The following is a 57,671-nucleotide window of genomic DNA, read 5'->3' as shown; positions in this document are numbered from 1 at the left end:
CGCGGTCGTGGTCGGACGGTTGTTCCAGTTGACGGCGCCCTCCGTCCAGGCGCCTGTCACCAGGCGGAACTGAGGAGAGTCCGTCGTCGCGGCGGTGCTGTCGTTCGATGTGCGGACCGACAGCACGGCGCTCGTCAGCACCGTGCCTGCCGGCGCGGCCGGCAGCTGCAGTCGGATGAACGACTCGATCGTTCCGTTGGTGCCCCGCGCCGACAGCTGGTTCGACGAGCCGTACAGGGTCGTCGGGGCCGCCTGCGCGACCATCGCGTCCTCGGTGGGCGTGAGGGTCACCTCGACCGCCTGCGAAGGCGGCTGGATGGTCACCGACGCGGACGATGGAGCGCTGACGTTGCCTGCGGCATCCTGTGCGGTCACTTTGTAGTGCCACGTGCCGGCGGCACGCCCCGTATCCACGTGACCCGGCGTCGTGACCTCCGCGATCCGGCTGCCGGCGCTCGGCGTGAAGTCCGCGACGAGGCTCCGGTACAGCACGTAGGAGGTGACGCCGCGGTCATCGGTCGAGGCGTTCCACGAGAGCGTCACGGTGGTTCCGCTGGACAGCGTCGCCGTGAAGCCGCCGGGTGAGCTCGGGGCGGTCACATCCGGCGGGACGATCGTCAGCGTCGCGGTGTCCGAGGGCTGACTGACGTTGCCGGCCGCATCTCGCGCGACGACGCGATAGTAGTGTGCGCCCGCGGAGAGTCCGCTCTCGCTGAACGAGGTGCTGCCGACCGTGCCGACCAGCGTTCCGTCGGCGATGGCGAAGCCCGCGGCATCCCCCCTGTAGACCAGGTAGTCGATCACATCGACGTTGTCCGCGGACGGCGCCCACGTGACGGTCGCGCCATTCGCCCCCGCCTGCGTGGCAGCCGGGCTGGCGGGTGCCGTCGGGGCGTCGATGTCGGTGACGAGGAGCTGCCTGGGCGCCGACGGGAGGCTCTCGTTCTCGGCGCCGTCGACCGCGGTCACGCGGTAGTAGTAGGTACCCAGCGCGGGAGCGTCCTCGAGGTACGAGGTCGTCGCCGTGGTCGCGACGAACGAGTCGGCGTCGGGGGTGAAGTCGGCCGACGTACCCCGGTAGACGCGGTACTCCAGCACGCCGGTGTTGTCGGCGGATGCCGTCCACGACACGGCCACGCCGCCGGAGCCGTGGGTGGCGGTGAGCCCGGACGGCGTGCTCGGGGACGCGACGTCCTGTACACCGAGCGCGTAATGGCGGGCGATCTCGTTGGCACTCAGGCCGCCGTTGTACACGGCGAACTCGTCCAGCGCCCCGCGGAAGTAGAAGTTCGAGGTCGCGCCGGGCCAGCTGCTGAGGTTGCCGCCGCCGATCCGCCAGTACCCGCTCGCCGTATCCGCGCCGGTGACGCTGCTCTGGGCGACGAGCACGCCGTCGACGTAGAGCTTCCGGCCGGAGGGGTCCAGGACCCCCACCGCGCTGTGCCACGTGCCGTCGGCGTAGCCGAGCGGACTGCTCACGACTGCCGCGGAACCGGCCCATGAGCCGAAGACGAGATTGCCGCCCGCGGTCATGTACAGGTGCTTGTCGTAGTTCGTGCCGTTGCCGGTCTGTGCGTTCTCGAATCCGAACAGCTTGCCGCCGGCGGTCGTCGTGTTGAACCAGATCTCAGCCGTGAAGGCCGCCGGGGGCGTGATCGTGGCCTGCGTGGCGACCGTGCCCTGCTGCGTGCCGGGGGTCGTCACCGCCGTGTCGCCGGGGATGATGCCCGGCTGACCCTTGGTGACGCCGGTCCGGTACGTCCCGGGGTAGGTGCCGAAGCGGCCGGCGTCGGCAGCAGTGGTGCCCGATGCTTCGCCGAGGCGCCAGTAGAGCGTCGGGTCTGTGACGAAGACGCGTGTGCCGTAGGCATCCGCGGGAGCGTGGTTGAGATCGAGTTCTCGGCCCGCCGCCTCGTAGTGGTCGGCCACGTCGCCCGCGCCGAGTGCCGACGAGTAGACGGCGGTCTCGTCGATCGTGCCCGCGAAGAAGTTGCTCGTCGGACGGTTCGGCCAGCCGGAGAGGTTGTCTCCGCCGACGTGCCACACCCCGTAGTAGGACTGGGCGGCCGCGTTCGAGTTCTGCGCCACGCGGACTCCGTCGACATACAGCGCCATACCCCCCGCGCCCTGCGTGCCCACGACGTGGTGCCACGACCCGTCGTTCAGCGCGCCGAGCGAGGTCAGGGTCACAGTCGAGCCGGTGTAGGCGCCGAAGACCACCCGGCCCGTATTGGTCATGTAGAGGTGCCGGTCGTAACTGCCGCTGAGCACCGTCGCCCCGCTGTCGGTGCGCGGGCGACCGCTTCCGAATCCGACGATCTTGCCGCCTCGAGTGGTCGTCGTCCTGATCCACGTCTCGACGCTGTACGTCGTCGGCGCCGGGGCCAGTCCCTGGTGCCAGACGTAGTCATCGCCTCCGTCGAAGCCGAGTGATCCGCTCGGGTCGCCGGTGACGGGTGTGTCGGCCGAGTTCGCCGCGCCGTTCTCGAGCAGGCCCCCTTGGCGGCTGGTGTTCGTCGTCGCCGCGGAGCCGTCCTGCAACCACGAGCCCGAGGTGTTCCCCTGCCAGTAGATCGCCGGCGCGTCGGAACGGACGGATGCCGCGTAATCGGCCTCCGGTGCGACCGCGGTGGCGGTCGCCACCTGCGAGAGCACCGAGCTGTTCGTGCCGTCTGTCGCTCGCACACGGTAGGTGTAGGTCTCCCCCGCGACCACATCGGTGTCGACGAACGTCACCTGCGGGCGATTCCACCACACCGAAGACGCGGCACCGCTCCAGATCGGGCTCGACGAGTTGTTGCGGAAGACCTGGTACGTGAGGTTCGAGTCGTCGTCGTCCACCGAGGTGCGGATCCGGACGTCGATCGACCCGCTGCTCTGAGCGACCGCCGACACCGTCGGCGCCGGCGGATTGCCGGTGTCGGTGGTCCCGAAGCGCGTCAGGTGGTCCTGCGGCGCACCGTTGATCGTCGTGAAGTCACCGCCGCTCCACATGAACTGCTGCCCGGTCGACCTGCCGGTCGCGATGACGAGCGCGCGCGGGCCGATGTTCTCGCCGATGCCGTCGTTCGATTTGGGGTCCCACGCGAAATGCGAGCCGTCGGCCGCGCTCTGCGCGAGGAAGTAGTGACGCGTGCCGTCCTGCTGCGCATTCACCGACCCGCAGTCGTGGCCGTGGCTCACGGAGTAGAGGGTCGTCTGATACTGCACTGTCATCTGAGTGGCGCCGAGGCACGTGTCGCGCCACAGCTGGTCGCCCGTCGCCCACGAGAACGCCGCGCGTCCGTCGAAGACTCCGCCGCCGGTGCCCTCGTTCGAGATGTAGAACCTGCCGTCGTCGGCGCTGAAGATGTGCTTGGTCACCGAGTTGTTCGCGATGAACCCGGCCGGATAGGTGCGGATGTTCGCACCTGTCACCGCGTCGACGATCGCGATCGAGTGCGAGGACGCGCCGTTGACCGAGAAGAAGTCTCCGCCGATCGCGACCTTGGCGCCGTCGGGCGAGACGCCGATCCCTCGGCCGATGTCGTCGACGTTGGCCGTCCACGGAAGCAGAGCGCCGGTCGTGACGTCCACCGCGGCGAACCGCTGGCGCGCCTCACCGCCCACGGTGAGGAACATGCCGCCGAAGTACATCGTCGTCCCCTTCACGGCGATCGTGTGCACGATCGAGGAGATGCTGGGGAGGCGGAGGCCGGTGACGGTGCACGTGCGAACGTCGATCTGCGCGATGCGACCCGTGGACACCCCTCCGACGTTCGAGAAGTTGCCGCCGATGAACACCGTGTTGCCGTCGGGCGCTGCGGTGGCCGCATAGACCGCCGGCGTTCCGCCGGCCAGTGAGAGACTCAGCTGGCAGCCGTCGGGGTCGCCTGTCTCGGCGTCGAGGATCGCGAGGGCGTTCACGGCGACCGGCGAACCCGAACCTCCGTCAGGAGGACGCAGCTCGCTGAACGTGCCCCCCGCCACGACCTTGCCGGCCGACTGCGCGAGCGCATACACCGTTCCGTCGGTCTGCCACGTCGGCAGGTCGTCGGCGCTGAACTGAACGCCGGGCGACAGAGCCGCGGCCGGTTCAGGCGGCGTGACCGCGACGAGGCCGACGACCAGCGCCGAGGCTACGACGACACCTGCCCAGACACGTGAGACCATTGGTCACACCCCCACTGCCCACAGGCGTAGCCGTGGGCCCTCCCAGATGCACCGCCGGGTTCCCAGTCGTCGAGTTCGGACGCTTCCCAGGCGCGTCTCTCGGCATTCGGGACGATGCTAGGCACACTGTACGCCTCCGTTCGGGCTTTGTCTCCAGGGAATCTGCGGTGCAGCATCCGGCGCGTGATGAGGCCTGCGCCTCCGCCGAAACGCAGAGCGGGTGCGCTCGTTCGAACGGTCTATTCCGCACGACGCGCTTGCGTTGTATGGTGTGCGCGAGAACGTCCCTCGCCGGTAGGTGAGGGACGCTGGCGGCCGTCGAACCCGAAACCGACGGCCGAACACACCGCGTTCCTCGCCGCCAGGTGAGGGACGCTGACGGCCGTCGAACCCGAAACCGACGGCCGAATGGACCGCGCTGGGGAGCGCTCTCCGGGATGCGTCGTGACGATGTCGTCGCGCGTCCGCTGGGAGGAAAGATGGCTGGGGAATGGCGTCTCGGCGCCCGATCACGTGTATCGACGTCGCCGGAGACTGCGACACCGGTGCGAACCGCGGCGACGGATGCGACCATCTCGGCGGGGGGTGCGACGAGGCGTCGAACCGCGCGGCGGGTGCTCTTCGTCGGCATCAACTACGCACCCGAACCGACGGGCATCGCGCCGTATACGGAGGGCATGGCGTGCGCCCTGGCGGCGCGCGGATGGGGAGTCGGGGTCATCACCACGCATCCGCACTATCCATGGTGGAAGGTCCAGGACGGCTACGGCGGCTGGACTCGCACCGAGACGCGGGATCTGGTCGACGTCACGCGACTGCGCCACTACGTGCCTCGACGCCACACCATGGTCGATCGGGCGCTCTCGGAGTTGACCTTCGGGCTCAGAGCCACCCTCGCCCGGTGGCACCGCCCGGATGCCGTGGTCCTCGTCAGCCCCGCGATGATCTCGTCCCGGCTGGCCGGCGTCCGCGCCGCACTGACGGGCATACCGACGATCGTGTGGGTACAGGACATCTATACGCTCGGCGCGCGGGAGACGGGTGCCGTGTCGCATGGCGCGGCGGGGATCGCCGCGCTCGAGCGCGGGCTGGTGAACTCCGCCGACCGGGTCGTGGCGATCCATGACCGATTCCGCAGGGTGCTCCAGGAGGACCTGTCGGTGGCCACGCCCGTGGACGTCGTGCGGAACTGGTCGCACGTGAGGACGGACGGCACCGGACGAGACAGCGTGCTTCGCCGTGAGCTCGGCTGGGCGGACGATGACGTCATCGTCCTGCATGCGGGCAACATCGGAGCGAAGCAGGGGCTCGAGAACGTCGTCCATGCCTCCCTCGAAGCCGCTCGCCGCGGATCCCATGTGAAGTTCGTCCTGCTGGGCGACGGGAACCAGCGCCCCGCCCTCGAGGCGATGGACGCCTGCTCTCGACTGCAGTTCCTCGATCCGCTGCCCGACGGCGCCTTCGAGCGTGCGCTCGCCTCGGCCGACATCCTCCTCGTCAACGAGCGGCCGGGTCTCACCGAGATGGCCGTCCCGAGCAAGCTGACGACGTACTTCGCCACAGGGCTTCCGGTGATCGCGGCGGTCGACCCATCCAGCATCACGCACGACGAGGTCTGCGCCGCCGGAGCCGGCCCGTGCGTCCCTGCGGGCGACCCGGGCGCACTGGTCGACGCCGCCGAGCGGCTCGCGGCTGATCCCGCGGCCGCGCGGGCGTTCGGCCTCGCGGCAGAGAGCTATCGGGATGTGCATCTCGGCGTCGACACCGCGGTCGCCTCCTTCGAGGCGACGATCGAGGCTGCGATGGTGTCGGGCCGCCGCGCGTCGGCCGGCGCGCTCACCGGTTCGCGGAGCCGCAGACACCGCCCGGTCTTCCACCACTGACTGCGGATGGACCCGGACGCGGCATCCTTCACCGGCCGCCGCCCGTGAGAGCGGACGGCGGCCGGGCCGGCGGCGGAGGGCGCGCTCCGCCGTCGGCCTCTCCCCCGCTCAGGGTGTCGTGTACGTGAGCGTGAGGGTGGGCCGATAATCCGGTGACGTCGCCTCACGCGACCACAGCCGCACGTTGTCGCTGCCGGCCGCACTGGACAGTCGCAGCGTGATCGATGTGCCGGCGAGCGGTCCGAGGTCGGCAGCGGAGAGGTTGGCGATGTACGGGCTGTTCAGCGCCGTCGCTCCCGTGAGCTGCCCGAGGACCGCCGTCCCGACGGTGGTCGGACGGTTGTTCCAGGTGATCGTGCCCTCCTGCCACGTGCCGCTGACAAGCCGGAACTCGTGGATGTCGGTCGATCCGGCTGTCGAATCGTTGGACGTCCGCAGCGAGATCGTCGCCGAGGTGAGCACCTGCCCGGCCGGCGCCGCCGGCAGGTCGAACCGCAGGAAGGACTCGATCGTCGTGTTGAAGCGCGACGATATCTGGTTGGTGACCCCATAGGCGAACGTCGGGTTGATGGCCGCGGCCATCGAGTCGGCGGTCGTCACGATCGTCTGCGTCGTGGGTGGAGCGGGTGGAGTGGTCACCGTGGCGCTCGCGGCGGCCGAGGCCGCGCTCACGTTGGACGATCCATCCCTCGCGGCCACCTCGTAGAACCACGTGCCCTGCGGTCGAGCGCTGTCGGTGAAGGTCGTCTCCACCACGTCGCCGATCCGAGAAGCGTCGTTCGCAGTGAAGCCCGCCGTCGTGCCTCGGTAGACGAGGTACCCGGTGACGCCGACGTTGTCCGTCGAGGCACTCCAGTTCAGGGTGACGTTGTTGGCGCCTTCGACGGCGGCCGTCAGTCCCCCGGGCACGCTCGGCGGCGTGCTGTCGGGAGCCACGATGACAACGGATGCCGCGCTCGACGCACCGGAGACGTTCCCGGCGGCGTCGCGAGCGGTGACCTTGTAGTACCACGTGCCCTCGGAGAGCGGCGCGTCGTGATACGAGGTGCCGACGATGTTCGGCTGGATGAGCGTCTCCATGCTCGGCACGAACCCGGCATCCGACCCTCGGTAGAGGGCGTACCCTGTCACCCCGGCGTTGTCGGTCGAGGCCGTCCACGAGACGTCGGCCGCCTGTCCCGCCGCCACGGCGTTCACTCCCGTCGGGACGCTCGGCGCCACACCGTCGACGACGGTGACGGGAGCGGAGGCCGCGGAGGCCGCGCTCGCGTTGTTGGCGCCGTCGAAGGCGACGACCTTGTAATAGAAGGTGCCAGGAGGCGGTGCGATGTCTTCGAACGTCGTGCCGGCGACCGTCCCACGGAGAGTGTCGGCCGCGGGGGTGAACCCGGCGGCCGTCCCGCGATAGACCCGGTAACCCGCGACGCCGACGTTGTCGGTCGAGGCGGTCCATGTCACGTCGACGTTTGCTCCGTCGAACGACGCGGCAACACCTTGAGGCGTGCTCGGAACCAGCGTGTCGACGAAGCCCGTGCCGACGTTGAAGTGGTTCTGCACCTGCTGTGGCGACAGCGCCTGGTAGTACACCGCCGTCTCGTCCAGCTGACCGTCGAAGTAGCGGTTGACCAAGGTGTTGCCCGCACTCGGGTAGCCGTTGAGGCTGTCGCCGCCCACGTGCCACGTGCCGTTGTACGTGCCGCTGCCCGTCGTGGCGTTCTGCGCCTGGAGGACACCGTCGACGTACAGTTGCATGCCGCCCGGACCCTGGGTGCCGATCACGTGGTGCCACTGGCCGTCGTTGACCGCCGCGAGGCTCCGCAGCGTGGTCGTGCCGAAGCCGGCGCGCACGCCGAACCGGAGGAACCCGGTCCCGTTCTCCATGTACACGACGCGATCGACCGTGCCGCTGACGCGATCCGTGCCGTCGTCCGTACGAGGACGACCCGTCGAAGACCCGTAGTTGGCAAGCGCCCCACCCGTGGTCGACGTCGTGCGGAACCACGTCTCCACCGAGTACACGGTCGGTCCGGGCGCGATGACATCGTTCCAGATGTACTGAGGAAGCCCGCTCGGCTGTGTGTCGGTGAACGTCGCACTACGGCTGACGTCGTTGGGGATCGCACCGGCGGCGGTGCGGTTCACACCGTTCTGCGCGAGGCCGTTGAGCCCGACGAGCGTCGGGCCGGCGCTGTCCACGACCCACTGGGCGTTCGCCGTGTCGTCGTAGCGGTAGAAGAGCCGCGGCTGATCCGCGATGACCGTGGAGGCGTAGACGGAGCCTGTCGCCGATGCCGTCACCGTCGCCGTCCCCGACAGTGCGCTTTGGTTGTTCGCCCGGTCGATCGCCCGCACACGATAGGTGTAGCTCGTTCCGGGTGTGACGTTCGTGTCGACGAACGTCGACTGGAAGCGATACCAGTGCTTCGACTGCGCCACTCCGGTCCAGACGGGGGTCGTCGTGTTGTTCCCGCGGTAGACGGCGTACGTGATGTCCGAGTCATCCGGATCATAGACGCCGCGGATATTGACCTGGACGGCGTTCGGCGTGATGGCGCGTGCGGCGAGCGCCGGGACCGGCGGGGCGCCGGTATCCGTCGGACTGAACCGCGTCACCCCCTGCTGGTTGGCGCCGTTGACGCGGGTGAACTCGCCGCCGACCCACAAGTACGGCGTGCCGTTCGTGCCCGCACCGATCGCGATCGAGCGCGGGCCGATGCCCTCGCCGGTGCCGTCGTTCAGCTCCGGAAGCCAGCCGATCTGCAGCTGCGTCGGGTCAGTGGCGCGGCTCACCGAGAGGAACGTGCGTCGGCCGTCGGGGAACATCCCCATCGCCCCGCAGTCATGGCGATGGTGCGCCTCGAACAGCAGGCCCTGGTAGGGCACGATGGCCTGCGTGGCGCCGGCGCAATTGTCGCGCCATGCCTGGCTGTAATCGGACCAGTTGTAGGCGAGAGCGCCGTCGAACCCGGCGAATCCCTCCTGCGCCACGAAGAAGCGCGTGCCGTCGGAGCTGATCATCTTCGTCCGCGAGGTGTTGCCGACCGTGCTGGCCGGCCACGTCCGCACCACCGCTCCCGTCGTCGAATCCACGACGGCGAAGCTGTGAGACGCCGATCCGTTGATGTCGAACCAGTCCCCCCCGATCGCGAGCCTGGTGCCGTCCGGGGAGAGCTGGAGCGCATCCCCGCGTGCATTCTTGTTGGGCACGACGATGTTGCTGTACAGCTCCTCCGTCACGCCGGAGGCGTTGGCGACGAACTGCGTCTGCAGGACACCGGCTCGATTGACCTTCGCGAAGCTGCGCCTTGACTGCCCGCCGACCGTCTGGAAGACGCCGCCGAAGTAGACGAACTCGTTGGAGGGCTCGATCTCGAGCACGTAGCTCGAGATGCCGTTCACGCGGAACGGTGTGACGGCGCAGGTGGCGACATTGATCTCCGCGAGCCGGCTCACCGCGACGCCGCCGACGCTCGTGAACTGGCCGCCGATGAAGACCGTATTGCCGTCGGGTGCCGCCTTCACCGCGTACACCGCGGCCGTACCGCCGCTGAAGGCGACCGGCAGCTGACATGCGTCCGGCTCCCCTGTCGCGGCGTTCAGAATGGCCAGGCTCTGCAGACTTCTCGCAGCGCCCGCCTGTCCTGCGCCCGGGCGGATCTGGCTGAAGGTTCCCCCGACCACCGCCCTGCCGCGGGATATCGCCACCTGCCAGACGACGCCGTTCGTCTGCCACGTCGGCAGCGCATCGGCGCTGAACGGTAGATCAGGCGAGAGGGCCTTCGCCTCTTCGGCAGGTGGTACAGCGATCAATCCGATCACGAGCGCCGCAACAGCGGCGAGGCTCGCGAAAATGCGAGTACGCACGTCAACCCCGATTCCCAGAATTCGAGACCGGTGCCGCACCTCCCCAGTGGATCACCGGTTGCCCACAGGCTCCCGTCCGCGGGCACACGTGCTGTCGCTGCGATTTCGGCATCATCGTCGGGTGCAACTTGCCAGTACGCTTGACCGTGGAGTTTACACGACGACGCGTCAGGCGGCAGGGTGGATTCCGATACTCGTGCCAGACGGTGCGGGGACAGTGGGGGAAATGTCCGGCCTGAGCTTTCGCGAAGCCATGGATTCCTTGTCGAGCTCGCAGAAGAGCCGAGTGGGAGTCTCGCTGTATTCGCGGTACATCAACCGTCCCGTCGGACGGCTCCTTGCGGCGACAGCCGCTTCCACCGGGGTCTCCCCCAACGGCGTGACCGCCGTCTCGGCGCTCTTCACCGCCGTGGGCCTGATCGTGCTGGTGCTGAGCCCCGCCGGCTGGATCACCGGTCTGGCTGTCGCGGTCCTCCTGGTGCTCGGATTCGCCCTGGACTCCGCGGACGGGCAGGTCGCGCGATTGACCGGGCGCGGCAGCCTCGCAGGCGAATGGCTCGACCACGTCGTCGATTCCGGCAAGATGGTCGCCGTCCACGCCGCGGTGCTCGTCGCGGCAGCGACGCAAGGGCTCCTGACGGGGCCGTGGCTGCTGATCCCGCTGGCCTACATGCTCGTCGCGGTCGTGCTCTTCTCGGGAATGACGATCTTCGAGCTGCTCCGCCGCACTCGGCCACACTCCGCCGAGCCGCCGAGGTCACCCTCGGCGATCCGCGCGGTCGGCTTGCTCCCCGCCGACTACGGGGTCCTCGCCCTCGCCTTCCTCCTGTGGGGGGCATCGCAGATCTTCTTCGTCGTCTATGCCGCCCTCGGAGGCTTGACCGCTCTCATCACGGTGGCTCTGCTCTTCAAGTGGTTCAGGGTGCTGAAGCGCACGAGCTGACCGACGGAGAGGCTACGGCGCCTCCCGTGTGTCCCGTCGGTAGTAGAACAGCGCGACGGGGAGGAACAGGAGCGGTGCCGAGATCGCGTTCGCGGCGAAACCGAGCACGAGACTCCACTCGTCGCCGCCGAGCCCGTAGCCGATCAGGAACCCCGCTGTCGTGGCCGCGGCGATGCCGATGCGGACCAGAGTCACCGCGGATTGGTGATCGAGCACGCGCAGCACGATGCCGTGGATGCCCGCCCACCCCGTGAGGATCGTCGACGCGCCGATCAGGACGAGGCCGAGCAGGAGGTCCGCGCGTTCGACACCCGCGGGAGCCCAGCCGGTGAACCAGACGACGCCGACGAGGAACGCGACACCGGCGGTCGCGAGGAGCCCGAGCCGGATGCTGGCGCGCCAGCCGCGTGCGATGATCGCCGACGCCTGCCGGTAGTCGACATGCGTGGCACCGTCGGCGACGATGTTCGTCGTCGTCGCCGCGAACGCCAGATTCAGCGGTCCGAGCAGGGTCTGCGCGAGCCGGACTCCGCCGATGAGGTCGTTCGCGCCGGCGCCGGCGAGCACGAAGAGGGGCACCGAGACGATGAACTGCCCGACGACGAAGTCGAGCGTCTGCCAGGCAGCGGAGGACCGGTAGCTGCGGTAGGGGTAGACCCCCACGCGCAGCGGGACCTGCGGGAGCACCACGGCAGCCGCGATCGCGCACGACACACCGATCGCGAGCATGAACGACAGCGGCGTGGCGGCGAGGACCGGCAGCGCCGTCGCCGAGACGAGGGTCACGCGCACGGCGTCGCCGGCTGCGACGGCCCATCGGCGGCTCGAGCCGATGGCGCGATATCGGACCCAGTCGTAGAACACCGGAACGGCGCCGGCCACACCGATGATCACGGCCTCGCCGGCAGCGGCCCCGCCCGAGCTGATCGCGATCGCCCCCACCGCGAGAGCCGACAGCGATGAGGCGACGAGCATGTACCGCGCGGGCACGAGCGCATGCGCGTCGACTCGCTGGAAGATGAGCGCCGGCTGGAAGAGTGCCGCCCGGGATCCCGCGACGGCGAGCGCACCGGCCAGCGTGATGATCGAGAACGAGGTGAACGCTGCTGGATCCATGCGGACCGCAGCGATCAGCATGGGCAGCGCCCCTGCGGCGCTCGAGAGGATCTGCGCGACGGTCAGCGGACGGGGGAGCCGCGCACGGGGGCTCATCTCGCCGCCGCTCGAACCGCGGCTTCGAGGTTGGCGCCGACGGCCTCGACACTGAATCGTTCCGGCGGCGCTGCCGCGATCGCCAGCTGCTCCGCGAGGTGCGCGTCGTCCCGAAGGAAGGTCGCAAGCGCCTCGGCGAGCGCTCGCGGGTCCACGGGATCGACCGCGACGGCGGCAGCTCCCGACGCGATGATCTCCTCGGCGGCGCCGTCCCGCGTCGACAGCACCACGGGACGCCGCGCGTTGACGGCCTCGAAGCCCGCGAGCGAGCGGTAGTCCCCCTGCGTCGGACAGATGACGACGTGCGCGCGAGCGTAGTCCGCAGCCACCTCGTCGTGCGCCCTTCGCCCGTGGAAGTGGACCCTCTCGACCAGCCCCAGGTCGACGACCTGCCGTTCGAGCGCCGCGCGCTCAGGTCCGTCCCCGACGACATCCAGCGTCCACTCGCGTCCGAGCTCGGGGAGGACGGCGAGGGCGGCCAGGAGGAGGTGGAGCCCCTTCCTGCGCTGAAGGCTGTTCAGGAACAGGAAGCGCACGGGGCCGCCGTCGTCGAAAGCCGGCGGCGGATCCTCCGCCGGCTGGGACGTGAGATACGGCCCGACGCGCAACCGCCCGGCGCGGATGCCCAGGCGCTCCCGCGCGTACCGCGCGGTCCGCTCGTTGCTCACCAGCACGATGTGCGACCGACGCGCGAAGATCCGCTTCACCATCGTGGCGAGTCGGCCCTCCGCGCCGCCGCGGAACGACGGCTCGGATTCGATCAGCTGCACCACCCGACGTCGCCGGAGGTGCGCCGTGGCGGCCGAGACGAGTGCCGTGGGAGTGAACTCGACGACGATGACGACATCGGTCGGACGCCGCAGCATCCGCCAGACTGCCCGGGGCGTCGGCACGCGGATGTTGCCCGTGTACGTGAACCCCCCCACCCGGCGGTCGCGTCCGCGCACCCAGAAGCGCAGGTCCGGGGCGAGCGGAAGCTCCGGGTATCGCTCGAGAGGATAGCCCTCTCTCACGAGGACGGCGGCATCCGGGAATCTTCGGGCGAACTGCCCGAGGACCTCGCGGAAGTAGGCCAGATCGTCGCCGAACCCGAACGCGCCGCTCACCCACACCGCTCGCAGTCGATCGGACCCTGTCACCCGACCCTCCCTCGACGGTGTGATCGACCGCGACAGCAGTGAGCGGTCCGCGAGGTGCGTGCGAGTGATCATAGCGGCTGGCCTGCGGAAATCACGCGTGGCTAGGATGTCGCCCATGGGGGGACGACGCAGTCTTGCCGGTTTCACGGGCGCCGGCTACGACAAGGGGCGCGGCATCGCCTGGCAGGCGGCATGGCAGCTCGCCTCCAGCCTCCTCGTGATGCCCTGGTTCGTGCCGGCCACGGTTCGCGTCAGGGTACTGAGAGCTTTCGGCGCCCGCATCGGCGAGGGCGTGAACCTCCGTTCCGGCGTTCGCGTCCACTGGCCGTGGAAGCTCACGATCGGCGACGACTCGTGGATCGGCGAACGCGTGTGGATCCTCAATCTCGAGCCTGTGACGATCGGCGATGACGTCTGCATCTCACAGGGCGTCTTCCTCTGCACAGGCAGCCACGACCGACGCTCCCCGACGTTCGAGTTCGACAACGCCCCGATCACGATCGAGGACGGGGCGTGGATCGCGGCGCGGGCGACGGTCCTGCGCGGCGTGAGGGTGGGTCGGGATGCCGTCGTCGGCGCTACGGCGCTGGTCACATCGGACGTGCCGCCGGAATCCGTCGTCCTCGCCCCGCGCGCATCCGTCCGCGACCCGGTGGAGCCGACCGCGTGAAGATCCTCGGTGTGGTCACGCTGCTGAGCCCGTCGGGCGAGTACGGCGGGCCGACCCGGGTCGCGGTCAATCAGCTCCGCGCACTCCAGGACCGCGGGCATCAGGTGGTGCTCGCCGGGACGCACCGCGGGTTCGAGGGGAACGTCCCGACCGAGATCGAGGGCGTGCCGGTCAAGCTCTTTCCCGCCCGCACCCTCCTGCCCCGGACCGGGTTCGCGGGGCTCGGCTCCCCGGAGCTGTGGAGAGCCGTCCACCGCCATGCCCGGGAGTTCGACGTCGTGCACGTGCACGCTGCGCGCGACCTCGTGACGCTTCCTTCGGCGCTCATCGCGCTCCGGCGCGCGGTGCCGATCGTCGTGCAGACGCACGGCATGATCGATGAGACGAGCCATCTGCTGGCCGTTCCCCTCGATCTGGCGCTGACCCGGCCCGTGCTGCGACGGGCCCGGATCGTTACCTACCTGACCTCGCGGGAGCGCGCGTCGTTGGAGGTCGTCTCGCACGGGGAGGCTCGCCTGGAAGAGCTGCCCAACGGGGTTCCGCTCGAGGCAGCGGCAGCAGCGGCAGGCCCGGCGAGGGTGCTCTACCTTGCCCGCCTCGCATCCCGCAAGCACCCGGTCGTGTTCGTCGAGGCCGCGGCGCGCGTGGCATCCGAGTTCCCCGACGCCGACTTCGCGCTCGTCGGACCGGATGAGGGCGAGGGTGCGTCGGTACTGAGCGCGATCGCCTCTTCCGGAGCGGCCGATCGCATCGCGTGGGAGGGTCCCGTCGGCATGAGTGGCGCGGCGGAGCGGATGCGGCAGGCCACGCTGTACGTTCTGCCGAGTGTCGACGAGCCTTACCCGATGTCGGTGCTGGAGGCGATGTCGGTCGGACTGCCGGTCGTCGTCACCGACACCTGCGGACTGGCTCCGTTCGTCCGTGAGCACGACGCGGGCATCGTGACGGACCACACCGTCGAGAGCCTCGCCGCTGCGCTGCGGACCCTGGTCGCGGATCCGGAGCGCGCCGCTGCCATGGGCGCACGGGGTCGGGATGCCGTGCGCTCAGAGCGCAGCATGGCTGTCATCGCCGAGCGTCTCGAGCGTCTCTACCGGTAGGAGCAGCGGGCCCTCACGGAGGCTCCGGCGCACTGCGGATCGACGCCGGGGGTGATCCCGTGACGGCCGCATCCGGCGTGGGCTGTGGTGGTGGGCCGGGGTCGGGACCTGCCTCGGCGGGTCCCCGGCTACCGACGACCACCAAGATGCAGAGGACGGTGAGGAACAGTGCACCGGTCGCCTGCAGCAGCGATCCGCGCAAGAGGATCGTCATGAATACGGGGAGGATGGCGCCGACGATCGCCCAGACCCCACCGACTCGGAGGGCCGGCACGATCCGGCTGTCCATCACCCGAAGCACCAGTCCGAGGAGAAGGAAGCCGACCACGACGGCGATGATGCCGCCGTTCACCAGCGCCTCGGCCCATGTCGGCGCCGACAGATTGTCGAAGGTGTATCCCCGGTACTCGGCCAGGAGGATGCCCGTATCGGTGGGCTTGTTCGGCCAGAGGGCACGAGGGACCCAGAAAAGGGCGCTGCCGGCGAACTGGTTCATCGGTGCGACGAGACCGTCCACCCAGTAGGACAGCGCATTGGCGACCTGCCAGAACGCGTCGTAATCCGGATTGGACAGGTACTCGTCGAAGAACCCGGACCGGGTGCCTGTCGCGGCACCCACGCGGCGGAATGCATCGGCGATCGGGAAGACGAGCAGGAATCCGGCGATCGCCGCGAGCATCGTGATCCGCGCCCGTCGGCGCGTCCGGACGGCACCGGCGTAGACCGCCAGGGCGAACACGACGGTCCCGAAGGAGTACCTCGCACTCGTGATCGGATTGACGATGAGGAGGAGGATCGCCGCTCCCGTGAGAGCTCCGACCAGCGCCAGCCGACGACTCTGGGCGCTGCTCGCGGTGCGACGCAGCTGGGCCATCGCGCCGACCGCGACCAGCATCGGGTAGATCCCGCTCGCGAAGACGAGGCTTCGGACTGCGGGGTCCGGCCAGGCGGCGGCACGCGCCGCGGCCGCCGCATCCCGGCTTCCGAGCAGGGCGATCGCACCGAGCCTCCACAGGACATAGCCGCTCAGGGCGAGGGAGATGACGAAGAGCGCGACGGTGCGCCAGCTGCTGACCGAACGCACGACGAGTGGCCGCCCCGCCGTCCGACGACGCCCCTCCCGCAGCATGAACAGCAGGCGTCCCACCTCGTAGCAGAAGACGCCGAGCACGACGACCCCCGTCGTCGGCATGTCGAGCCCGGTGTCGACTCCGGGCGTCGTCGTCGACGTGAGTCCGGACAGGATCTGGGCGGTCGGAGCGATGCCCATGAAGATGTAGACGAACAGCCAGAAGAAGAAGTCGAACAGCCTCGGCGTTCCGCGCACCCAGAGCAGCGAGAGGCGGATGCCGGCCCAGACCAGGAGTACGAGGGTGACGACCCAGGCGTCACTGCGCGGCAGGTCCGAGACATCAGCGATCAGGAATGCCGGGATTCCGACCGACAGGACCGCCAGGGATGTGACGAGGAGGAGGATGCGCAACCCTCGTCGGAGCTCCTCGTCCCCTGCCGCATCGGGAGCGCGGTAGGCGACTCGCGTGCCGTAGGATCCCTCGCGGCGCGGGCGGGAATGCGACAGCTGATCGGTTCGCGTCATCGGCGCCGTCCACGAGGATTTCGGAAGGGCTGAGCGCTCAGTCCGAGAGATATAGCATTATAAGGGGATTGGGGAGAATTTCGGTTCGTTCTGCCCCTCGGCGTGATCGGACGAGGGTATGGATACCAGAAGTCTGCTGCGGCTCATCCGCCATCACTGGGCGGTCGTCGTATCGTGCATACTGCTCGGCGTGCTCGCGGGGTGGCTGCTGGTCGTGTCCACTCCCCGCGAGTACACCGCGAGCGCGGACGTGTTCGTCACCGTCACCGGCGGAGCGAGCACCGGGGAGCTCGCGCAATCGTCGAACTTCTCGCAGCTGCAGGCTCGCAATTTCAGCGCGGTCGCAACCCGCGAGGTGGTGCTCGCCCCCGTCATCGATTCCCTCGATCTCGACGTCACGATCTCGCAACTGCGCCGGCAGGTCTCCACGTCGGTGCCCTTGAACACGAGTGTCATCACCATCTCGGCGACGGACGAGTCGCCCGCTCGGGCGGCCGCCATCGCCAACTCGGTGTCGAAGTTCCTCGCGGAGGTCGTTCCGTCACTCACGCCGCGTGTGGACGGCCAGTCCCCCGTCCGGCTGCAGGTGATCGAGTCGGCGAAACCTCCGACGGCGCCGTCGTCACCCAATGTCCCCCTGCTGATGCTCACGGGTCTGCTCGCCGGCCTCGTCGCCGCGACGGTCTTCGTCGTGCTCCGAGGCGTCGTCGATGCCCGCGTCCGCGACAAGGAGCAGGTCGCGGAGCTCACCGGGCTGCCGGTGCTGGGGGTCATCTCGTTCGACCGCCGCGCGCAGCGGGATCCCATCGCCGTCATCAAGACCGGGTCCCGCCGCGGCGAGGAGTACCGGCAGCTGCGCGCCAATCTGCGATTCCTCCAGCCCGGCGAAGTCCACAAGGTCTTCTCGATCACGTCGGCGCGCCCGGGCGAGGGCAAGAGCGCAACGGCGGCCAACATCGCCGCGGCGCTCGCCGCGTCGGGTCTCGCGGTCTGCCTCGTGGAGGCCGACCTGCGCCGACCGACTCTGGGCGGCCTGCTCGATCTTCCGGAGTACTCCGGGTTCACCGACGTGCTCACCGGCGACGTCGCGCTGGAGGACGCGATCGTGAGCTGGGGCCCCGACGACCTCAAAGTCCTCCTCGCCGGTTCCCGGCCGCCCAACCCGAGCGAACTGCTGGAGTCGACCACGGCGAGCGCGGCACTGCAGCGGATCCGCGAACGCTTCGATGTGACCATCATCGACTGCCCGCCCATCAATCCCGTGCCGGACGGTGCCGTGGTGGCGCGATTGCTCGGCGGCGTCATCCTGGTCATCGGCGCCCGCGTGCTCCGCGTGCGTGAACTGCGTCGCGCGCTGGACCGGTTGACCTCCCTGGGAACATCGGTCGAGGGGGCCGTGTTCAACATGTCCCGGACACGAGAAGACCGCCGCTACGACTACGCGCCCGCCAAGGCGCCGGTGCGCCCGACCGAGGAAGACGTCGCGAACGCACCGTCGGAGGCGCCACCGAGTACCGTCGCCTCAGACGGTAGCCCCGTCATCGGCACGACAGCCCCACCGCGGAGGTCGGCTGATCTGCATCCCGGCGAGCACGAGCCGGCCGTCCCGGCCGTCCCGGCCGTCCCAGGCGACCGGCCGGCGGCCGAAGGGTCCGATCAGCGGGCGGGAAGGCGCCGCTCGGCGTCGTCTGCCCACTTCCCCCCGCTCAGCGCGGTCGAATCGCAACGCGAGACCTGACGCGATGAGCGACGGGCGGGGGTCGATCCTCTTCGTCTGCACGGGAAACGTGTGCCGGTCTCCGTACCTCGAGTGGGGGCTGCGGGCAGCCCTCGCGTCCGCGGATGGTCCGGTCATCCGGCTGACGTCAGCGGGTGTCGCGCCGCTCATCGGCCACCCCATGAGCAGCTATCTGCTCGAGCGCCTCCAGAACAGGGGAATCGACGCGTCGGAATTCCGGGCGCGGGCGCTGACGGAGGGGATGGTGGCACGGGCCGACGTCGTGCTCACCGCGTCACGGGAGCATCGGGGACTCATCGTCCGGCACATGCCGTCCACGGCGACGCGGACGTTCACCGTCCTGCAGTTCGCGCGTCTCCTGCGCGACCGCCCTTCATCGGGGAACGGGGGTGCAGACCTGCCTGCTCTGGTGACCTTCGCCCAGCAGTCGCGTGGCCTGGCGGGTGCCTCGACGGAGCATGACGACATCGAGGATCCGTGGAAGCACTCGCGCCGGGTCTATGCAAGGAGCGCGGGAAAGATGGACGAGGTGCTCGAGGAGATCCTCGAGCACCTCGTCCCGCGATGAACCGCCGGTCTTACCAGCTGCTGACCGCGTAGTACTGCAGGTCCTGCACGTACGGCGTCGAAACGACCTGGTGCGGGGAGGTGACGGACTCCGCCGTCACACCCGACCGGACGATCTTCGCCGACACGGTGCCCAGCTTCAGCGGCACGGTGTAGGCGGAGACTCCCGCCGGCGCCGAGAAGCTCGTGGTCGTACCGCCGACGGTGATCTGCACCGTCGCCGCGGAAGGCAGCCACACGAGGGCCTCGACCGTGTCGCGCGCCGGCGTCGAGGTGCCGTCGAGCGCAGGGGCGCCCATCAGCGACTGGGAGTACGACGGCCTCGCATCCACGAACTGCGTGCGGTGGGTGAGCACGATGGCATCCGATGTGATCGCCGGCTGCGAGCCCGTGTGGAACCACGAGGTGTAGTACCGCGTCAGATCCAGGAACGCCGAGCCGTGGTCCTGGGACGGCGCGATCTGAGTCGACTCGCTGTAGTCGTTCCAGGTCACGAGCTGCACGTAGTCGGCCTTCTGAGAGATCGCCCTGTTCCACTGCGCTCGCACGGAGGCGGTGTTGTTCGCCTCAGCCCACGACAGCGACCTGTAGCGGACGTCCTGGACCGCGACCGGCGCCATCCACGTCTTGCCGAGGGCGTGGGCACGTGCCACGTTGTCCGCGCTGTTCAGCGTCGTGCGCTCCGTACGCGTGCCCCAGTTGCCGAAGCCGTCGGCGATGGGCGCGTAGGCCTTGAGGTTGGCGTCGCTCGCGTTGTTGAACACGGCCTGGAACGAGATGGGGAGCCCGTACTTGGTCTCCAGCAGGTTGATGACCTGTGTCCACCACGAGACCGAAGCGCCTTCCGCCTTGAAGCTGGACAGCACGTACTCGCCGTCCTCCTTGTAGGCGGAGCCGACCTGGTAGAGCTGGCTGAGCAGCGAGGCTGCCGTCTCGGGAGTGTTCGAGGAGAAGCTCGAGGAACCGTCGACCATCGGCACGACAGCGAACCCGCCGACCTGCGCGGCTGCCTTCATGACGTTGACGGAGGCATCCCAGTTCTGGCCGCTCGAGCTCATCAGGTTGAGCGTGAAGCCGTCGATGCCGGCGGACTTGGCCTGCCGGACCTCCGTGGCGAAGTTGTCCACTCGCCAGTTCGTCGAGGTCGACACTCCGGGCGAGATCGGTCGGTCGCGCAGCAGACCACCCACGGATGCGAACTTGCCGCTCTCGCCATCCGGGCTGAGGTAGTTGCGGGTGTAGTAGTCGGTCGACTCGGTCTTGTTGTCGATCGACAGCGGATACGGCACGAAGTAGTGCGCGAAGACGAGCGGGCCGTCGGCGGGGGTCTCAGCAGGCGTCGTCGGGGAAGGCGTGGGCGTGGGCGTCGTGGACACCGGCGCGGTGCTCACCTCGATGCGCGGTACGTCGCTGTTGAAGCGCTCCATCCGAAGCTGAATGTACCGCTGGCTGTAGTTCAGTGCCAGCGCGAAGTCACCGGTGGTGGCGACGGAGCGGACGTCGAGCGGGATGCGGAGCGTCTGCCCGTTCGCCGCGGCCGCACTGGGCTGCGAGACCGCGGATCCCGTAGTGCCCGGCTGGTTGTCGTGGGTCAGCGAGGTGGACTTCCACGAGGCGGAGGTGGGGTAGGCGACGAGTCCGGGCGCGGTGGCCGTGGTGCTGTTCACCTTCACCACGAGCGTCGCGGACGTGACCTGGCGTCCCGCGAGCGCGTCGCCGTCGAACTTGAGGTAGGTGCGGTCGGAGGTCGCGGTCGCGCTCAGCAGACCGGACTGGGGCACGGTCGGCTGGCGTGTCGTCGTCCAGGCCGTGTCAGTGGCGGTGAGGACGACCTGATCCGCAGCGGTGGCGGTGTCCGCGCCCGTGGTGAGCGGGATGATCGCGCCCGCCACCATCGCGGCGATGACGAAGCCGCCCAGTGCCTTCACGCGGCGCGCGAGGCCGCGAGGCTGGGCCGTTGCGGGCTGGTCTCTGAGGCGGTGACGTGGGGATGTTCGGAGTTTCGGGGCATGGCGAAATGTCACGGGTGACTCTTGTCCTTCGTGGTTGATCGGGGCGGGCTGCGCTACGACCCCCATCGCGGCGCGATCCCCCAGACGAATACGTCACGTTAGCCGCGGGACGGGTGCCGCTCCTAATCGAGAGCGCGTATATTAGGCGATTCTCAGAAACCAGCGCCACGGCGACACGGCAGATGTCGCGAGATCGTTACCGATTTTCGGTAGGATCTCCTCGTCGGCCGGTACCCGAACCAGGCCGGGTCTGTCTCCGGGGGACAGCCATGCGAATGCTCGGTAGAGATGTCGGCGGAATGCCGCTGTGGGCGCTCACGCTCGTGGTCGTCGCCGTCATCGTCATCGCCGCGTTCCTGGGCGGTGGAGGCGCCGCGCGCGGCAAGATTCCGCAGTACACGCCTCCTGGTGATGCCGCGACCCCGACGATCCCCGCGCCCATGCCGCAGGCCGTCTTCATCGGCGACTCCTACACGCAGGGAGCGGGTGGCGGCGGTGTTCGATGGCCGACCCTGGTCGGGGACACGCACGGATGGGACGTCGACAACCTTGGCCTGGGGGGAACGGGCTACGTCAAGACCTCTGACGAGAACGGCTGCGGGCGCCCGTACTGCGGGACGTACGGCCAGACGATCGACGAGATCATCGGCTCGCCGACGTACATCGTCGTCGCCGGAGGGCGCAACGACGTCGGGCTCCCGACAGCCGATGTCGCCGCTGCCGCCGACGCGCTGTTCGGCCAGCTCCGCGACCGTTACCCGGACGCCAAGATCTTCGTGATGGCTCCCTGGTTCGACGACGATCCACCGCCGCGGCTGGCGGGCGAGCTCGCCCAGGCGCTCCAAGCGGCGGCGCTCGAGAATCATGTCGTCTATCTCGACTCCGGCCAACCGCTGTTCGGCAGGGCCGACCTCGTCTCCGCAGACGGGGTGCACCCCAACGCGGCGGGCTATCAGGCTCTCGCGGCAGCGGTCACGGCGGTCCTCGATCCTCAACTGGCGCCCTAGCCATTCACACCTAGGCGGTGATCGCCCCATCCACGCGGCGCGCACCGCGGAGGCTCGGCTCTGTCGGTGCGGTCAGGTCTGCTGTAGGGTTCGGCGTACAGACCCGGTGTGTGGGACATCGCGGGATTCACATGGGGGAATCATGGCTGTACGCATCGGCTATGCCGCTGGGGCATTCGACCTCTTTCACGTCGGACACCTCAACATCCTTCGGCATGCCAAGGAGAACTGCGACTTCCTCATCGCGGGTGTCGTCAGCGACGAGATGCTCCGGCTCGTGAAGCAGGTCGATCCGATCATCCCGACCGCCGAACGCGTCGAGATCGTCCGGAGCATCACGTACGTCGACAGCGTCCATATCGAGAACGTTCCAGACAAGCTCGAGACGTGGCGACAGCTGCACTTCACCCACTTCTTCAAGGGCGACGACTGGCGCGGCACCGAAAAGGGCGCCCAGTTGGAGCGGGAGTTCGCCGAGGTGGGCGTCGAGGTCGTCTATTTCCCCTACACGGTGCACACATCCAGCACCGCGCTGCGTCACGCCCTCGAGCTCATGGCAACGTTGCATGCCCATGACGAGGTGCTCCCCGGTGGGCTCGCCGTCTCGCATGGCTGAGCAGCGGGCACGACCGGCGGACCGGAGCCGCGGCATTCGCTGTTCTACAGCTCGCCGGGCTGCATGACCTCCTGGTCGATCTCCTCGACGAGACGGCGCGCACGTGACGGCTCGACACCGGGCTTGCGGGGCGCGTAGACGACGAGGGAGTGGAACAGGAAGCGCACGAAGAACGCCAGCACGAGGGTGATCGCCGTCGCCACCACGGCGGAGATGTGGCCGGTCGACACCATCACCGCCACGATCGGGATGCGCACCAGCGCCTCGGCATTGTTGAACGCGAACGACTTGCCGAAGCGCTGCCAGACACCCGACGCGCTCTCGCGCATGTCGTCGAAGACGAAGCGCTCCTGCAGGAGGAAGTTGCCGATGATCGTCACCTCGGCGGCGATGATGGCGGCGATGATGTAGTCCACCCCGAGCTGGGTGAGCGCCCACACGATCGCGACGTTCGCGACCGCGCCGAGACCGCCGATCACCGCGAACAGCGACATCTTGCCGAAGCGCAGCGCGGTGAGCTGGGTGAGGAAGTGCAGGCCCTGCCGTACCGACGCCTTCGACTCGCCGGCGTGGCGGTCGGCGAAGTCGAACGGCACCTCGGCGACGCGCATCGGCCGGCGCGCGAGGATCTCGAGCAGGATCTTGAAGCCGCGCGGCCGCAGGAGCGCCTGGTCGACGCTGCGGCGGTCGATGAGGAAGAACCCTGTCATCGGGTCGGTCACATCGCGCAGCCGGATCGGGAACATCGCGCGGGTCACGGCCGTCGACGCCTTCGACACAATCACGCGCGTGCGATCGGCGAGGCCGTGCGCCGTGCCGCCGCCGGCGTAGCGCGAGGCGATGACGACGTCGACATCGCCTCGCGAGAAGACGCGCCACAGCTCGGGGATCTTCTCGGGCGGATGCTGCAGATCGCCGTCGATGACGAGGCACGCGTCCGACTCCGCCGCCGCGAAGCCCTCGAGCACGGCCCCGCCGAGCCCGCCGACGGCCTTCTCGCGGTGCAGCAGGCGCACCGGGAGCGGGGCTGACGCCGCCACCTCGCGGATCACGTCGGGCGTGGCATCCGTGCTGTCGTCCACGAAGACGATCTCGGCGTCGATGCCGCCCGGCACCGCCTCGAGCGCCGCGACGACACGGCGAACGAGCTCCGCCACGTTCGGAGCCTCGTTGTACGTCGGGACGATGATCGACAGCTGCATCGCCGCCATCCTGCCATGCACCGCTGAACGGCTTCCGAACTTCTGGCGACGGATGCCGCCGCCCGCCGCCCAAGATCCGTGCGACGCATCCTCGACACGCGAGGGAAACACGAGGAAGCTAGCGTGACAACGCCCGCTGTCGCACCCTGGGGAGGATGCCGTGCCCACTCGTCTGCTCCACCGCACACCGTCGTCGAAGACAGCGAGGTCGGTCGTCGCCGGCGCTCTCGCCGCCGGAGTTCTCGTCGCCTCGCTGGCGGGCTCGACCGCTGCGACGGCTGCCGCTCCCCGCCCGGCGGAGCGGTACGCTCCCGGTGCCGACGGCATCGGGGACCCGTACTTCCCGGTCTCCGGCAACGGCGGCATCGATGTCACGCACTACGCCCTCGACCTCGACTACACGCCGCCCGCGGCGGATCCCGCGCCGCTCGAGGGCGAGCTGGCGGCGGTGGCGACACTCGACATCGTGACCACGGCCGACCTCGACCGCTTCAACCTCGACCTCCGCAACCTCACCGTGTCGTCGGTGGTCGTGAACGGCAAGCCCACCGCGTTCGCGCAGCAGAGCGGCGAGCTCGTCGTCACGCCGCGCCCGAAGCTCAAGACCGGCCAGCCCGCGAGCGTGGTCATCACGTACGGCGGGACGACCACGCGCCCCAGAGACATCGAGGACGCGCTCTACGGCTGGGTCACGACCCGCGACGGGGCCATGGTGGTGAGCGAGCCCGACGGCTCGTCGACGTGGTTCCCGGTGAACGACCACCCCACGGACAAGGCGACCTACTCGTTCGAGATCACCGTCCCGGAGGGGCTGACCGCGGTGGCCAACGGGCTGCTCGAGGGCTCGGAGACCGCCGACGGGAAGACGACCTGGACGTGGGACGCGCCCGACCCGATGGCGTCGTACCTCGCCACCTCGACGATCGGGAACTTCCGGCTCGAGCAGTACACGGCGCCCAACGGCACGCCGATCATCGACGCGATCGACGTCTCGCGTACCCCGGCCCAGTACGCCAACCTCGCGCGCACGGGTGACATGCTCACCTTCTTCGAAGGCCTCTACGGCGACTACCCGTTCGTCTCGTACGGCGCCATCGTCGACAACGACTCGGTGTCGTACGCCCTCGAGACCCAGACCCGGTCGTTCTTCTCGGGCTCTGCCGGTCTGAGCACCGTCGCCCACGAGCTCGCGCACCAGTGGATGGGCAACCAGGTCAGCCCCGGTCGCTGGGCCGACATCTGGCTCAACGAGGGCTGGGCGACCTACTCCGAGTGGATGTGGACCGAGCACAACGGCGGCACGACGGCGGCCACGCGGTTCTCGAACCTGATGAACTCGCCGTCGCAGTCGGCCTGGAACACGGTGCTGGCCGATCCGGGCCCGCTCGGGCTCTTCGGCACGCCGGTGTACAACCGCGGTGCAGCTCTTCTCCACGCGCTGCGGGTGGAGGTCGGCGACGAGGTGTTCTTCGGCATCGCCCAGGAGTGGGTCGCACGCTTCGGCGGCGCAACCGCGACGACGGCCGACTTCATCGCGCTGTCCGAGGAGATCTCGGGTCAGGACCTCACGACGTTCTTCGACGTGTGGGCCTACCAGCCGCCGAAGCCGACGGTCTGGTAGCACGTCCGCCCGGCGCCCCACGCCCGGCGCCCGTCCAGGATTCGCGGGTGAGAATAGAAGGATGACCTCCCCCTCGACCATCACCATGTTCGGCGCGGACTGGTGCCGCGACTGCATCCGCACCAAGAAGCAGCTCGACGACCTCGGCATCTCGTACACCTACGTGGACCTCGTCGTCGACCCCGCCGCCGCGGACGTCGCCCGCGAGATCTCCGGACGCACCAACATCCCCGTCGTCGTATACCCGGATGCCTCGCACCACGTCGAGCCGTCGAACGCCGACGTCGAGATCAAGCTGCGCGAGCTCTCCCTCATCTGAGTCCGCCCGTCGGCCCGAGGCGTTCGGTCTCTGCGTTTCGACTCGCAAGCTCGCTCAACGACCACGTTCGTCGCTCGCTCAACGACCGGGAGCGCCGGATCCGGTCGTTGAGCGAGCGAAGCGAGACGAAACACGCAGATCCCGGCGCAGGCCCTGACGGCGCACCATGCGTCGTCATTAGGCTGAAGCCGTGAGCGTCGAACGCAATACCCGGGCGATCGAGGGAACAGTCGTCACCGACTTCGAGGACCGCATGAGCTACGGCGGGTACCTCGATCTGCCCACCCTGCTGTCGGCTCAGCGGCCGCTCAGCGGCAGCGAGGGGAAGCAGGAGCACCACGACGAGCTGCTGTTCATCGTGCAGCATCAGACCACCGAGCTGTGGCTGAAGCTCGTGCTGCACGAGCTGGGCGCGGCCTGTCGTCTGCTGCGCGAAGACCAGCTCGCGCCCGCGCTCAAGTGCATCGCACGGGTCAAGCACATCCAGAAGACGCTCACCGAGCAGTGGTCCGTCCTGGCGACCCTGACGCCCGCCGAGTACGGCCAGTTCCGCGGTGTGCTGGGCAACGCGAGCGGCTTCCAGTCGGCGCAGTACCGCGCGGTCGAGTTCACCCTGGGCAACAAGAACGCCGCCATGCTGCGCGTGTTCGCCGCCGACCCGGCAGCTCACACCCTCATCCGGGCCGCGCTCGAGGCACCGAGCCTGTACGACGAGTTCCTCGGGCTGCTCGCGCGGTCGGGCTACCCGATCCCCGCGGCGGTGCTCGAGCGCGATGTGACGACGGCGTGGACCTACACTCCTGAGCTCGTGCCGGTGTTCGTCGAGATCTACCGGGACCCGCAGACCCACTGGGCCGCGTACGAGACGTGCGAGGAGCTCGTCGACCTGGAAGACAACTTCCAGCTCTGGCGCTTCCGCCACCTCAAGACGGTGGAGCGCATCATCGGCTTCAAGACCGGCACGGGCGGCTCGAGCGGCGTGCCGTTCCTTCAGCGCGCGCTCGAGCTGACGTTCTTCCCCGAGCTGTACGCCGTGCGGACCGAGTTGTGATGTCGCACGACCCGGAGGCGCTGCGCGAGCTGCTCGGCCCCGATGCGGCGCTCTGCCACCGGGCTCTCACGGGCGAGCAGGGTGTGTCGCTCCCGCCCTTCACCGACCACCACGTGCACCTGCACCTCACCGACGAGCGGGCTCTCGCCGCGGGCGGCATCGCCGGGGTCCTCGACCTGGGCGGCGACCCCGTCGCCCTCGCCCGCCGCGGTGACGGCATCCCGCGCGTCGCGTACGCGGGCGCCTTCCTCACGGCGGTGGGCGGCTACCCGGTCGGGCGCTCGTGGGCGCCGCCCGAGATCACCCGCGAGATCGCGGATGCCTCGACCCACCCCGGCGTCCCCGGCGGCGCGGCGACGGCGGTCGACGAGCAGGCGTCGTTCGGGGCATCCGTCATCAAGGCCTCGCTCCACAGCACCGCGGGGCCGGTACTCGACAGCGACGCCCTGGCGGCGATCGTCGAGGTCGCCCGCGAGCGCGGTCTGGCTGTCGTCGCGCATGCGGAAGGCGAAGGGATGCCGCAGCTCGCGCTCGACGCCGGTGTCGACGGGTTCGCCCACACGCCCTTCAGCGCGTTCGTCGGGCGCGCCTTCACGGCTCACGCGGTGGCGGCGGGGCAGGTGTGGATCTCGACGCTCGCCATCCATCGCGACGACCCCGAGGCGGCGGAGTTCGCCCGCGTGAACCTCGCGGGCTTCGCCGCCGCCGGCGGGCGCGTGCTGTACGGCACCGACCTCGGCAACGGCGATCAGCCGGTCGGCGTCAACCCCGACGAGGCCGCGGCTCTGGACCGGGCGGGAGTCCGCGGCGCCGCGCTCATCGCCTCACTCGCCGACCCGTGGCCCTTCGCCGACCCGCCCCCGGGCGTGTGCACCTTCGTGCCCGGCCCGCCCCCCGCGGAGTTCGGAGAGATCGCCGAGTGGCTGCGCGGCGCAACCGTCGTCCCCACCGAGGAGCTCATCCATGACGACCACTGACCCCGCCGGGTCGTCCGGTCCGGCCTCTGCCGGATTCGGGGCGCACGACGTGCATTCGGGGCGTGAGCCGCACGCCCCAGACGTCCGCGATGCGCCCCGAACCCGTGGGCAGGCCGGGATCACCCCGTCCGACCTCGAGACCGAGGCCGCGGTCCTCGACGCGGCGGACGCGCTCCGCAGCCGCCGCGACGCCTTCGTCGGGGCCGACACGTCGCTGGTCTACTTCGACGGCAACTCCCTCGGTCGGCCGCTGCGCGCGAGCATCGAGCGGCTCGAGGCGTTCGCGCGCGACGAATGGGGCGGGCGCCTCATCCGCGGCTGGGACGAGTCCTGGATGCAGCTGCCCTTCGACATCGGCGACGCCGTCGGCCGCGCAGCGATCGGAGCGGCGCCGGACCAGACCGTGATCGGCGACTCGACGACCGTGCTGCTGTACAAGATGGTGCGGGCCGCGTTCGATGCCGCCGTCGCCGCCGACCCGGCGCGCGTGGAGATCGTGGTCGATCGCGACAACTTCCCCACCGACCGCTACCTCGTCGACGGCATCGCCGCGGAGCGCGGTGGCCGTGTGCGATGGATCGACGTCGACACGGTCAGCGGGGTCTCGGGCGAGGCGCTGCGTGCGGCCGTCGGGCGCGAGACGGCGGTCGTGCTGCTCTCGCACGTCGCCTACCGATCCGGCTATCTCACGGATGCCGAGGCCCTCACCCGCATCGCCCACGAGGCAGGGGCGCTCATCGTGTGGGACCTCTGCCACTCGGCCGGCTCCGTGCCGGTCGAGGCCGATGCGTGGGGGTTCGACATCGCCGTCGGCTGCACGTACAAGTACCTGAACGGCGGGCCGGGCTCCCCCGCCTTCGCCTACGTCGCCACGAGACTTCAGGACCGCCTCGCGCAGCCCATCCAGGGCTGGATGGGCACCGCCGACGTGTTCGCGATGGGCCCGGAGTACCAGCCGGCGGAGGGCATGCGGCGGTTCCTGTCGGGGACGCCCCCGATCGTCGGGATGCTCGCCATGCAGGACACGCTCGCCCTCATAGAGGAGGTCGGGATCGGCGCCATCCGCGCCAAGTCGGTTGCGCTGACCGAGTTCGCCGTGCGCGTGGCGGACGAACTCCTGGCCCCGCTCGGCGTCTCGGTGGCGTCGCCCCGCGACCCTGCCGCCCGCGGCGGCCACGTCACCCTCTCGCACCCCGCGATGCGCGCAGTCACGGCGCGGTTGTGGGTCCAGGACGTCATCCCCGACTACCGCGACCCCGGCGGCCTGCGCATCGGCCTGTCCCCGCTCTCGACTTCGTTCGCCGAGACGCTCGCCGGCCTGCGCGCGGTCGAGGCCGCGGTGCGCGCCGAGCGCAGTCGTTGAACGAGCGAGACGAAACGCCCGCACCCAGCGCAGTCGTGAAGCTCGAGGCGTTTCGTCTCGGTCGCTGGCGCTCCCTCGCTCAACGACCGGGACCCCTTCCCTCGGTCGTTGAGCGAGCGAGGAACGAGCGAGACGAAACGCCCGCACCCGGCGCCGAACGCCGGCTCGAGGCGTTTCGTCTCGGTCGCTGGCGCTCCCTCGCTCAACGACCGGGAACAGAGCCGGCACGGCGCTGACCTACACTGGCGCGATGAGCAATGAGGCTCCGGCGGCACCCGAAGCCACCGGCATCCATCCGGCGCGCCTGAAGCGTTCCACCATCGCCCGCTACGCTGCCGGATCACTCGGCACGGGCGGGTTCGCGACGCTGCCTGGGCTCGTGCTCACCTACTACCTGACCGACTCGCTCGGGGTCGCGGCGCTCGCGGCCGGCGCGGTCATCACGGTGGCGAAGGTGTGGGACGTCGTCATCGACCCGGTCATCGGCGCGTTGACCGACCGCGACCTCGCCCGGCACGGCAGCCGGCGGCGGCTGATGCTCATCGGCGCCCTCGCACTGCCGGTGCTGTTCGCGCTGACGTTCGCGGTGCCGCCCTCGCTCGGACCCGTCGTCGCGGGCATCTGGGTGCTGCTCGCCTTCACGCTCACGGCGACCGCCTTCAGCCTGTTCCAGGTGCCCTACATCGCGCTGCCCGCCGAGCTCACACCGAGCTACGACGAGCGCACGCGCCTGCTCACCTGGCGCGTCGTGGTGCTCACCTTCGCGATCCTGCTGTTCGGGGCGGGCGGCCCTGCGCTCCGCCGGGTCTCGGACGACCCCTTCGTCCAGTACCTGGTGATGGGAGTCGTCTGCGGTGCCGTGATCGGGATCGGGATGCTGGTGGCCACGGCCGTCGCGCGACGCACCGCGCCGGGGCGCACGCATCCGGATGCTGCGACCGACGCGCCGGCGGTGAGTGGAGAGGGCGCGGGGAGCGTCCCGTCGCCTGCTTCGTCCGCTTCCGGTGGGACGGCGGCGAGCGCGTCGACCGCCGGGTTCCGCGAGCACTACGCGTCCGGCATCCGCGCCCTCCGCCGCAGCCGGCCGTTCCGAATGCTGCTGTCGACCTTCGTGCTGCAGGCGCTCGCGACCGGTCTCATGCTGGCCGGCGCGCAGTACGTCGCGACGTGGGTGCTGCACTCCCAGGCGGCGGTCGAACTGCTGTTCATCGCGCTCATCGCGCCGGCGCTGCTGGCCGCGCCCGCGTGGGGCGTGGTCGCGCGGCGTCTCGGCAAGGAGCGAACCTTCGCGATCGCGAGCGTCGTCTTCGCAGTCGCGGCGCTGTCGATCCTCGGCATGCTGTGGGCGCCGGGCGACTGGATCTACGTGCCTGTCGCGATCGCGGGCATCGCGTACGCCGGCATGCAGTCGCTGCCCATGGCGATGCTGCCCGACGTCATCTCGCACGACGAGCGCACCGAGCCGGATGTGGCTGGGGGGACGGGCCGCGCCGGGTCGTTCAGCGGCGTCTGGACGGCCGGCGAGACCGTCGGCTTCGCGCTCGGCGCGACGACGCTGACGCTCATCCTCGCGGCGACCGGCTACGTCTCGTCGGTGGGTGGACAGATCGTGGGCGGACAGCTGGTGGAGCAGCCGGATGCCGCCATCACCGGCATCGTCGTGAGCTTCAGCCTCGTCCCCGCCGTGCTGATCGGGCTCAGCCTCCTCACGCTCGCGCGGTATCCACTGCGCAGAGCCGACATCGAATCGCGCTGACCCGCTCGACCCGCCCGGCGGACATGAGCACGGCAGTGCCGGCACAGGATCGGAGAACCCCGTCGACGCGCCGCCAGGCGGAGTTGCAGCCCGGCGGGTCGCGCAGAACCTCCGAGTCTGCGCGCACACGTGGCATCGAGTCGCACCGAGCGTGACACCGCGTGCCGCGTGCCGGGGGCTGTGACGTAAGATGCCCGGGACGGACTCACCCGACCCGGGTTCCCGGCGCGAGTTCGAAGGAGAACCCATGTCACCCACGTCGTCGACCACGCCGGCCACACCCCGGAAGACGCCTGCGAAGAGCCCGAAGGCTCCCGCCGGCCGTGTATCCGAGGCCGGGCTGCCGGCTGAAGAGCGTGCCGCGCTCGACGAGGCGATCACCCGACTCGAGGAGGGCACACGCGTGTGGGTCGCGCTCACCCTCGACCAGCGGGCGCGGCTGCTCGGCCGCGTGCGGGACGCCGTGGGCGCGGTCGCCCAGGAGTGGGCCGACGCCGCCACGATCTCGAAGGGGCTGGAGCCGGGGCATCCGCTCTCGGCAGAGGAGTGGCTCGGCGGACCCTACGCCGTCATCGGACTGCTCGACGCGCTCCGCGAGACCCTCGAAGCCCTCGCGAAGGGCCGGAGCCCGCTCGACGGCGTGACCATCGACCAGGCGCCGGGCGGGCGCCTGCGTGCGCACACGTTCCCGCTGAACGGCACGGAGAAGTTCCTCCTGTCGGGGTTCACCGGCGAGGTCTGGTTCGAGCCGGGCGTGACCGCGGATCAGGCGCGCCACCAGGCCGGGCTGGCGCAGCTCGCCCCGACCGAGTCCGGCGGCGTCGGGCTGGTGCTCGGCGCGGGCAACGTCACCTCGATCCCCGTCGCCGACGTGCTGTACGAACTGTTCGCGCACAACCGCGTCGCCCTGCTGAAGGTCAACCCGACGCAGGACGCCCTCGTACCCGTGTTCGAGCGTGCGCTGGCTCCGCTCATCGAGCCGGGGCTGGTGCGCATCGTGCGCGGCGGCGCCGCGACCGGCGCGTACCTCACCTCGCACCCGCGCATCGCGCACGTGCACATCACCGGCTCGGCCGCGACGTTCGACGCGATCGTGTGGGGTGCTTCGACAGGCTCAGCAGCCGGTGGCAGCTCAGGGGCGGAAGGCGCGGACGCCGACGCCGCGCGCGCGGCCGGCGAGCCGCAGCTGAAGGTGCCGATCACGGCGGAGCTGGGCGGAGTCTCACCGATCATCGTGGTGCCCGGCGCCTGGTCGGCCGCCGACATCGAATACCAGGCCCAGCACGTCGCCACGATGCGGCTCGTGAACGCCGGGCACAACTGCATCGCCGGCCAGGTCGTCATCCTGAGCTCGGACTGGCCTCAGCGGGCCGAGTTCCTGCAGGCGCTGCACACCGCTTATGCCGCTGCCCTCGAGCGCCCGGTGTGGTACCCCCGGAGCGATGAGCGGCTCGAGGCCGCGGCATCCGCCTATCCCGACGCCGTCTGGTCCGCCGACCGCACCCGCGCGATCGTCGAGGTGGGCGGCGGCGAGGGCCCCGACCCGGTCGAGTCGATCGAGTACTTCGCCCCGATCCTCGGCGTGGTCGAGGTCGGCGGCACCGGGCAGGAGTTCCTCGACGCGGCGGTCGCCCACGCCAACGCCCGGCTGACGGGCACGCTCGGCGCCAACGTGCTCATCGACCCCGTCACTGAGCAGGCACTCGGCGACGGCTTCGCGCGCGCGATCGCCGACCTGCGCTACGGCGACATCGCGATCAACACGTGGACCGCCTTCAACTTCCTCACCGCCCGCCTGACGTGGGGCGGATACCCCGGGGCGACGCCGGCCGACGTGTCGAGCGGCATCGGCGTCGTGCACAACGCGCTGCTGCTGGATCGGGTCGAGCGGTCGGTGGCTCGCGGGCCGTTCCGGCCGTTCCCTCGCTCTGTGGGCGATACGCTTCGGCGCCGGCGTCTGGCTCAGGGCACGATCCTGCCGACGCCGCCGTGGTTCGTGAACTCGCGCACCGGCGCCGAGGTGAGCGCCGGACTCACGCGCTACCTCGTCGACGGCAAGGTGCCCGGGCTGGTCAGGACGCTCGCCAAAGCGATGCAGGCGTGAGGCGCCGCGTCGCGCGCGGGCGTCGGAGCGCCGGTGATTCCGCGGCCGGCTTCGGCGCTGACGGCTTCGAGGCCGACTACGTCGTCGTCGGCGCCGGATCCTCTGGTGCCGCCGTCGCGGCGCGACTGAGCGAGGACCCGGCCGTCTCGGTGCTGCTGCTCGAGGCGGGAGGACCCGACCGGGCGATCGAACTGCACGTGCCCGCGGCGTTCTCCAAGCTCTTCCGCGGACGGTACGACTGGAACTACGACACCGTCCCCCAGCCGGCCCTCGAGGGCCGCACGGTGTACTGGCCGCGCGGCAAGACGCTGGGCGGGTCGTCGTCGCTCAACGCCATGATGTGGGTGCGGGGCTTCGCCGCCGACTACGACGAGTGGGCGGATGCCGCCGGCCCGATCTGGTCGTGGGACGCCCTGGTCCCCTACTTCCGGCGTGTGGAGCGCACGGCCGATCCGGCCCACGGCTCGCAGGGCACCCACGGACCCCAGCCCGTCGAGCACCAGCGGGATCCCCGGGCCCAGACGGCCGCGTTCCTCACGGCGGCGCAGCAGGCGGGGCATCCTGTCACCCCCGCGAATCTGCCGACGGGGCAGGGCTTCTCGCAGACGATGGTGAGCGAGAGCCGCGGTGCGCGCGCCTCCACGGCCGACGTGTACCTGCGCCCCGCGAAGGGGCGCGCGAACCTCCGGATCACCACGGGTGCGCACGTCCGGCGGGTGACCCTGGATTCCGGTTCGCCCCTGCCGCGTGCGACGGGCGTGTACGTCGACTTCGACGGGATCACCCGCCATGTGCGCGCGCGGCGCGAGGTCGTGCTGTCGGGCGGGGCGATCAACACGCCGCAGCTGCTCATGCTGAGCGGCATCGGCCCGGCCGAGCACCTCACCGAGCACGGGATCGGCATCGTGGTGGACGCCCCCGGCGTCGGCGCCAATCTGCAGGACCACCTCGTCGCGGGGCTCGCGCCGACCGCGGACAGCGGCACCCTGCACGACGCCGAGAGGCCGGCCGAAGTCGTGCGGTATCTGACGAAGCGGAGGGGGATGCTGACCTCCAACGTCGCCGAGGCCTACGGGTTCGTCCGCACAGAGGTCGCCGATCGCGCGGGAGCGCCCGAAGGGCTCCCCGACATCGAGATCATCTTCGCCCCGGTGCCGTACGTGGGCGAGGGACTCATCCCGTCGCCCGCGCACGGCCTCACGATCGGGGCGATCCTGCTGCGCCCGCGCAGCCGCGGCACGATCCGGCTCGCGTCGGCCGACCCTGCCGCGCCGCCGCTCATCGACCCCGCGTATCTGTCGGATCCCGACGGGGTCGACGCCGCGACGATGCTCGCCGGACTCGCCGAATGCGAGCGTCTCATCGACACCGAGGCGCTGCGCGCCGTCACGACCGGCGGCTGGGTACAGCCTCCCGGCGGCGATCGCATGACGCCGACCGAGCGCGCCGAGGTGTCGCTGCGCCGCTACTCGCACACGCTCTACCACCCGGTCGGCACGGCGCGGATGGGGACGGATGCCGCCTCCGTCGTCGACCCGGAACTCCGCGTCCGTGGCGTCACGGGCCTGCGGGTGGCCGACGCCTCGGTGATGCCCACCGTGATCCGCGGCCATACGAACGCTCCGGCCATCGTGATCGGCGAGGTCGCCGCCGACCTCATCCTCGGCCGCCGCGTCTGACCCGGCTTCGGTAGGCGCCCGCCCCGGACCCGGGCAGAACGTCGGCTCGGCGCGTTTCGTCTCGGTCGCTGGCGCTCCCTCGCTCAACGACCAGGATCCTTCTCTCGGTCGTTGAGCGAGCGAGGAACAAGCGAGACGAAACGCCCCGGACCCGGGCAGAACGTCGGCTCGGCGCGTTTCGTCTCGGTCGCTGGCGCTCCCTCGCTCAACGACCGGAGCCTGTGTTCCGGCGTTGAGCGAGCGACGAAGGAGCGAGCCGAAACGCTCCGGTCAACGCACAGGCACGGCGATCTCGGGCAGCGACAGGTCGGCGCCGCCGGCGGCGAACATGCGACGCACCAGCGGGCGGAACAGCCGTGACGTCATCACGCCGGTGAGCGCCCGCAGCGTGGCCCCTTCGATTCTGCTCGCCGGAACCATGCGCTCGATGCCGCCGCCGGGGATCTGCTTGCCCCGCTCGGTGAACGGGGCGATGTCGTCGGCGTAGCGGCGCAGCGCGCCGACGGCGTCATCCGGTGTCGCGGCGAGGTGGGCCGCGAGGAGATGCGCACCGATGAGCGCGGTCGCCGTCCCCTGCCCCGTCATCGGCGAGCCGCACGACGCCGCATCGCCGAGCAGCACCACCCGGCCGTTCGCGACGTCCGGCACGTCGATGCGCACGAGCTCATCGAAGTACAGATCGGATGCCTCGCCCAGCGCCGCCAGCACGGCCGGGGCGTGCCAGCCGGCGCCGGCGATGCGCGCACGGATCAGCGCCTCCTGCGCGACCCGGTCCCCTCGCAGCGCCGGGTCGCGGTCCATCCGGAACGTGAGGATCGCCTTGGACGTCGTCGGGTCGAGGTCGGGGCGGATCCCGACTGTCGCCCCGGGCACGAACCTCAGCGCGAACCAGCCCGGCTCGAGGTCGGAGGGCGTGGGCAGGGTGAAGAACGCCATGTACCCGCCCAGGTACGTGGCGAACTGCTCCTCGGGCCCGAACGCCAGCCGGCGCGTCGCGGAGTGCACGCCGTCGGCGCCGACCACGATGTCGAACCGTGCCGCTTCGGCGTGCTCGAATTCGACGTCGGCACCGGCGTCATCCTGCGCGATCGCCGTGATGCGGTCGCCGAACCGCAGGTCGAGCAGACGAGGACGGGCATCGGCGGCCGTGCGCAGCGCATCGAGGAGCACTCGGGCCAGGTCGCCGCGCGCGATCTCGATCTCGGCGACGGCGCCTTCGCCGTCGAAGTCGGCCATCGACATCCGGCCGAAGACACGGCCGCCACTGCCGACGTACGCGATGCCCTCCTCGTGTACGCGAAACTGCTCGATGCCGACCATGATCCCCATGAGTTCTGCGACCTCGCGGCTCGCGCCGCGGAGGTCCACAGCCTGCCCGCCCGGGCGACGAGCGTCGGCGCGTTCGACGACGGTGACACGGATGCCTTTGCGCACAAGCTGCAGGGCGAGCGCGAGGCCCGCGATGCCCGCGCCGGAGATCAGGACGTGCGGTGTGCGGTCGAAGTCGTTCATGAGGCATCCCGTCAGTCGGACGTTTGTGTGAGACATATGTCTAACACAGGTGTTGGACGTTTGTCTAGCACGCTCGTCCAACTCCCGCCTAGGATGAACGCATGGGCAATCGCGAAGATCTGCTGGCGGGGGCACGTCAGGTCATCCTGGAGCGGGGCGTCGCCAAGGCGACGGCCCGCGACATCGCCACCGCGGCGGGAGTGAGCCTGGCCGCGATCGGCTACCACTTCGGCTCGAAGGACGAGCTCGTCACCGCCGCGCTCATGGAGTCCCTCGGCAGCGGCATCGGCGACGAGATGGAGTCCGTGGTGCACGAGACCGCGTCACTCCCGTTGCTCCAGGGTTTCGCCGCGCTGTGGAACCGCATGCCCGACGTGTTCTCCGCCAACCGGGAGGCGCTGCTGGCGAGCCTTGAGAACTCCGTGCGCGTGCTGCGCGACCCGCAGGCAGGTCGTGCATTGGCGGATGCCGCGGCTGAGGGCCATGACGGAATCGCCGAGCAGCTGCGCGCCGCGCGTCCCGAGATGACCGACGCCGACGTCGCCGCGGTCGCCCAGCTCAACTTCGTGCTCGTGCAGAGCCTCGGCATCCTGTGGCTCATGAACCCCGCAGCACTGCCGACCGGCGACGAGCTCGCGCGTGCCGTCGCCGTCATCGCCTCCGACACGCCCGCATGACCCCGCCCGCCGCCCCTGTGCCACTGCGCTCCGCAGTCACATTTCGGCGTCTTCGCCCGGCCGGCATCCTCGCAAACTGACTGCGGACGCCTGGGCCTCGCGCTCCGCAGTCAGGTTATGCGCCCGCCGTCGGGTGCGCGGCGCAGAACGCGGCTGCGGAGGGAACAGGCCGAGGCGCCGAGCAGGGGAGGAGGGGAGGAGACGCGGAACGCCCCGGCGCACGGGGTGCGTCGGGGCGTTTCGGGCTGAGATACGGGGAGGTCAGCGGCCGCTGCGGCGGTTGGTGCCGTTCGGGCGGACGACCGAGCCAACCATGAGCTTGCCGGTGCCGTTCGACGTCGCGCGGCGGCCCTGCGTGCGGGGGTTGCCGGCGGGCTGCGCCGAACGGGCGTGGCCGGCGCTCTGGTCGCTGCGCTGGTGAGTGGCGCGGTCCTGCGTCGTGGCGGCATCGCGGCCCCGACCGGCGCCCTGACCCCGACCTGCGCCCTGCGCACCGGATCCGCCCTGGCCGGAGCCACGGCGGCCACCGCCGGCACCGGAGCCGGAGCGCGACGAGCCGTCGGCACCCTGGCGACCGTCGCGGGCGGCGCGCTTGCGCTGCGCGTTGGCGCCCTGGCTGGTGCCGCGGGGCGTCTCGACGACCGGAACCGGCTTGACGTACGCGGCGACCTGGCCGACGAGCGCGGTGACCGCGGGCGAGGCAGCCGTCACGACCACGGGCTCGACCGAGATCGCGGCCTTGCGCAGCAGCTGCGAGACGTCGCGCTTCTGCTCGGGCAGCACCAGCGTGACCACGGCGCCCTCGGCGCCCGCGCGAGCCGTGCGGCCCGAACGGTGCAGGTACGCCTTGTGCTCGGTGGGCGGATCCACGTGGATGACGAGCTCGACGTCGTCGACGTGCACACCGCGGGCTGCGACATCCGTCGCCACGAGCACCTTGACGCTGCCCGCCGAGAACGCCGCGAGGTTGCGGTCGCGCGCCGCCTGCGACAGGTTGCCGTGCAGGTCGACGGCCGGGATGCCCTCGCCGGTGAGCTGCTTGGCGAGCTTCTTCGCCTGGTGCTTGGTGCGCATGAACAGGATGCGGCGGCCGGTGCCCGACGCGAGCGCCTTGACGACGTCCTTCTTGGCGTCGGCGTCGGCGAGCGTGAAGACGTGGTGCGTCATCGCGGCGACAGGCGAGTGCGCCTCGTCGACGGAGTGCAGCACCTCGTTCTGCAGGAAGCGGTTGACGAGCTTGTCGACCCCGTTGTCGAGGGTCGCGCTGAACAGGAGGCGCTGGCCGCCGGCCGGCGTCGCGTTCAGGATGCGCGTGACACCCGGCAGGAAGCCGAGGTCGGCCATGTGGTCGGCCTCGTCGATGACGGTGACCTCGACCGCGTCGAGGTGCACGAAGCCCTGCTTCATGAGGTCCTCGAGGCGGCCCGGGCACGCCACGATGATGTCGACGCCGGCGTTCAGCGCCTGCACCTGACGGTTCTGGTTCACGCCGCCGAAGATCGTGGTCGTGGTGAGGCCGTAGGCCTTGGCGAGCGGCGCGAGAACAGCGTCGATCTGCGTCGCGAGCTCCCGCGTGGGGGCGAGGACGAGGCCGAGCGGGCGGCCCTTGCGACGGTTGCCGCCGGCGAGCTTGCCGCCGAGGCGCGCGGCCATCGGGATCGAGAAGGCGAGCGTCTTGCCTGAGCCGGTCTTGCCGCGGCCCAGCACGTCGCGGCCGGCGAGCGTGTCGGGGAGCGTGTCGATCTGGATCGGGAACGCGGTGGTCTTGCCGTCCGCGGCGAGCGCGTCGACGAGGGGCTGCGGCACGCCGAGCGCGCCGAAAGTGGTTTCAGTCATGAGGGGATTTCTCCGGGCACACAGATGCCCTGTCGGTGGCCGGGGCGGATTTCGCCCACGGGTCGCCGTACGAAAGTCATCACCGGCATCGCGCGGCTGAGCCGGGCGGCGGCGGGAGGGGAAGCGTTCTACGACGCAAGAAGCGCATGAAGCGCTGCAAGATGATCCACCCTAGCAGGGTGCGGCTGGGCGTTCTCCGCAGGCGGTCAGCGAGCGAGTGGGAGAACGCCGCACGCCCTTGCCCGGTCGTTGAGCGAGCGAGGAACGTGGTCGTTGAGCGAGCTTGCGAGTCGAAACGCGGAGACGCAACGCCCCGCAGCCGGCGCAGACGAGCGGCTCAAGGCGTTTCGTCTCGGTCGCTGGCGCTCCCTCGCTCAACGACCGGATACCCCGGTTCCTCCGTACGCAGGGCGCTGCGGCGTGCGGGGCGAGACGTCTCCGCGCTCAGGGACGGCGAGCCCGGCGCGGCGAGCGGTACGCGGTACGCGTACCGCTGACATCGGAGCCCGCCCCCTCGGACTCGGGCGGCGAGACTTCCGCCCCGCCGGAGTCAGATTGCGAGGTTCCGGCCCCGTCGGACTCAGACTCTGCACCCCCGGCCGCGGCGTCGTCGGCTGTTGGCGTCTCCGCGCCATCCTCACCGCCTGGAGCTTCGCCTTCACCCGTCTGCTCGGGCGGCGCGGATGCCTCGTCCGATTCGCCCTCGGGCGCTACGGCGTCCTGGGCGCCCTCGCTGGCGCCGGACTCTTCGGGCCCGACGGCGTCCTGGGCGCCCTCGCTGGGGCCGGACTCCTCGGGCGCGACGGCGTCCTCGCCCTCCTGACTCGCGCCGGACTCCTCGTCCGCGACGGCGTCCTCGCCTCCCTCGCTGGCGCCGGACTCCTCGGGCCCGACGGCGTCCTCGCCCACCTCACTCGGGCCGGACTCGTCGGCGTCCTCGGCCAGCTCGCCGGACCCGGCGAACCGGTCGGTCGCGGCGCGGAGCGCGGCGGCGATGCCCGGTTCGGACGCCGCGTGCGCGGCATCCGGAATCATCGTGAAATCCGCCTCGGGCCATGCGCGGTGCAGGTCCCACGCGGTCATCGCGGGCGTGCAGACGTCGTACCGGCCCTGCACGATGACGGCGGGGATGTGGCGGATGCGGTCGGCCCCGGCGATCAGCTGATCCGGCGTGAACCAGCCGCCGTGCAGGAAGTAGTGGTTCTCGATACGCGCGAACGCCACGGCGGCGCGCGGCTCGGACATCGCCTCGACGAGCTCGGGATCGGGCAGGAGCGTCAGGTTCGCCGCCTCCCAGCGCGACCACGCGACAGCCGCCGGAACGTGCACGGCGGGGTCGGGGTCGGCCAGGCGTCGGTGATACGCCTGCATGAGCTTCGACCGCTCGAGGATCGGGATGGGTGCGATGAAGTCTTCCCAGAGATCCGGGACGACGGATGCCGCACCACCCTCGTAGAACCACTCCAGCTCGTGGCGGCGCAGCGTGAAGATGCCGCGCAGCACGATCTCGGTCACCGCCTGCGGGTGGGCCTGCGCGTAGGCGAGGGCCAGTGCGCTCCCCCACGAACCGCCGAACACCTGCCACTTCTCGATGCCGAGGTTCTTGCGCAGCAGCTCGAGGTCGGCGACGAGGTGCCACGTGGTGTTGTGGCGGAGGTCGGCGTGCGGCTCGCTCGCGTGCGGGGTCGAGCGACCGGATCCGCGCTGGTCGAGCAGGACGATGCGGTATCGCTCGGGGTCGAAGAAGCGGCGGTGCCACGGAGACGTGCCGGCACCCGGACCGCCGTGCAGGAACACCACCGGCTTGCCCTCGGGGTTGCCGCTCTGCTCGTACGCGATGCGATGCCCCTCGCCGGCGATGAGCATGCCGATGTCATAGGGCTCGAGGGGCGGATAGAGGATGTCGTCGAGGTGCTCATTCATAGGCTTCTCCCCGAGACGCCGAAGGTGTCGCAGGCGGAGACACCGCCCCGGTACCCCGCCTCGAACCAGCGCTGCCGCTGCTCGCTGGAGCCGTGCGTCCAGGACTCGGGGTTCACCACGCCCCCGGTCTCCTGCTGGATGTGGTCGTCGCCGACGACGCCCGCCGCGTTGATCGCGTCGGCGATCTGCTGCGGCGTGGGCTCCTGCAGATACGGCACGCCGTTCTCGTCGACCTGCTCGGTCATGTCGCCCACCCACGCGCCGGCGAAGCAGTCGGCCTGCAGCTCGGTGCGCACGCCATTGCTGTCAGGCCCGGTGCCGTTGTTGGGATGCTGCTCCATGATGCCGGCGATGTGCTGCACGTGGTGCCCGTACTCGTGGGCGAGCACGTAGAGCTGGGCGAGGTCGCCCGCCGACGCGTCGAACTGCTGACGCAGCAGGCCGAAGAACGTCGGGTCGATGTAGACCGTCTCTTCGGGCGGGCAGTAGAACGGACCGGTCTGGTTGGATGCCGTGCCGCACGTCGTCGCCGTCTGGCCGTCCACGATCACGAGCTGGGGTGCGCGATACCCCTGCATCTGGTCGGTCCAGTACTCGTCGAGCACCAGGCTCCCGGCGGCGAGCCGGCAGTCGTCGTTCGTGTTCGCATCCGCGCCCGTCTCGCACTGCGCGATCTCGGACTCCTCGCCGGTCCCGACCTGCGGCGTCGTGGGGATGATGCCCGACAGGTCCTGTCCGGTGAAGAGCTGGAACAGAATCACGGCGATCGCGCCGATGCCGGCGATGCCACCGCCCGCCACCGCCGCGCCCGCTCCTCGACGCCGCGCCGTGTTCCCCCCGACGTTGGCGTTCTCATTGAACGTCATAGCTGTCACGGTACCCCGAACGCCTGATCGCACACGAGAACGCCACAGAATCTCGCGGATTGCGTACAATGCCGCGGGCATAGGCTCGTGGCATGGCGAGCGAACCCACGACCGTGACCATCACCGGCGGCGGCGGGCAGATCGGCTACGCGCTGATGTTCCGCATCGCGGCGGGCGAAATGCTCGGGCCGGACCGTCCGGTTCGGCTGCGGCTGCTCGAGATCCCGCAGGGCATGCGGGCGGCCGAGGGCGCGGCGCTCGAGCTGCAGGACTGCGCGTTCCCGCTGCTGATCGACGTCGACGTGACCGACGACGCGCTGACCGCCTTCAACGGCGCCCGCATCGCGATGCTCGTCGGTGCGCGGCCACGCACGGCCGGCATGGAGCGCGGCGACCTGCTCGCGGCGAACGCCGGCATCTTCGGCCCCCAGGGGAAGGCGATCGGCGCCGTCGCCGACGAGGACGTGCGCGTGGTCGTGGTGGGCAATCCCGCGAACACGAACGCGCTCATCGCCGCGGCATCCGCTGCTCCCGAGGTGCCCGTCCACCGCTTCAGCGCACTCACGCGCCTCGACCACAACCGCGCCGTCGGCCAGCTCGCCGAGACGCTGCAGGTCGGTGCGGGCGACATCGACGGCGTGACGATCTGGGGCAACCATTCGGCCACGCAGTTCCCGGACGTCTCGCATGCGACCCTTCGACAGACTCAGGGATCTTGGGGCGGGATGCCGGTGCTCGAGGCGCTGGCCGACCGTCTGGGCGGCCGCGAGGCGGCGACGGCCTGGCTCGACGACGTCTTCATCCCCCGGGTCGCGAAGCGCGGCGCCGAGATCATCGAGGTGCGCGGCTCGTCGTCGGTGGCATCGGCGGCGAACGCCGCGATCGACCACGTGCGCGACGAGCAGCTCGGTACCCCGGGCCGCAGCTGGACGTCGGCCGCCGTCGTCTCGCGCGGCGAGTACGGGGTGCCCGAGGGAATCGTGTGCTCGTTCCCGGTGCGCTCCGGCGGCATCGGTCTGCTCGGCGACGGCTACGAGGTCGTCGAGGGGCTCGACCTCGACGCTCGCGCGCAGGGCCGGCTCGCGGCATCCGTCGAAGAACTCGTCGCCGAGCGCGACGCGGTACGCGAACTCGGCGTGCTGTAGGCGCCCGCCGCCGGCTACCACCGGTCGTTCAGCGAGGGAGCGAAACGACCGAGACGCAACGCCCCGAACCTGCGACGAGAGCCAGGCGCGTTTCGTCTCTGCGCTTCGACTCGCAAGCTCGCTCAACGGCCGCGTACTCGCTCGCTCAACGACCCGGAAGGCGACGCGTGAGGCGAGCGCCGGTCCCTCACGGACGCTGGGATGCCGCGCAATAGGCTCTGAGGCGTGGAAGTGCTGATCGTCGTCATCGTCGCGATCCTCGTCATCGCGCTCGCAACGGCGGTGGCGCCGAAGCTCGGGATCGCGGGGCCGCTGATCCTGCTGCTCGTCGGGGCCGCGGTGAGCATCCTGCCGTTCGTGGAGATCCCCGAGATCGACCCCGAGTGGATCCTGGTGGGCGTTCTTCCGCCGCTGCTCTACTCGGCTGCGGTCTCCCTGCCGGCGATCGAGTTCCGCCGCGACTTCGGGCCGATCGCGGGGCTGTCGTTCCTGCTCGTCATCGTCAGCTCGATCGTGCTGGGGCTCTTCTTCATCGCCGTGATCCCCGGCATCCAGCCCGCCATCGCCGTCGCTCTCGGGGCGATACTCAGTCCGACGGATGCCGTCGCCACCTCCATCGTCAAGCGCCTGGGTGTCTCCCGGCGCGTCGTGACGATGCTCGAGGGCGAGAGCCTGCTCAACGACGCGACGGCGCTGGTGCTGCTGCGCACGATGATCGCCTCGGTCGCCGTGGCCACCACCGTCGCCGGCGACGCCGGTGTGGGCGTGGGGTTCATCCCCGCCTTCGCCTGGGGCGTCCTCGTCGCGGCCGTGGTGGGTGCGATCGTCGGGCTGCTCAACCTGCGCCTGCGGGCACTGATCAAGAACTCGGCCGCGAATACGGCGGTGGGATTCGTGGTGCCCTTCATCGCGTACATCCCGACCGAGGAGCTCGGCGGGTCAGGACTCGTCGCCGCGGTCGTCGCCGGCATCGTGACCGGCCAGGGGGCGGCTCGATGGTTCTCACCCGAGCAGCGCCGCTCGGACGAGCACAACTGGCGGACGATCGAACTCGTACTCGAGGGCGCGGTCTTCCTGGTCATGGGGCTCGAGCTGAACGACATCGTGACGCAGAACATCGAGGACCACAACGGACTCGGCACCGGGCTCGCCGTCGCCGCCGCAGCGCTCGCGATCCTGCTCGTGGTGCGCGCGGCCTACGTGTCGCTCCTCGTCTGGCTGCAGAGCCGGCGCGCCCGCGGCCGTCAGCGCAGCCGCCTCGAGGCGATGTCGGCGCGCATCGATGAGATCGCGTCGGGCGACGTCCTGCCTGCGGGCTCCGCCGCCCAGGCGACGGGACAGGCGGTCGCCACGCCCCCTTCCGGCGACGGCGCCCGGCCACCGGCATCCCGTCGCCGCCGTCGCAACCGGCGCGACGAAGTGAGCTTCGACAGTCCACGGGCGCAGCGGCGTGTCGCGTCGATGCGCGCGCGGGTCGCACGCGCGCTGAACGACCTCGACTACTACCAGGCGTCGCCTCTCGGCTGGAAGCACGGGGCGATCATCGTCTGGGCCGGCATGCGCGGCGTCGTGACGCTCGCCGCCGCGCAGACGCTGCCCCGCGACGGCACCAGCGACCGGGCGCTGCTCGTCTTCATCGCCTTCGCCGTCGCGGCCGGCAGCCTGATGCTGCAGGGCTTCACCCTCCCGTGGGTCGTCCGGCTGCTGCGGCTCGACCGGCCCGGCGACGACAGCCTCGACAAGGCCGAGCAGTCCGCCCTCGACGACGAGCTGCGCGACGCGGCCGCGACTGCGCTGTCGGATCCGGCGCTGCGTCGCCGCGACGGCACCCCGTTCCCCGACGAGCTCGTCGCCGTCGTCGGCAGCCGCATGGTCGACCCGCCCGACGACCGCGACGACCTGCCGACGCGGGACCTGCTCGAGCTGCGCGTGGCGATGATCGAGGCGATGCGCGCACGGCTGAACGAGGTGTCGTCGGGTGGGGGCTACAGCACGCCGGCCCTGCGCCACGCGCTCGCCGAGCTCGACGCCGACCAGCTCAGCGTCGAGCTGCGCCTCGACGACGAGGACTGACGACGACCGGAGACGACGACCGACCACGCGGCCGGCTCCATCCGAGCCACCGCACCGGCGGCACCGCGCCGGCTGGATGAGAGAATGATGAGTGAGCGAAGGGGCCTCACATGAGCGAGACGACGAAGACGCCGCCGGCCGGGCACACCCACGCCGTGGCGACTCCGGGGTCGATCGGCGCCGACACGGCGCCCCTGCACCTGCCGCACCCGGCCGCGGAGTGCCCCAAGTGCTTCACCGAGCTGCAGCAGAACCGCAACTGGTGGCAGGCCCAGCCCGCCGGGTCACGGCTGGTCGGGTTGGTCATCTCTCGCGACGACATGCCCTCGGTGGTCGAGCAGCGCAACGACCTCACGCGGTTCGGCGTGCCGATCGAGGGCTTCCGCCATCCCGCTCCCGAGACGCTCGAGTCGTGGGAGGAACGTCTCGTGCGCCTGTTCGGAACGCTGGGGCGCGGCGATGTGCTGGTCGTCGCGAACGTGCACGCGCTCGGGCGCGACATCGACGAGGAGACCCGCACGGTCGCGGAGCTGCACCGCCGGGGCGTGGTCGTCAAGGTCGTCAGCCACGGCGGACGCCACCTCTACGACGCCGGGCGCTGACCTCGCCGTACGGCGGTCGGCGCTGCTGGCGCGCTCACCCGGCGCTCAGCCGTCTTCGTCGAGGCGGGCGTCGCGTTCGCCGCTGAGCGAGTTCGCGCGCTCCTCGTCGAGGAGCGGCAGATCGTCGCGCGTGACCAGGCGCGCCGCAAGCGCGTGCTCGACGAGCCGCACCCGGCGATTGGTGGCGTACGACCGGACGCCGCCGCGCATGCCGGGAACCCCGATGCGGTCGAGCTTGTCGCACACGTTGTCGAGCTTGCGGTTGAAGCGGGTGAGTGTCCACCCCAGCCGCTCGGCGGCCTGCGCCGACGTCGGCAGCTCGCTCATGCCGGTCCCCTCCCGCCGCAGCACCGGCTCGGCGAGCGCGAGGATCATGACGCGCTGGCTTTGGGTGAGCGGCACGTCGCCGATCGTGCTCAGCCCGTCGTCGTCGGGCGGCGGCTGCGTGTCACGGAACGTCGGCTCGGCGGCGTGGATGGTGAGCTCGTATGTCGTCGGCCCCGCGCTGAAGATCACGGATGTCGCCGCGAAGACCAGCGGCAGGCGTGCGCCCGGTGCGAGCCACGCCTGCACGCGCCCACCGGTGTCCGTGACGGTCGCCGAGAGGCGGGAGCCCACGTTGGACAGCAGCCAGAGTCCCTCGACGTTCTGGATCGTGAGGAAGTTGCGGTGCAGGAACAGGTTGTCATCGATGGCGAGGTCGCCCTCACGTCCGACCGTGAACACCGCGTCGGGCGGGACGGAGAACTCCTCTCCGGCGAACTCGACCCTCAGCGTGTCGGCAACGGCAGCGGTCACGGCGCGCACCCCCGGCTCGGCGTCTGCTGGTACTGGCCGTTCTCGCGCACGAGAGTGACGTCGATGCAGGTCTGACCCGACGTCACGGCAGGAACGACGATCTCGGCAGTGTCCACGGGCTGGGCCTCGGTGGTGGGGTCGCTCGCCGAGACCGGTTCGACGATGTAGCTGTCGCCGTCCTGCGGGTCGGGATTCGTCCAGGTGAAGCGCACACCGCCGTCAACGGCGGCACCTGCCACGTCTTCCACGGGCGGCACGACCATCGAGAGCGGATCCTGCGGCTTCGACGAGGCAGAGGGCGTCGGCGGATCCTGCGACGTGCCCGACAGCAGACCGGGAAGCGACACTCCGATGATCACCGCGACGATCACCAGGGCACCGGCGCCGAGCCCGATCCACAGTCCGGTGCGCCGGCGGGGCGGCGCGACCTGGTCTGCGTCAGATGCGGCGGCGTCATCGGCGCCGGGGATGAACCTCCCCGGCACGGTGGCCGCGGCTCCGTGCTCGTGGATCGTGCCCCGAGCCACGGTCGTGGCGTCGGTGGTCGCGAATCCGGTGGTCGCGGGAGCACGAAGCACCGTCTCGTCGAACGACACCGGCAGGTCGGGCTGCCCTCGGAGCTGCGTCTGGTCGTACGCCGACGGCGGGGTCATCGATCGCGCGACGGTCTCGGCGTCGACGGGCGCCGGCTCGAACCGCGACGCCGCCGGGGCGGTGACCGCCGACGGGCGCGTCATGCCGGCCGCCGGAGTCGTCTCGGGGTTGATGCTGACGACGCCACGCACGCGCGTGAGCCCGTCGTCCTCGTCCTCCTCGATGTCGTCCGGAAGCTGGTCGTCGAGGATGTCGATCGGCGTCACGGAGTGCGACAGCTCGATCTGCACGGTCTGCAGCGCACGCGCGAACGCCAGCGCGCTGTCGTGGCGATCGGCGGGCGACTTCGCCATCGCCCGGTCGAGCGCCCGCTGCAGCGACACGGGCACGTCGGCGCGGCCGAGAGGCGGCAGCGCGAGCGTCTCTATGCGGTGGATGAGCTCGGCCGCCGAGTTGCGCTGACCCGGCAGCTCGAACGGCGACCGGCCGGCGAGGAGCGTGTAGACGGTCGCTCCGAGCGCCCACACGTCGGAGCGGGGGTCGCTGCGCGGCACATCGGCGAACGACTCCGGCGGCGACCACGGAATCGACAGGCCCGCCGACTCGGCCGCTGCATTCGTCGTCGATGCGATGCCGAAGTCGGTGAGCGCCGGACGGTTGTACTCGGTGACCAGGATGTTCGCGGGCTTGATGTCGCGGTGGAGCACCCCGGCGCGGTGGGCGGTCTCGACCGCGGCGGCGACCTGCACGCCGACGCGCAGCGATTCGGCGATCGAGAAGGGCTCGCGCCGGTAGCGCACCTGCAGGTTCGGGCGCGGGCAGTACTCCATCACAAGGTAGGGGCGCCCGTCCTGCGCGACGCCGGCCTGGTAGATCGTGACGATCGCCGGGTGCGTCGAGAGCATGGCCATGACGTTGGCCTCGGCGGTGAACTCCTCGACCGAGCCGCTCGACATGCGCTCCGTGAGCAGCACCTTGACGGCCACGCGCCTCTTTGGAAGCTGCTGCTCGTACAGGTACACGTCGGCGAAGCCGCCGGACCCGAGCAGGTCGACGTAGGTGAAGCCCGGAAGATCGGGCGGCGCCATCGGCGCGCGCTTGGGACTCACGACATCCCTTCGATCGCGACCGTGATGCCGTCGCCGAGATCCAGCACGTCTCCCGGGACGACCACCGTGCCCTCGCCGGGATGCAGCCGCACGGGATCCGTTCCCGGACGCAGCAGCGTGGTGCCGTTGGTGGTGCGCAGATCCGTGGCGACGATGCTCTCGCCTTCGGCCCGCAGTTCGACGTGGCTGCGCGAGATGTCCTGCTGCGGGCTGTCGACTGCAACGAGGTGCGGCAGGTCGGTGCCGCTCACGCGCGTGGACCGCGGGCGGCGCCCGATCACGACGGTGCGGTCGAGCGGGATCACCTGCCCGGTCGACATCCGCACGCGCCCGGGCGCGGGCGGGCGCGGTGGGGCGAGCGGGTCGAGGGGAGCATCCACGGAGGGTGCCGGGTTCGAATCCGCGACGCCTGATGCCGCCGCACGCAGCGCGCGCGCCTGGGCGAGCGAGATCGTCGCGCCGTCGTGATCGCCCGCGACGGGCGGGCCGGGCGGCGCTGGAGACGGCGCCAGGGACTCCTGCCGCTGAGCGGCGTCGTCGGCGGCGCGGATCACGGTGGCGCCGATGAGCTCGTCGAAACCGGCCGCGCCGGCGGCGCCCGCGGCGTCTCCCTCTTCCTCGTCGTCGTCCATCAACCAGGCATCGAGCCCGGTCCGTGCCGGCGCGACCGCGTCCGGGGAGAGCGCCGAGTCGGACGGCAGGAGCGTCTCCGCGTCGGCGAGCGACGGCACGGAGTCGATGAGCCCTCCGGGAGGCGCGGCGATCGCGGGCGCCGGGGACGCAGCGACACGCGGTGCCTCAGGAACCGGGGAGGTCGGCTCGGCATCGGGGGTCGCAGGGGTGGCCCCGGAGGCGTCCTCGCCGGCAGCCGGAGTCTCGGGTGCCGAAGCGGCCGCCGGCACCGCGACGGCTTCGGGGCGCTTCGCCAGCGCCGGTGCAGCCGACGGGCGTGGGGACGCAGCATCCCATACGATTCCGCCGGCCAGCACGATGCCGTCGGCGATCTCCCACTCCGCGGGCGACGAGGCGTCAGGCTCGGACGTCGTCAGCGCCACGCGCACGACCGCGGGGATCACCCGCTCGGTCCACGTCGTCACGCCGGTGCCCGTGACCCGCTCGGGCGTCGCCGCGTCGACCTCGAAAGCGAAATCGCCGCGCACGGCGATGCGGATGCCGTCAGCCTCGGGGAGCGCCACCGCGAAGGCCGGGATCGCCGTCAGCGACGCACCGTAGGCGCCCGTGAGCGCCTCGATGACGCCGCCCAGGCCGCGCCCGTCGGCGACGAGGGTGCGGATGCGCCCGAGGAGCGCTGCCGAGGTTCCCGGTTCGAGCACCGCGAAACCGCGGGGCGTGACCGCGATCGGCGTGGATCCCGGGGCGTACAGCGTCGGCATCAGATTCCTCCTGTAGCGACCGCACGCGGCAGCGTGTCGCCGTCGATGTCGGCGGCCGGATCCGCGGGGGCGCTCACCGGCACCGTATCGCGTTCCCACGTCCGGTTCGTACGCGTGCGCACCGCAAGCGCGTCGACGACCAGCGCGGTGATGTTGTCGCGACCGCCGCGCACCATCGCCTCGTGCACGAGCCGCGTCGCCGCGGCCTGCGGGTCGGTCTCGGTGAGCAGGACGGCGTGGAGCGCGTCGCGATCCAGCTCTCCGGAGAGGCCGTCCGAGCAGACGAGGATGCGGTCGCCCTCCTCCGCCGGGAGCAGCCAGTAGTCCGGTTCGGAGTCGCTTCCCGCGCCGATGGCCCGTGTGATCACATTGCGTCGCGAGTCCCGCTCGGCCGCATCGGCGGCGAGTTCCCCGCTGTCCACGAGCTCCTGCACCACGGAGTGGTCGACGCTCACCTGCTCGAACCGCCCCTCGCTGAGGCGGTAGGTGCGCGAGTCGCCGAGGTTGATGGCCAGCCAGTATCCCTCGCCGTCCACATCGGCGATCACGACACCGGCCAGGGTGGTGCCGGCTCCCGCGCCGGCGCCGGGCGGCAGCATCGCGACTCGGCGCCGTGAGGCGGTCACGGCCGTCTGCACCTCGTCGATGGTGAGGCTCTGGCGGCCGGCGAGCGCCGCGAATTCGTCGATGACCGCCGCACTGGCGATCTCGCCCGCATTGTGACCACCCATGCCGTCGGCCACGAGGAACAGCGGCGAGGCGGCGATGTAGGAGTCCTCGTTGATGCGGCGCCGCAGTCCCGCATCGGTCGCCGCTCCGCACGCGACCGCGATCGGCGCCGTCGGATCGGTCATCACGCGGCGCTCACGGCAACGCGCCGGTCGCCGAACTCGAAGCTGTCGCCGGCACGCACGTTCGTTCGCACGCCGGGCATCAGCGGGATCCGTGCGCCATCGCGCACGAGCGTGGTGCCGTTGGTCGAGTGGCGGTCGACGATCCACGCGCCGGTGGAGTCGCCGCCGATCTCGAAATGCGTCTTCGAGAGCGACAGCGTCTCATCGCGCACGGGGATGGAGACGGCGCCGTGCTCGTTCGCCGGGTTGCGACCGTAGAGCGTGCGCCCGTACACGGCCATCCGCGTGCCGTCGTCCCAGGTGAGGACGGCAAGCACCGGGGCCTCGTCGTACAGCGCGGCGCGCTGGGCGGGCGGCGGCACCACCAGGCGGGTCTCGTCCAGGTCGTCCGTCGACGACGCGAAGGCCACGGATGCCGGGGCCACGACGGAGGCGAGTGGCCGTGCAGGCGCCGCCGGAGGAGCAACGACCGACGCGACGGACGCGAACGGCCGCGCGGGTGCCGCGACCGGAGCCGGAGCCGGAGCGGGAGCCGTGGGTGTGCCCGCTCCGAACAGGGCGGCGAGAGGCTCCGTGGTCGTCGCCGCCGGGAACGGCATCGTCATGCTCGGGAAGTCATCGGTCTGCGCGGCACGCGTGACCGGCGCGTAGCCGGTCCCCCACGGCACGCCGTCGATCACCCCGGGGCGGATGGGTGTGATCGGGCGCGTGGCCGGAGCAGGACCCGCCGCCGCCGGGCGCGCGTCTACCGGCACCGACGCGGCCGCGACCGGAAGGTCGGGAATCGGCGCCGCGTGAAGCGGCTGCGGAAGCGGCGGGCGCACCGCCGCCAGATAGGGATTCTCGGCCAGGAGCGCGGTGGCGTCGAGGTGAGACGTCGCGTGGCCCGCCCGGATGTCGAGGACCATCGATCGCGATGCCATGTCGTGCCACCCCTGGCGGCGACCGCTGGAGTCGAACAGCGGCGAGAAGTAGCCGATGACGATCGACCCCGCGAGCCCGAAGACGATGTTGCGCCAGACCGCGCGCCAGATTCCGATCCGGCCGCGCGAGTCGACGTCCTGCAGCTGGAGCCCGAGGGCCCGCTGTCCGATCGAGCCGCGCCCGCCCTGCATCGCCGAGTACACCAGCCACCAGGCGAGCAGCGCACCGCCGACCACGAGGGAGGCGAGGACGACGGCCACCGCGAGGCTCGCCGAGTCACCCGTCGCGCCGACGCCGAAGACGATGGGCACCGCGACCCCGACCAGCACCGCCGCCATGCCGTAGGCGACCCCGAGGTCGATCGCGAACGCCCCCACACGGCGTCCGATGGTCGCCGCGGGGGCGGCGACGGGCGGGCTGGTGGTCATTCGGTCTCCTGCGGGGGGTGGGTGGGTTCTGCGGCGCGGCTCCTGCGTGTTCGGCGAAGCGCGCGCTTCGACGGCGCGTCGTCGGGCGCCCCGGGCTCGGTGGCCGTGCCCTTCGCCGCAGGCTTCGCCGCCCGGGGCGGGGCCGTGAGACGTGCCGGCAGAGCGAAGCGGGTGCCCTCGAGCAACGATCGGATGCTGAGCCGCGCGCGCAGCCGCTGCCACAGCGACCGCTCCTTGCCCATGCCACCGACGATCTCGTCGACCTGCGTCCAGAACGCCTCGATGTCGTCGGGCGTCGGCTCGGTCGGACCGAAGACCTCGAGATCCGCCCGGGTCGCCAGCGTCGCGACGCGGGGCTCGGCGAGCGCCGCGGTGAGCACGCCCGCTTCCTCCTGACGGGTCGCGCCGGGACGAACCGGGGCGCCGTAGTCCGTCGCGCGGTCGACGAGCTCGTCCCAGCCGCCGCTGATGCGGTCGGACGCGCGCTCCGCGTCGCGACGCTGGCGCCGACGGGTGGCCTTGAGCGCCCCGATCACGATGAACGGCGCGAGCAGCACCGCGAGGAGACCCAGCACGCCGACGCCGATCGACACGATGGTCCACAGCAAGCCCAGGTCGAGGCCGTCCTCGTCCTCCGACCCGCGGTCGTCCGCGACGGTCGGCGGCAGGTCGACGGGCTCGGCCGGCGGCGGCGGCGGCTGCAGCACCTGGGGCTTCGGATCGGCCTTCGGCTTCGTCGTCTGGTCGCTCGGCACCTGGTCATCGGGGGGCGTCGGGTCGAACGGCACCCAGCCGGCGTCGTCGAACGCGACCTCGACCCATGCGTGCAGGTTGTCGCCCGTCGCAGTGAAGACCGGTTCGCCGGCGGCGTCCTCTTCGGGGTAGAACCCCATGACGACGCGGGCGGGGATGCCCACCTGTGCGGCGAGGAGCGCCATGGCGGTGGCGTACTGCTCGTCGTCGCCCACCATCTGCTGCGAGCCGAGCAGCGTCGCGATCCTCTCGGCGCCGTGGCCGGCACGCGAAAGCGGCTGACCGGCGAGGCCGTGGCTGAAGTAGCCGCCTTCCGAGAGCATCAGCTCCAGGGCGCGCACCTGTTCGACGGGAGTCGTCGCCTCGGCGACGGTCTTCGACGCGATCTCGGCGAGGCTCTCCGGCACGCCCTCCTGCTTCGGCATCTTCAGCGGTGCGAACGCCTGGTCGGCGAGCTGCTCGTCGCTCGGGACCTCGGGGATCACCGCGTCGATCGTGTAGGCGTCGCCCTTCTCGAGGCCGGCCGTCACCACGCCTGTCTCGGTCGCCTCGTTGTAGTGCGCGGTGCGTCGCAGGTCGTCCGCCCGGTCACCGTCGAACGTGACGCTGCGCGCGGCGCCGGCATCCGGCATCCACACGCTCTCCAGGGCGCCGATCTCGACGTGCACCTGCGCTTCGGTGCCCTCGGCATCGGCGGACATGTTGGTACGCGCAGGCGAGAACGCGCTCGAGGAGCCGCTGCCCTCGTCCGAGACGTTGTAGACGGTGCCGTTGTAGGCGTCCATGGTGGCCAGGCGCACACGCGCACCCTCGGGCAGGCCGCTGGCCGTGAAGAGCGCGTCCTCGGGGTGATCGCGGACATAGGCGCGGAACGACTGCAGCGGGCTCGCGAACTCGCGGATGTCGAACGGCGGGATCACGACGTCACGCAGCACGTAGCGGGGAGATGTCGGTGCCGCGAACCCGCTCGTGGCGATGCCGATGACCGCGGCGATGGCGATGACCGCCGCACCCGACAGCACTCTGCGGATGCCTGCGCCCGAGCTGGCGGAGCCTTCGCCGACCGAGATCGCCGCCGCTTGCGGCTGCCAGGCCTGGCGCAGGGCCAGCCAGACCACGGCGACGAGCCCGAACACGACGCCCTGGACGACCGGCACGAACGGCTCGGAGGTGCCCAGCGCGATCTCGATCGCGAGGAACGCGGCCGCGGGGATCAGCGACCATGCCGCGTTGCGCAGCCGCAGCGCGAGGGACGTCGTCAGCACGGCCGCGACCAGCGTGAGGATGAACGGCACGATCAGGTGGCCGTCGTCTGTCGCGACCGGCGCGATCGTGGTGAGCAGCTGCTTCCATGACATGAAAGTGCCGAGGGCGAGGAGGCGCAGCGTCTCGAGCGTCGGAACGACGCCGGCGACCGTGGTGTTCGGCAGCGCGAGAGCGCCGCCGAACAGGAAGTAGGCGATGACGGTGGCGCCCGTCAGGAGGAGGATGCCCCATCGGAACAGCGTGCCGAGGACGCCCAGCGCCAGGCCGAGCACCAGTCCGCCGAGGGCCGCGACCAGATAGCGCGCGCCGTCGAAGGTCGGCCAGAACCCCACGATGGGGATGAGGAGCAGCAGCGTCACGGCGCCGAGATCGAGGATCCATCGGCGCAGCGGCACAGATTCGCGTGCAGCACGCGGCGCGGGGACGCGCGGTGCGGCGGAACGCGTCGTCGGGGCGGATCCCGCACGCGACAGCGGAGTGACGGGGGCGGTCATGCGAGGACCTTCCGCAGCGCGTTGGGCAGCTGCTCGAGCGCGCCGAGCGTCACGACGTCCGCCTCACCGATGCGGCGCAGCGACGGGGCGGCCTCGCCGGGAGAAGCGACCACCGCGAGGACACGCGCGCCGAACGGGAGGCGGCTGCAGGCGCTGCGCAGGTCGTTGGCGTCGACCCTGCTGCCGCACACGAGCACCACGACGCTCGCGAGGGGAAGGGTCGCGGCCACCACGCCGGCGAGGTCGACGACGGTACCTGCGCGCGGCTTGGACTGACCGAGCGCCGAGAGGGAGTCGAGGAACTGCTTGCCCGTGCCGGAGGGCAGGGCGCGCTCCTGCACCCGCACCTCGACGCGGTGCGAGTCGCGGAGTGCCCGCAGGCCGAGCGAGCCGGCGGCGGAGATCGCGAGCTCGAACTCCGCGTCGTCGCGATAGTCGGCGGGGCTCGTCGAGAGGCCGATCACGAAGTGGGAGCGGCGCGTCTCCTCGTACTGGCGCACCATCATGTGGCCGGTGCGCGCGGTCGACTTCCAGTGCACGTGGCGCAGGTCGTCGCCCGGCTGATACTCGCGCAGGGCGTGGAACGACACGTCGTCGGGCGAGAGGTCGGTGGCGGGAAGGCCCTCGAGGTCGCGCAGGAACCCGAGCGACTGGCCGTCGAACAGCACGGTGCGCGGGTGGACGAACAGGTCGACCGGCTCGTCACGACGGTGCACGCGCTCGAACAGACCGAGGGGATCGCCGCGCACGACGCTGACCGGCCCGACCTTGACGACCGCGCGGCGCGACGTGGGGATGGCGAACAGCTCCTCCGCGGATTCGCCGGCCGCCAGCCGCTGCACGTCGAAGATGCCGCGACCGGCGCCGACCGGCAGCAGCACGCGGGACGGAAGGATGGCGCGCGATCCGGTGTTCGAGAGGGTCAGCGCGCCGATGGCGCGCTCGCCCACCACGACGCGCGTGCGGTTGAGGTCGAGCGAGACGTCGTAAGCCGTGCGTCCGATGAGGAACAGCAGGCACAGCAGCAGCACGACCGCGATCGAGACGGCCGCGACCGTCAGCTCCCACCAGCCGAGCGACCGCCCGGCGATCCACAGCACGATCGAGCCCGCGAGAAGCACCCAGGCGGCGGGGCGCACGACCGCGAACACGCGTCCGAGCACGACGCCGGCGCGGCGCAGCGCGTCCAGCGCCAGCTGCCCATACCAGGCGCGACGGTCCTCCGTAGCCGCCGCCTGCCCGAGTGCCTCCGTCGTCATCAGGCCGCGGACCTCGCCTGCGGGGCGGCGATCGACTCGAGGACGCGCGCGACGACGGTCTCGGCCGACGTGCCCGCAAACTCCGCCTCCGGGTCGAGCACGAGGCGGTGGGTCCACACCGGCGCGACGAGCACCTTGATGTCGTCGGGCAGCACGAAGTGGCGCCCCTGCGCGGCTGCGTACACCTTGGCGATGCGGATCATCGCGAGCGAACCGCGCACCGAGACGCCGACGCGGGTGGCCTGGTCGTCACGGGTCGCCTCGGCCAGCTGCGCCGTGTAGCGCAGGACGGCGGGGTCGACGTGCACGGTGCCGGCGAGGTCGGCCATGTCGGCGACTGCGCCCGTCGTGATGATGGCGGGAAGGTGCGCGGACGGGTTGCGGTCGGCGGCTCCGGCGAGGATGCGCTCGGCCACCGCGAGGTCGGGGTAGCCGATCGAGGTCTTGATCAAGAACCGGTCGAGCTGGGCCTCGGGCAGCTTGTACGTGCCCGCCTGCTCGATGGGGTTCTGGGTCGCGATCACGAGGAACGGGCGACCGACGTCATGGGTGACGCCGTCGACCGTGATCCGCGACTCCTCCATGACCTCCAGCAGCGCCGACTGCGTCTTCGGCGAGGCGCGGTTGATCTCGTCGGCGAGCACGATCGAGGCGAACACGGGCCCGCGGTGGAACTCGAACCGGTGCGAAGCCTGGTCGTAGATCGTCACGCCGGTCACGTCGGACGGCAGCAGGTCGGGCGTGAACTGGATGCGGCTGCTGGTGCCCTGCACCGTCGCCGCGAGCGCCTTGGCGAGGCTCGTCTTGCCCGTGCCGGGAGCATCCTCCAGCAGCACATGGCCTTCCGCGAGCATCGCCGACAGCACCAGCGCCACGACCTCGCGCTTGCCCATGAGGGCCTGGTCGACGTTGTCGACCAGTCGTGCGAAGGTGCCCTGGAACCAGGCCGCCTGTTCGGGGGTCATCGTCATCGTGATTCGTTCCTTTTCATGAGTCGTCTTCGCAGCTCTCGCTACTGCCAGGTTCGCCGCTCGCTGTCGCCATAGCCGCCGATCGAGACCCAGACCTGCTCGCCGTCGTCACCGAAGTAGCAGCCCAGCTGCACCGTCCCGTTCGCGGGCAGGTGCCGCGTCGCGCCGCCGGCGAAGGGCGTACCGCCCCACGGACCGGTCGCGTTGCAGGTGACGGAGTAGTCGCCCGCGGGGAAGTTCTCGGTATGCACCAGGAAGTACGCGCACTGCGAGGTGCTGCAGTTGTCCTGTCCCTGTGCGGAGCTTCCCTTCGTGACCCACACCCTGGGCTTCGGTGCGTCCACCGTGGTGGCGGCGTCCGAGGCGATCCCGCTCCACTGGCCGGCGGCATCCTGCGCCCGCGCCTCGATCGTGTGGCGTTCGCTGTAGCCGTAGTTGTTGGTGCGCGAATTGTTCAGCGCCACGTCCTGCCACGCGCCGCCGTCGATGCGGATCTGCATCGCGGTGATGGCGCGACCGTTCTCGGCGGGCGGGCTCCAGCGGAAGGTGATGCTCGTTCCGCTCGCGGTCGCGCTCACGTTCGGGTTGCGGACCGGCCCGTAGGGCTTCACGGTGTTGGAGGGCGCGGACTCGGCGCCCGGTTCGCTGACGCCGTTCACCGTGGCGACGGCCCGGACCCGCACCGAGTAGTTCGTCCCGTTCGCCAGTCCACCGATGACGCCGTTGCCGGCCAGAGCCTGCCAGCCGCCGTTGTTCACGGACGCCTGATAGCTCAGCTCTCCGGGGTTCGCCCCGTTGGACGCTCCAGGCTGGAAGGCCACGGTGAGCGAACTGTCGCCCTCACGTGCGGTCACGTTCGTCGGAGCCCCGGGCGGCGTGAACGCGCGCTGCGGCGCCGAGGTGGCACTGAACTGGCCCCAGCCGGCCTTGTTCTGCGCGCGCACCCGGAACGTGTAGTCGGTGGTCGAGGTGTCCACGACGACGGCCTGGCTCGTCTGCCCCGACGCGACGGGGATGGAGTTGACCAGCGACGATCCGCGGAGGACGTCGAGCTGGTAGCCCGAGACGGCATCACCGTTGTCGGCGGGTGCGTTCCACGTCACCTGCATCTGCGCCTGCGACCCCACGGGCTGGAGGCGCGCGGTCCTCGGTGCGGCCGGCGCGTCGGGCGCCCGGGCCGGGATCTCGCTGACCGACCACGGGCTCCAGCTGGACGGCTCGGGCGCGCGGTTGAGGGCCTGCACGCGCACCTGGTACGCGACGCCGTTCTGCAGGCCGTCCCACACCGTCGAGTTGCCCGTGACATCGGCCTTCTGGCTGACGCCCGACGGAGGCGCCGGCGAGATCTCGAGGTTGTACTTCTCGACCGGGGAGCCGGGCGTCGTCGGGGTGACCCACGATACGGAGAGGCTCCGGTCGCCGAAGACCAGCGACGGTGCGGCCGGTGTGTCCGGACGCGCGTCAGGACGCGCGGTCTCGGACGGCGCCGACGGGTCGGACGGGCCGACGCGGTTCTCGGCCACGACCGTGAAGTTGTACTCGACGTTGTTCGTCAGACCGTCGAGCGTGCACGTCGTCGCAAGGCATTCCTTCTCGTAGTTTCCCGCGGTCGACGAGACGA

Annotated in this window: 39 protein-coding genes and 1 pseudogene (1 of these 40 running past the window's edge); 20 read left to right on the top strand and 20 right to left on the bottom strand. The window is 70.7% G+C overall.

What is annotated here, in order from left to right; all coding sequences use genetic code 11:
- Positions 1-4,152: the 5' portion of a DNRLRE domain-containing protein gene (locus B2K11_RS02720; protein WP_163616606.1), read on the bottom strand. The gene continues 1,860 nt to the left of window position 1, outside the view; only the first 4,152 of its 6,012 coding nucleotides appear in the window; the start codon lies at positions 4,150-4,152; the stop codon falls past the left edge of the window.
- 545 nt (positions 4,153-4,697) lie between these two features.
- On the opposite strand from B2K11_RS02720, the gene B2K11_RS02715 reads away from it, so the two are divergent.
- A complete protein-coding gene (locus tag B2K11_RS02715) occupies positions 4,698-6,035 on the top strand; it encodes a glycosyltransferase (protein ID WP_239525634.1) in 1,338 nt (445 codons plus the stop codon).
- A 108-nt stretch (positions 6,036-6,143) separates the two neighbouring features.
- Here the strand turns inward: B2K11_RS02715 and B2K11_RS02710 are convergent, their stop codons facing one another.
- Positions 6,144-9,899, bottom strand: a complete 3,756-nt coding sequence (locus B2K11_RS02710) for a LamG-like jellyroll fold domain-containing protein (RefSeq protein ID WP_163616602.1) — start codon at positions 9,897-9,899, stop codon at positions 6,144-6,146.
- A 253-nt stretch (positions 9,900-10,152) separates the two neighbouring features.
- Between B2K11_RS02710 and B2K11_RS02705 the strand changes: the two genes are divergently transcribed.
- On the top strand, positions 10,153-10,842 hold the full coding sequence (locus B2K11_RS02705) for a CDP-alcohol phosphatidyltransferase family protein (protein ID WP_163616600.1): 690 nt from the start codon (positions 10,153-10,155) through the stop codon (positions 10,840-10,842).
- A 12-nt stretch (positions 10,843-10,854) separates the two neighbouring features.
- Here the strand turns inward: B2K11_RS02705 and B2K11_RS02700 are convergent, their stop codons facing one another.
- Both B2K11_RS02700 and B2K11_RS02695 read right to left on the bottom strand, forming a co-directional pair.
- Complete coding sequence (locus tag B2K11_RS02700) at positions 10,855-12,054, bottom strand: hypothetical protein (RefSeq protein ID WP_163616598.1); 1,200 nt, start codon at positions 12,052-12,054, stop codon at positions 10,855-10,857.
- Positions 12,051-13,193: a glycosyltransferase family 4 protein gene (locus B2K11_RS02695; protein ID WP_163616596.1), complete on the bottom strand. Its 1,143-nt coding sequence runs from the start codon at positions 13,191-13,193 to the stop codon at positions 12,051-12,053. Before B2K11_RS02695 ends, B2K11_RS02700 begins: the two co-directional genes overlap by 4 nt.
- 115 nt (positions 13,194-13,308) lie before the next feature.
- Between B2K11_RS02695 and B2K11_RS02690 the strand changes: the two genes are divergently transcribed.
- Together B2K11_RS02690 and B2K11_RS02685 are read left to right on the top strand one after the other, a co-directional pair.
- A complete protein-coding gene (locus B2K11_RS02690; protein ID WP_163616594.1) occupies positions 13,309-13,863 on the top strand; it encodes a DapH/DapD/GlmU-related protein in 555 nt (184 codons plus the stop codon).
- Complete coding sequence (locus B2K11_RS02685; protein WP_163616592.1) at positions 13,860-14,963, top strand: glycosyltransferase; 1,104 nt, start codon at positions 13,860-13,862, stop codon at positions 14,961-14,963. The genes B2K11_RS02690 and B2K11_RS02685 overlap by 4 nt, the downstream gene beginning before the upstream one ends.
- A gap of 13 nt (positions 14,964-14,976) precedes the next feature.
- Here the strand turns inward: B2K11_RS02685 and B2K11_RS02680 are convergent, their stop codons facing one another.
- Positions 14,977-16,560 carry a hypothetical protein gene (locus B2K11_RS02680; protein WP_163616590.1) on the bottom strand — a complete coding sequence of 528 codons (1,584 nt, stop codon included), beginning with the start codon at positions 16,558-16,560 and terminating at the stop codon, positions 14,977-14,979.
- Positions 16,561-16,678: 118 nt separating this feature from the next.
- Here B2K11_RS02680 and B2K11_RS02675 point away from each other — a divergent pair, with 118 nt between their 5' ends.
- The gene (locus B2K11_RS02675) at positions 16,679-18,298 is read left to right on the top strand and encodes a polysaccharide biosynthesis tyrosine autokinase (protein ID WP_163616588.1); all 1,620 of its coding nucleotides are present in this window, start codon (positions 16,679-16,681) and stop codon (positions 18,296-18,298) included.
- A gap of 4 nt (positions 18,299-18,302) precedes the next feature.
- Positions 18,303-18,866: a hypothetical protein gene (locus B2K11_RS02670; protein ID WP_163616586.1), complete on the top strand. Its 564-nt coding sequence runs from the start codon at positions 18,303-18,305 to the stop codon at positions 18,864-18,866.
- 10 nt (positions 18,867-18,876) lie between these two features.
- Here the strand turns inward: B2K11_RS02670 and B2K11_RS02665 are convergent, their stop codons facing one another.
- Positions 18,877-20,793, bottom strand: coding sequence for an endo-1,3-alpha-glucanase family glycosylhydrolase (locus B2K11_RS02665; protein WP_163616584.1), 1,917 nt, complete (start codon positions 20,791-20,793; stop codon positions 18,877-18,879).
- Between the two features lie 359 nt (positions 20,794-21,152).
- Between B2K11_RS02665 and B2K11_RS02660 the strand changes: the two genes are divergently transcribed.
- The gene (locus B2K11_RS02660) at positions 21,153-21,884 is read left to right on the top strand and encodes an SGNH/GDSL hydrolase family protein (protein ID WP_163616582.1); all 732 of its coding nucleotides are present in this window, start codon (positions 21,153-21,155) and stop codon (positions 21,882-21,884) included.
- 142 nt (positions 21,885-22,026) lie between these two features.
- The gene (locus B2K11_RS02655) at positions 22,027-22,500 is read left to right on the top strand and encodes an adenylyltransferase/cytidyltransferase family protein (protein ID WP_163616579.1); all 474 of its coding nucleotides are present in this window, start codon (positions 22,027-22,029) and stop codon (positions 22,498-22,500) included.
- A 44-nt stretch (positions 22,501-22,544) separates the two neighbouring features.
- On the opposite strand, the gene B2K11_RS02650 is transcribed toward B2K11_RS02655, so the two are convergent.
- On the bottom strand, positions 22,545-23,702 hold the full coding sequence (locus B2K11_RS02650) for a glycosyltransferase family 2 protein (RefSeq protein ID WP_163616577.1): 1,158 nt from the start codon (positions 23,700-23,702) through the stop codon (positions 22,545-22,547).
- A gap of 160 nt (positions 23,703-23,862) precedes the next feature.
- Here B2K11_RS02650 and B2K11_RS02645 point away from each other — a divergent pair, with 160 nt between their 5' ends.
- The 8 genes from B2K11_RS02645 (at position 23,863) to B2K11_RS02610 (ending at position 34,572) form a co-directional block, all read left to right on the top strand.
- Positions 23,863-25,323 (top strand): M1 family metallopeptidase, encoded by a 1,461-nt coding sequence (locus B2K11_RS02645; protein WP_239525632.1) that lies wholly within the window; start codon positions 23,863-23,865, stop codon positions 25,321-25,323.
- A 61-nt stretch (positions 25,324-25,384) separates the two neighbouring features.
- Positions 25,385-25,642, top strand: coding sequence for a glutaredoxin domain-containing protein (locus tag B2K11_RS02640; RefSeq protein ID WP_163616575.1), 258 nt, complete (start codon positions 25,385-25,387; stop codon positions 25,640-25,642).
- A 190-nt stretch (positions 25,643-25,832) separates the two neighbouring features.
- A complete protein-coding gene (gene kynA, locus B2K11_RS02635) occupies positions 25,833-26,693 on the top strand; it encodes a tryptophan 2,3-dioxygenase (protein ID WP_163616573.1) in 861 nt (286 codons plus the stop codon).
- Positions 26,693-27,670, top strand: a complete 978-nt coding sequence (locus B2K11_RS02630) for a hypothetical protein (protein ID WP_163616571.1) — start codon at positions 26,693-26,695, stop codon at positions 27,668-27,670. Before kynA ends, B2K11_RS02630 begins: the two co-directional genes overlap by 1 nt.
- Positions 27,657-29,033 carry an aminotransferase class V-fold PLP-dependent enzyme gene (locus B2K11_RS02625; RefSeq protein ID WP_163616569.1) on the top strand — a complete coding sequence of 459 codons (1,377 nt, stop codon included), beginning with the start codon at positions 27,657-27,659 and terminating at the stop codon, positions 29,031-29,033. The genes B2K11_RS02630 and B2K11_RS02625 overlap by 14 nt, the downstream gene beginning before the upstream one ends.
- A 250-nt stretch (positions 29,034-29,283) precedes the next feature.
- Positions 29,284-30,789 (top strand): MFS transporter, encoded by a 1,506-nt coding sequence (locus B2K11_RS02620; protein ID WP_163616567.1) that lies wholly within the window; start codon positions 29,284-29,286, stop codon positions 30,787-30,789.
- A gap of 247 nt (positions 30,790-31,036) precedes the next feature.
- Entirely contained in the window at positions 31,037-32,893 is a 1,857-nt protein-coding gene (locus B2K11_RS02615; RefSeq protein WP_163616565.1) for an aldehyde dehydrogenase family protein, read from the top strand.
- Complete coding sequence (locus B2K11_RS02610; RefSeq protein ID WP_163616563.1) at positions 32,890-34,572, top strand: GMC family oxidoreductase N-terminal domain-containing protein; 1,683 nt, start codon at positions 32,890-32,892, stop codon at positions 34,570-34,572. The genes B2K11_RS02615 and B2K11_RS02610 overlap by 4 nt, the downstream gene beginning before the upstream one ends.
- 270 nt (positions 34,573-34,842) lie before the next feature.
- Here the strand turns inward: B2K11_RS02610 and B2K11_RS02605 are convergent, their stop codons facing one another.
- On the bottom strand, positions 34,843-36,084 hold the full coding sequence (locus B2K11_RS02605; protein WP_163616561.1) for an FAD-dependent monooxygenase: 1,242 nt from the start codon (positions 36,082-36,084) through the stop codon (positions 34,843-34,845).
- Between the two features lie 101 nt (positions 36,085-36,185).
- Between B2K11_RS02605 and B2K11_RS02600 the strand changes: the two genes are divergently transcribed.
- Positions 36,186-36,761: a TetR/AcrR family transcriptional regulator gene (locus B2K11_RS02600; RefSeq protein ID WP_163616559.1), complete on the top strand. Its 576-nt coding sequence runs from the start codon at positions 36,186-36,188 to the stop codon at positions 36,759-36,761.
- Between the two features lie 261 nt (positions 36,762-37,022).
- Here the strand turns inward: B2K11_RS02600 and B2K11_RS02595 are convergent, their stop codons facing one another.
- From B2K11_RS02595 to B2K11_RS02585, 3 genes and pseudogenes are all read right to left on the bottom strand, one after another.
- Complete coding sequence (locus B2K11_RS02595; protein ID WP_163616557.1) at positions 37,023-38,597, bottom strand: DEAD/DEAH box helicase; 1,575 nt, start codon at positions 38,595-38,597, stop codon at positions 37,023-37,025.
- 957 nt (positions 38,598-39,554) lie between these two features.
- A pseudogene (pip, locus tag B2K11_RS02590) lies at positions 39,555-40,520 on the bottom strand (prolyl aminopeptidase); the annotation flags it as partial.
- The gene (locus B2K11_RS02585) at positions 40,517-41,386 is read right to left on the bottom strand and encodes a neutral zinc metallopeptidase (protein ID WP_163616555.1); all 870 of its coding nucleotides are present in this window, start codon (positions 41,384-41,386) and stop codon (positions 40,517-40,519) included. The pseudogene pip and the gene B2K11_RS02585, both read right to left, overlap by 4 nt.
- A 92-nt stretch (positions 41,387-41,478) precedes the next feature.
- On the opposite strand from B2K11_RS02585, the gene B2K11_RS02580 reads away from it, so the two are divergent.
- The 3 genes from B2K11_RS02580 (at position 41,479) to B2K11_RS02570 (ending at position 45,206) form a co-directional block, all read left to right on the top strand.
- Positions 41,479-42,531: a malate dehydrogenase gene (locus B2K11_RS02580; RefSeq protein WP_163616553.1), complete on the top strand. Its 1,053-nt coding sequence runs from the start codon at positions 41,479-41,481 to the stop codon at positions 42,529-42,531.
- A 225-nt stretch (positions 42,532-42,756) separates the two neighbouring features.
- Positions 42,757-44,604: a sodium:proton antiporter gene (locus B2K11_RS02575; RefSeq protein WP_163616551.1), complete on the top strand. Its 1,848-nt coding sequence runs from the start codon at positions 42,757-42,759 to the stop codon at positions 44,602-44,604.
- Between the two features lie 110 nt (positions 44,605-44,714).
- On the top strand, positions 44,715-45,206 hold the full coding sequence (locus tag B2K11_RS02570; RefSeq protein ID WP_239525628.1) for a recombinase family protein: 492 nt from the start codon (positions 44,715-44,717) through the stop codon (positions 45,204-45,206).
- Between the two features lie 45 nt (positions 45,207-45,251).
- Here B2K11_RS02570 and B2K11_RS02565 read toward each other — a convergent pair whose 3' ends face one another.
- From B2K11_RS02565 to B2K11_RS02525, 9 genes are all read right to left on the bottom strand, one after another.
- Complete coding sequence (locus B2K11_RS02565) at positions 45,252-46,004, bottom strand: hypothetical protein (RefSeq protein ID WP_163616549.1); 753 nt, start codon at positions 46,002-46,004, stop codon at positions 45,252-45,254.
- Positions 46,001-47,707, bottom strand: coding sequence for a serine/threonine-protein kinase (locus B2K11_RS02560; RefSeq protein ID WP_163616547.1), 1,707 nt, complete (start codon positions 47,705-47,707; stop codon positions 46,001-46,003). The genes B2K11_RS02565 and B2K11_RS02560 overlap by 4 nt, the downstream gene beginning before the upstream one ends.
- Positions 47,704-49,101 carry an FHA domain-containing protein gene (locus B2K11_RS02555; RefSeq protein ID WP_163616545.1) on the bottom strand — a complete coding sequence of 466 codons (1,398 nt, stop codon included), beginning with the start codon at positions 49,099-49,101 and terminating at the stop codon, positions 47,704-47,706. The genes B2K11_RS02560 and B2K11_RS02555 overlap by 4 nt, the downstream gene beginning before the upstream one ends.
- The gene (locus tag B2K11_RS02550; protein WP_163616543.1) at positions 49,101-49,955 is read right to left on the bottom strand and encodes a protein phosphatase 2C domain-containing protein; all 855 of its coding nucleotides are present in this window, start codon (positions 49,953-49,955) and stop codon (positions 49,101-49,103) included. Before B2K11_RS02550 ends, B2K11_RS02555 begins: the two co-directional genes overlap by 1 nt.
- Complete coding sequence (locus tag B2K11_RS02545) at positions 49,955-51,307, bottom strand: RDD family protein (RefSeq protein WP_163616541.1); 1,353 nt, start codon at positions 51,305-51,307, stop codon at positions 49,955-49,957. Before B2K11_RS02545 ends, B2K11_RS02550 begins: the two co-directional genes overlap by 1 nt.
- On the bottom strand, positions 51,304-53,820 hold the full coding sequence (locus B2K11_RS02540; protein ID WP_163616539.1) for a transglutaminase-like domain-containing protein: 2,517 nt from the start codon (positions 53,818-53,820) through the stop codon (positions 51,304-51,306). The genes B2K11_RS02545 and B2K11_RS02540 overlap by 4 nt, the downstream gene beginning before the upstream one ends.
- Positions 53,817-55,079: a DUF58 domain-containing protein gene (locus B2K11_RS02535; RefSeq protein WP_163616537.1), complete on the bottom strand. Its 1,263-nt coding sequence runs from the start codon at positions 55,077-55,079 to the stop codon at positions 53,817-53,819. The genes B2K11_RS02540 and B2K11_RS02535 overlap by 4 nt, the downstream gene beginning before the upstream one ends.
- Positions 55,079-56,050, bottom strand: a complete 972-nt coding sequence (locus B2K11_RS02530; RefSeq protein ID WP_163616535.1) for a MoxR family ATPase — start codon at positions 56,048-56,050, stop codon at positions 55,079-55,081. The genes B2K11_RS02535 and B2K11_RS02530 overlap by 1 nt, the downstream gene beginning before the upstream one ends.
- A 41-nt stretch (positions 56,051-56,091) precedes the next feature.
- Positions 56,092-57,671, bottom strand: a 1,580-nt coding sequence (locus tag B2K11_RS02525; RefSeq protein WP_163616533.1) for a fibronectin type III domain-containing protein, incomplete at its 5' end; no start/stop codon positions are given.

It is taken from the genome of Microbacterium sp. B35-30 (genome assembly GCF_010634855.1).
Lineage (GTDB): Bacteria > Actinomycetota > Actinomycetes > Actinomycetales > Microbacteriaceae > Microbacterium.
This window is presented reverse-complemented; position numbering and strand designations above follow the sequence as displayed.

Coding starts and splice junctions, on each gene's coding strand:
- B2K11_RS02680 (WP_163616590.1), bottom strand. CDS start 16,560: ATGACGCGAACCGATCAGCTGTCGCATTCCCGCCCGCGCCGCGAGGGA.
- B2K11_RS02620 (WP_163616567.1), top strand. CDS start 29,284: ATGAGCAATGAGGCTCCGGCGGCACCCGAAGCCACCGGCATCCATCCG.
- B2K11_RS02640 (WP_163616575.1), top strand. CDS start 25,385: ATGACCTCCCCCTCGACCATCACCATGTTCGGCGCGGACTGGTGCCGC.
- B2K11_RS02650 (WP_163616577.1), bottom strand. CDS start 23,702: ATGCAGCTGTCGATCATCGTCCCGACGTACAACGAGGCTCCGAACGTG.
- B2K11_RS02585 (WP_163616555.1), bottom strand. CDS start 41,386: ATGACGTTCAATGAGAACGCCAACGTCGGGGGGAACACGGCGCGGCGT.
- B2K11_RS02535 (WP_163616537.1), bottom strand. CDS start 55,079: ATGACGACGGAGGCACTCGGGCAGGCGGCGGCTACGGAGGACCGTCGC.
- B2K11_RS02540 (WP_163616539.1), bottom strand. CDS start 53,820: ATGACCGCCCCCGTCACTCCGCTGTCGCGTGCGGGATCCGCCCCGACG.
- B2K11_RS02700 (WP_163616598.1), bottom strand. CDS start 12,054: ATGAGCCCCCGTGCGCGGCTCCCCCGTCCGCTGACCGTCGCGCAGATC.
- B2K11_RS02655 (WP_163616579.1), top strand. CDS start 22,027: ATGGCTGTACGCATCGGCTATGCCGCTGGGGCATTCGACCTCTTTCAC.
- B2K11_RS02530 (WP_163616535.1), bottom strand. CDS start 56,050: ATGACGATGACCCCCGAACAGGCGGCCTGGTTCCAGGGCACCTTCGCA.
- B2K11_RS02595 (WP_163616557.1), bottom strand. CDS start 38,597: ATGACTGAAACCACTTTCGGCGCGCTCGGCGTGCCGCAGCCCCTCGTC.
- B2K11_RS02615 (WP_163616565.1), top strand. CDS start 31,037: ATGTCACCCACGTCGTCGACCACGCCGGCCACACCCCGGAAGACGCCT.
- B2K11_RS02630 (WP_163616571.1), top strand. CDS start 26,693: ATGTCGCACGACCCGGAGGCGCTGCGCGAGCTGCTCGGCCCCGATGCG.
- B2K11_RS02555 (WP_163616545.1), bottom strand. CDS start 49,101: ATGCCGACGCTGTACGCCCCGGGATCCACGCCGATCGCGGTCACGCCC.
- B2K11_RS02580 (WP_163616553.1), top strand. CDS start 41,479: ATGGCGAGCGAACCCACGACCGTGACCATCACCGGCGGCGGCGGGCAG.
- B2K11_RS02605 (WP_163616561.1), bottom strand. CDS start 36,084: ATGAACGACTTCGACCGCACACCGCACGTCCTGATCTCCGGCGCGGGC.
- B2K11_RS02550 (WP_163616543.1), bottom strand. CDS start 49,955: ATGACCGATCCGACGGCGCCGATCGCGGTCGCGTGCGGAGCGGCGACC.
- B2K11_RS02705 (WP_163616600.1), top strand. CDS start 10,153: ATGGATTCCTTGTCGAGCTCGCAGAAGAGCCGAGTGGGAGTCTCGCTG.
- B2K11_RS02570 (WP_239525628.1), top strand. CDS start 44,715: ATGAGCGAGACGACGAAGACGCCGCCGGCCGGGCACACCCACGCCGTG.
- B2K11_RS02625 (WP_163616569.1), top strand. CDS start 27,657: ATGACGACCACTGACCCCGCCGGGTCGTCCGGTCCGGCCTCTGCCGGA.
- B2K11_RS02670 (WP_163616586.1), top strand. CDS start 18,303: ATGAGCGACGGGCGGGGGTCGATCCTCTTCGTCTGCACGGGAAACGTG.
- B2K11_RS02690 (WP_163616594.1), top strand. CDS start 13,309: ATGGGGGGACGACGCAGTCTTGCCGGTTTCACGGGCGCCGGCTACGAC.
- B2K11_RS02600 (WP_163616559.1), top strand. CDS start 36,186: ATGGGCAATCGCGAAGATCTGCTGGCGGGGGCACGTCAGGTCATCCTG.
- B2K11_RS02675 (WP_163616588.1), top strand. CDS start 16,679: ATGGATACCAGAAGTCTGCTGCGGCTCATCCGCCATCACTGGGCGGTC.
- B2K11_RS02545 (WP_163616541.1), bottom strand. CDS start 51,307: ATGACCACCAGCCCGCCCGTCGCCGCCCCCGCGGCGACCATCGGACGC.
- B2K11_RS02660 (WP_163616582.1), top strand. CDS start 21,153: ATGCTCGGTAGAGATGTCGGCGGAATGCCGCTGTGGGCGCTCACGCTC.